Genomic DNA, 44,897 nt, shown 5'->3' with positions numbered 1-44,897 from the left:
CCCCCGCCCCCCGGGCCCCCCCGGGGGGGGGCCGCCCCCCCCCCCGCCCCGGGGCCCCCCCCCCCGGGGGGGGGGCGGCCCGGGGCCGGCCTCGTCACATGGACTTCCAGTCGTTCTGGTCCGGGGTGCCCGTGGTCTCGACGTAGTAGGGGACGGTGTCGTCGAAGGTGTCGGTGGCGATCTTGAAGGGCTTGCCGTCGGGGCCGATCCCGTAGATGCCGACCCTGTCGTTGCGCTGGCCGGTCACGGAGAAGGACCTGCAGCCGTTGGGCTGGACGACCGCGATGCTCATGGTGGGGTGCTTCTCGAACACGAGGTACGAGGCGTACGTGCCCTTCGAGCAGAGGGTGACGTTGTTCCAGGGCGTGGCCATCGGCGCCGGGACCTTGACGGAGGAACCGGAGGCGGGGGCGGCCGGGGAGGCGCTGGCACTGGCGGCGGCGACGCCGACGGCGGAGACCAGGCCGGCCGCGAGCAGCAGGCCGACGGCCCGGACGGAGCGGGGGGCGATGGACACGGGGACCTCCGAGGGGCCGTTGAGCGGTTCCGGGGCGCGGGAGGCGCCCCGATCCCGTCCACGGCCCCCGTGGCCGGCGGGTTCAGGGGCGGTCCAGCACCACCAGGCGCTGCGTCGCGCGCGTCATCGCCACGTAGCGGTCGACGGCGCCCTCGATGCCGCCGCCGAAGGCCTCCGGCTCGACGACGACCACGAGGTCGAACTCCAGGCCCTTGGCGAGCACCGGCGTCAACGCCCGTACGCGCGGCCGCTCCTGGAACTCCGGGGCCGCGCCGATGACGCAGGCCGTGCCCTCCGGGTGCTCGGTGAGCCAGCCGTCCAGGACGGCGTCGAGGTCGCCGACCTCCCCGTGCAGGACGGGAATTCCGCTGCTGCGGATCGAGGTCGGGACGTTGGCGTCCGGCAGCGCGGCGCGGATCACCCGCTCCGCCTCCGCCATGACCTCTTCCGGCGTCCGGTAGTTGACCGTCAGCGAGGCCTCCCGCACCCGGTCGAACCCGGCCCGCGCGAGCCGCTCCTCCCAGGACTCGGCGAAGCCGTGCCGTGCCTGCGCGCGGTCCCCGACGATGGTGAAGCTGCGGGACGGGCAGCGCAGCAGCAGCATCTGCCACTCCGCGTCGGTGAGTTCCTGCGCCTCGTCCACCACGATGTGCGCGAAGGGGCCGTCCAGCGGGTCGGCCTCCTCGCCCGGCAGGGCCGTCTCGTCGACGAGGGTGTCCTTCAGGTCCTGCCCCCGCAGCATCTCGACCGCGCCGTCCCCGTCCTCGTCCGCTTCGAGGATGTGCCCGATGACGTCCGCCATCCGCTCCCGCTCGGCCTCCGCCGCCGCCTCCCGCCGGCGCTTGCGGGCCGAGGACTCCGGGTCGCCGAGGCGGTGGCGGGCGGCGTCGACGAGCGGCAGGTCGGAGAGCGTCCAGGCCTGCGGGGCGTCCTTGCGCTGGAGGCGGCGGACGTCCTCGGGGGTGAGCCAGGGCGCGCAGCGGCGCAGGTAGGCGGGGACGGACCAGAGGTCGCCGACGATGTCCGTGGGCTCCAGCAGCGGCCAGGCGCGGTTCAGCGTCGTGGTCAGTTCCCGGTTCTGGCGCAGGGAGCGGTGGAACATCTGCGGGGAGACGTCGTCCTCGTCGACCCGGCCCTCCAGCTTCTCCCGGAGGATGGACTCCAGTTCGTCCCAGATCTGCTCGCGCGCCTCGTTGTGCGGGGTGCCCGGCTCGGGGGCGGCGAAGGCGTCGGCCCAGTCCTCGGCCGTCAGGGGCAGGTCCGCCCAGTAGGTCTCGACGGTCAGCCCCTCGGTCGGCGGCTCCTCGTAGAGGCGGACGGCGGCCTCGATCGCCTCCGTCGCCATGCCCGTGGAGGCCTTGAGGCGGGCCGTCTCCGGGTCGGCCTCGGGCAGGGCCGCCGCACCCTCGGGGAGGAGGTCGCGCAGGGTGCACGTGCGCACGCCCTCCTCGCCGAGGCTGGGCAGCACGTCGGCGACGTACGCCAGGTACGGCTGGTGCGGGCCGACGAACAGGACGCGGCCACGGCGGTGGCCCAGGCGCGGGTCGGCGTACAGCAGGTAGGCGGAGCGGTGCAGGGCGACGACGGTCTTGCCGGTGCCGGGGCCGCCGTCGACGACGAGGGCGCCGCGCGAGTCGGCGCGGATGATCGCGTCCTGGTCGGACTGGATGGTGGCCAGTACGTCCCGCATGCGCGGCGAGCGGCTGCTGCCGAGGCTGGCGATGAAGGCGGACTGGTCGTCCAGGGCGGCGTGGCCCTCCAGGCCGTCGGGGGTGAAGACCTCGTCCCAGTAGTCGGTGATCCGGCCGGCCGTCCAGCGGTAGCGGCGGCGGCTGGCGAGGCCCTGCGGGTGGGCGTGGGTGGCGGCGAAGAACGGCTCGGCGGCCGGGGAGCGCCAGTCGATGAGCAGCCGGCGGCCGTCGCTGTCGGTGAGGCCGAGGCGGCCGACGTGCACGGGCTCTGCCCCGGGCGTCTGCTCGACGATGCGGCCCAGGCACAGGTCCAGGCCGAAGCGGCGCAGGGCGCGCAGCCGGGCGGAGAGGCGGTGCACCTCGACGTCCCGGTCCATCGCCGCGCGGCCGAGCCCGCCGGGGGCGCGGCGCAGGGCGTCCAGTTGATCGGACAGTTCGGCGATCGCCTGCTCCAGGCTCGCCGCCACCGCCGCGAAGTGCCGTTCGTCGGCGGCCGTCAACGCCGGGTCTGCCTTGGCGGACAGGTGTGCGGGCAGGGCGAACACGCTGGTGGAGAGGGGGGTCATGGCATCAGCTCCGATCTCAGGCCAGCGATTGTCCGCCCCCGGGGGGGCCTTGCCGCAAGGCCCCCCGTGCGCTATAGGTTAGAAGTGGCGGGAGATGTGTTTCGGCCCCGCCTTCCCTCCGCCTCCCTCTCCGTCTCTCCCTTGTGACCGGACGAGTTCGCCGGTGTCCCGCAGCAGGTCGGGGGCCGCGCGGCGGTGGACGGCCGAGAGGGCCCTCCAGACGCGGGCCGCCACCGGGCGGTCGTAGCGCAGGGCGGTGGCCAGCGAGACCCCGTCCGCGTCCGCCCGGACGACGAGGGCGGCGGTCAGCATCCAGGAGCGGGCTTCGAGGCGGACCATGGTGTCGCGGCGCTCGGCGATCCGCCAGCCCGCGATGTGCCGCGGGGAGCGGCCCCGGTGCAGGCGCAGGCCGAGCAACACCCGCCAGACGAACTGGCCTTGGGCCCCGGCGACGCCCTCCAGCATGGCACGGGCCCAGCGCTCCGGGGTGGCGGCCGTGCCGTCCACGGCGAGGGTGAAGAGGTCCGCGTAGTCGGGCGGCGTCGCTGCGGGGCCGAGGGCCGTACGGAGTTCCCCGGTCGGCTCGCACGGGCCGCTGACCGCCGGGGCCTTCCGCGCCCGCCAGTCCCGCCCGATCATGCGCATCAGCGCCGGGTCGACGACGAGGTACCGGAACGGCGCGACCCCCGCCATGTACGCCCGGCCGAGCAGTCCGTTCGGCTTCACCAGGACGGTCATCTCGCCCCGGTGGCCGCCCTTTCCGTCCGGCACCCAGCCGATGTGCATCACCGTGTGCACGGTGCCGTTGGCCATCTCGGCGGCCCACTCGGTGTCCGTGAGGTAGAGGGAGGTGAAGGGCATCGAGGGCAGGTCCGGGCCGCGCGGGCCCTCGCGCAGGTCCTCGGGCAGGCGCTCGCGCAGCGAGGCCACCCGCCGGCCGACGCCCGCGCCCTCGCCGTCCCAGCCGAGGAGCCTGCCGAGGCGTTGGCGGACGGCGTAGAGGAGGCCGGAGACTCCGGAGAACGGGTTGTCCCCGCCGTCCTCGGTGAACCAGGCGACGAGGAGGGGGAGGTCGTCCGGCCCTCCGGGGGTGGGCAGCGCCCAGACGTCCTCGACGCGGAAGTCGGGCGTCAACGCGTGGATGCGCCACGGGCGTCGGCCGTGCACGGCCTTCGGAATCCTCATCGCCGCTCCCCGGTCGGGTCGATCCCCAGCACGCCCGCCGCCGCGCGCTCCGCGAGCACCTCGTCGTACGGCTCCCGCCCGGCCAGGGAGACGACCGCGCCCTCCAGCGCGCCGACGAAGGCCACCGCGAGCACCTGCGCCGGCGGGCCCGGCGGGATCGCCCCCGAGGCGCGGCCGGCCTCGATGCGGCGCTCGCAGTCCGCGACGAGCAGGGCGTAGGCCGCCTCCACCGCGCGGCCCACCGGATGGTCGCCCCGCCCGCCGAACTCCAGCCGCAGCGCGATCGCCATCCGGGCGAGGTCGCGGCGGCAGAACACGGCGTGGCCGCGCGCCATCGCCAGCAGCGCCCCGACCGGCTCCGGCTCGCGCTCGACGAGGACGCCCACCTCCCGCTCCCAGGCGGCGAGGACCCACTCCAGGGCGGCGAGGGTGAGCTCCTCCTTGCCCTTGAACTGGTGGTAGAGCGCGCCGCGGGTGTACCCGGCGTCGGCGGCCACCTGGGCCAGGACGAGGTTGCCGTAGCCGTACCGGGAGAGGCCCCGGGCGGCGGACTCCAGGAGGGCGTTGCGGGACTGTGCACTGCGTTCGGCCTGCCGGGGGCGGCTCGGCTCTTTGCGTACATGCATGTACGTACGTTAAGCGGCCTTATGCGGGCAGTGGAGGCGGGGTCGGCTCACGTTTCCCGCCGGGGTTCGGAGTTCAGCCCGCGACGGCTCTGACCAGGCGTTCCGCCAGCGTCCCGTACGGACGGCAGTCGACCACGGGCAGCCGCAGGGCGCGGGCCTCGGCGGCGAGGTGGTCCGAGTAGCGGGCACTGACCGCCGCGCGGGCGTGCTGCGGACCCTCCTGCGGCTCGCGGTCCGCGTAGTTGGCGCCGATGCGCCCCGGATCGCCCTCGTGCAGGAACACCGCCCGCACCCGCCCCGGCGCCTCCCCCACGGCCCGGACGGCGGCGGCCGGGGTGAGGTAGTCCCCCTCGACGATCGCGCGCACGGGCACGGTCAGCCGGTTGCGGACGACCCCGAGCACCGCCTCGTCCAGGGCGCGGGCGGTGGCGATCTGCCACTCCAACTCCCGCTCGGCGGGCAGGCCGTCGGGCAGCTCGCCGACCCCGTCGAACAGGTGCAGGCCCGGATGGGTGGCGGAGCTGGTCGCCGCCTGCAGCGCGGCCACCACGTCGTCGAACTCGACGACGAACGCCCCGAGTTCACCCGCCAGCGAGGCGGCCGCCCGGCTCTTGCCGACGCCGGAGGCGCCGCCGATCAGCAGGACGTCCCAGGGGGCACGAGGGTCGAGGCTCATCCGCCCACGGTAGACGTGGGTAGACGGTGGACGAACGTCCGGGACACCCTGTTCCCCATGGAGATGTTCGACCGCAATCCCGGCAGCCAACCCGGCGTCGTCACCGAGGACCACTGCTGGGAGTACCACGTGGAACCGGGTCCGACCCAGGACCGGAGGGCGGCGCTCGCCCTGTCAGGAGCCCGCCGGGCCGGACCTCAACTGGCGGAAGAAGGCGCGGATGTCGCCCACCAGCAGGTCCGGCTGCTCCATCGCCGCGAAGTGGCCGCCGCGGTCGAACTCCGTCCAGCGGACGATGGTGTTGGTGCGCTCCGCGATGTGCCGGAGCATGAGGAAGTTCTCCTCCGGGAACGCCGCCAGGGCCGTCGGCGTCGTGGACGGCTCCGGGGGCAGGCCCCAGTAGTCGGCGTGGGCGCGCTCGTAGTAGATGCGGGCGGAGGAGCCGGCCGTGCCCGTCAGCCAGTAGAGCATCACGTTGGTGAGCAGGTGGTCGCGGTCGATCGGGCCCTCGGGGTGCTCGCGGGTGTCCGTCCACTCGACGAACTTCTCGGCGATCCAGGCGAGTTGGCCGACCGGCGAGTCCGTGAGCGCGTAGGAGAGCGTCTGCGGGCGGGTCGCCTGGATGTCCGCGTACCCCTGTCGGTCGCGGCTCCACGCCTTCGCCCGCTCCCAGGAGGCGAGGGTGCGCTCGCGTTCGGCGGGGGTGAGCGGGGCCAACTCCTCCTCGGTGGGCTCGGAGGTGGCCCCCGCGCCGGGGATCAGGTTCAGGTGCACGCCGATGACGTTCCCGGGCCGGACGCGCCCGATCTCGCGCGAGATCGCCGAGCCCCAGTCGCCGCCCTGCACCCCGTAGCGCTCGTACCCGAGGCGCCGCATCAGCTCCGCGAGGGCGGCCGCGACGCGCTTGAACTCCCAGCCCCGGTCCGTCGTCGGGCCCGAGAAGCCGAAGCCGGGGATGCTCGGCAGCACCAGGTGGAAGGCGTCCGCCCGGTCCCCGCCGTACGCCGCCGGGTCGGTGAGCGGGCCGGCGATCCGCTCGAACTCGGCGAAGGAGCCCGGCCATCCGTGGGTGATCAGCAGCGGTGTGGCGTCCGGCTCGGGCGAACGCAGGTGCGCGAAGTGGAGGTTGGCGCCGTCGACCGTCGTCGTGAACTGCGGCCACGCGTTGAGCCGCGCCTCGGCCGCCCGCCAGTCGTACGCATGCCGCCAGTACCGCGCCAGCTCCCGCAGGTGCGCGCCCGGGATGCCGTAGTCCCAGCCGACGCCCGGGAGTTCGTCCGGCCAGCGGGTACGGTCCAGGCGCTCGTGCAGGTCGGCGAGGTCCGCGTCCGGGATCGCGATGCGGAACGGGCGGAGGGCGGCGTCGGGTGCGGTCGTCATAGCGGCGCAGCATAGGGGGCCCTCTCGCCGCCGGGTCGGTCAGGCCGCCGGGCGCGGTCGGGTGACGCGTTCCGCGATGGCGAGGGTGGTGCGGCGCGACACCAGCCGGGGGGACAGCGTCACGAGCCGGTTCAGGAGCCCGTCGACGACGCTCGGCCGCCCCTTGCGGAGGGCGGCGAGGGTGGTGGCGACGACCTGCTCGGGCCGGCGGCGGACGCCCACCGCCGCCTGCTCGCCGACGACCTCGAAGAAGGGGGTGTCGGTGGCCCCCGGGCAGATCGCCAGGGCCCGGACGCCGCTGCCGCGCAGCTCGCTCGCCAGCGCCTCGGTGAAGGAGAGGACGTACGCCTTGGTCGCGCCGTAGACGGCCATCCGGGGGACCGGCTGGAACGCGGCCGTGCTGGCCACGTTGATCACCGCGCCGTGGCCGCGTTCGACCATGGCGGGCAGGAAGCGGGTGGTCAGGTCGGTCAGGGTGGAGCAGTTCAGGTGCACCTGTTCGGCGATCCGCGTCGGGTCGCTCGCGGCGACGGCGCCGAAGGTCGCGAAGCCGGCGTTGTTGATCAGGACGTCGACCGCCGTGCCCGACTCCTCGACGCGGCGCTGGAGTTCCGCCGCCGCTCCGGGGCGGGCGAGGTCGAGCGGGACGACGTGCACGGTGACGCCGTGGGCCGCCTCCACCTCCTCCTGGAGGGCGCGGAGCCTGTCCTCGCTGCGGGCGACGACGACGAGGTCCGATCCTCGGGCGGCGAGTTCGCGGGCGTAGGCGGCGCCGATGCCGGTGGAGGCGCCGGTGATCAGGGTGGTCTTGCGCGTGAAGTCCATGGGTCGCGGGTCTCCTCGTGGCGGAACCTGGGCGAGTGGGCCTTGACGCCACCCCCTCCGGAACAGGCAATGTAGTCAATGCCAACAAAGTAGTCAATGACTACATGCTCGTATGCTGATGCCATGCGAACGGGCCCCTACCACCACGGAGACCTCCGCGCCGCACTGCTGGAACGCGCCGAGCAGACCCTGCGCGACCAGGGCGTCGACGCGCTGTCCCTGCGCGAGCTCGCCCGCGCGCTCGACGTCAGCCACGCCGCGCCCAGCCGCCACTTCAAGGACAGGCGCGCCCTCCTCGACGCCCTCGCCCTCACCGGCGTCCAGCGACTGACCACCGCCTCCCGCGCCGGCCTCGCCCGGAGCGGGGACGACTTCCACGAGCGCGTCTTCGCCTTCGCCCGCACGTACGTCGACTTCGCCGTCGACCACGCCGCACTGCTGGAACTGGCCTTCACCCGCAAGCACGAACCCCCCGTCGCCGACGAGCTGCACCAGGCCTGGCAGCCGTTCAAGGGCGACCTCCACGCCCTCATCGCCCAGGGCCAGGACGAGGGACTGATCCGGAGCGGCAACACCGACCGGATCGGCGCCGTGCTGTCCGCCGCCGTCCACGGCCTGGCCACCCAGGCCGCGAGCGGCCAGCTCTCCGGGGCCGCCCTGGACCAGGTCTTCGACGACCTCCTCACCCACCTGCTGCGGGGCCTGCGGCCCGCCCCGGGCGAGGAGCCGATGGACGGACCCGCCGTGGCGGCCTGCTGAGCTACCGTTCTCCCCCAGGGTCGTCCAGAGGGGTGGAGGGGCACGCGATGCAGCGTGGGACATGGCGGTGGATCGGCGGGGCCGGGGGCGCGGCGACGGTGGCGCTCGTACTGGTCGCGCTGCTGGCGGACCTGGACACGGCCGGGCAGGTCTCCAGCGTCGCGGGGGCCGTGGTCGGGCTGGTCGGCGTCGTGGTCGCGGTGCTCGCCCTCCGGGCACCGGCGGCGGGCGGCGACCGTACGGTCAAGGCCCGCGACGGCGGCATCGCGGCGGGCGGGGACATCAACGGGACGGGCGGCCGGGCGAGTTCTGGACGCCGGGAGGTCTCGGCCGGCGGGCAGGGGTCGGTGGCGGCCGGCGGTGACATCAACGGGATCGACCTGAACGGGCGGTCCTCTTGAGCCCGTGGCCGTGGCGGCGGCGCGCCGTCACCGAGCGGGTCGTGACGGCGGAGGGCCCGGAGGCGATGGCCGCCGGGCGCGACATCACCATCTACCAGGGCGGCGCGCGGCCGGAGCCTGCCGTGGACGGGGAGGCGGCGGTCGAGACGTACCTGACGAGGGTGCGGGAGGTGTACCGGCGGCTGAACCTCGACGTGCTCGGGCCGTCGGGGCTGGCAGGCGAGCAGCCGGTGATCGAGCTGCGGCAGGTGTACATCCCGCAGGACTACGACGTGTACGAGGCTCGCTTCACCGTGGATCGCAGCGTGCGGCTGCACCCGATGTCGGCGCACGGGGAGGATCCGCCTCCGATCCTCCAACTTGTCGGAGACAGCCGGGAGTTGCGACTGGTCGTCATCGGCGATCCAGGCGGGGGCAAGTCGACGCTGACGAAGTTCCTGGCGCTGGCCCTGGCGGGCGCGCTGGGGGCGGTTCCGGCCGAACTGGCGCCGCTGGTCGGGCTGGTGCCAATCGTGGTGGAGCTGCGGCAGTACGCGCAGCAGCCGGAGCGGACCATTGAGGAGTTCCTGGAGTTCATCCACACGCAGGAGCGGATGGGGCTCCCGTGCTCCGTCCTCACCCAACTCTTCGCCGACGGCGATGCATTGGTGGCCTTCGACGGACTCGACGAGATCTTCGACCCCGAGCTGCGCTCGACCGTCGCCCGCCGGATCGCCGCGTTCGCCGCCACCCACCCGCGCGTGCGGACAATCGTCACCTCGCGGGAACACGGCTACCGGGCGGGCGACTTCACCTCCGCCGACTTCCGTCACGTGAAGCTCCGGAACCTGGACTCGGGCCAGATCGAGGACTTCACGCGCCGCTGGTACGCGGCCGCGCACCCGGCCGAGCCGGCACGTGCCGAGCAGCTCGCCGAGCGGCTGCTGCACGCCGTACGTAACATCCGCGCGGTCCGCGACCTCGCCAAGAACCCGATGCTGCTGACCGTCCTGGCCGCCATCGGCCTCGGGCACACCATCCCCCGCGAGCGGCGCCACGTGTACGCCCATGCCATCGAGGTCCTCGTCGAACGCCTGGACCGCGACGCCAAGTTCCTCACCCCGGCCAGCCCGAGGAACGCGGAGGCGGCCCAGGCCCTGGAGTGGCTGAACGCCGGGCGCACGCTGAAGCTCCTGGAACGCATCGCCCGCCAGATGCAGAGCGACGCGGGGCAGCCCGCGGGCACCTTCATCCAGCACGACGAACTCACGGGCATCATCAGCGAGTTCCTCGTCGAGCACAACATCGGCAGGCCCGCTGCCGAGATAGCCGCCGACTTCCTGGTCGAGCGCCTGCGCACCCGGAACTTCCTGCTCGCGCACTACGGCGGCGGCAATTACGGCTTCGTGCACCGGACATTCCTGGAGTACCTCGCCTCCTCCGACCTGGTACGACGCCGGGACGAGGAGGAATGGAGCCGGGAGGAGTTCGTCGACCTGCTCGACGAGTACTCCAAGGACCCGGCATGGGACGAAGTGGTGCTTCTGACCGCCGGGCGGCTCAAGCAGCGGGACGTGGCGGCTTTCCTCGCCCAACTCCTCGAACGGAACCGGCGGACGTCGCTGCACCACATTCCGGCGCTGGCGTTCGCCGTACGGGTCCTCGCCGAGGTGGAGGACATCGGCTTGCCGGTGTTGGCGCAGAGCGAGGCCGTGGTCGACACGTTGACCATTGCACTCCGCCGGTCGCCCTCCCTCCACGCCATCGGTGCTCTGCCGGCCCTCTCCACCTTCGATCAGTTCTGGAGCGGTCGGCGCCGCTACCTGCGCTGGTACTACGCCGCGTTGTGCGTCCCGAGCGCTCCAGGCATCGCCATGGCCCAGCAGATCGCCCGCACCCTCCGCCGACACGACGAATCCACGAGAGCGCAGTTCACCGTGGCCTGGCATCCTCTCGCCGAGGCGATCTCCGCCCAGCCCCGCCACGAGACTCCCCCGCCCGAAGAAGCGCGGATACGGGAACTCCAGGGGCTCGCCGAAGAGTCGGCGCTCGATCAGAGCGCCCCCTTCGCCCTTCAGGCGGCCGTCAGCAGGGACCCGGACCCAGAAGCACGCTGGATGGCCCTAGCCCTCCTCTCCGACTCCTGGCCCCGCGATCCCCGAACGGCCACAATCGCCGAGGCCGCAACCAGGGACACCGCAGTGGAGGTCCGCATCAGAGCCCTCCAGGCGCTCTCCAGCTTCCGGGCCGACGACATCATCCCGGATGACGGCCCCGAATCCCGCTATTATCTCGCCACTCGATCCATCGCCACTCGCGACGCCGAACCGATTGCTCGCAGCGCGGCGCTGAAGACGCTGTCCCTCTGGTGGTCGTCCACCTCCGACGCCTGGTCCGTTCTCCGCGCCGCCGCCACCGACGACCCGAGCCCGGCTGTTCGCGGTGAGGCCCTGGCCCTGGTCGTGTTCCGGGGCTACTGGTCCCACGACGACCTGCCCCTTCTCCACCGCGCCACTGTCGAACACGACGGAAGCGTCCGTGCCGCAGCCCATCGACTCCTCGCCGACGGATGGTCCGGCCATCCCCGCACCCATCCCACCCTCCGCGATGCCATGGACGACGAAGACCCCGTGGTCCGCATGGAGGTACTGCACCTCCTCGGCGAGTACTGGCGTGACCACTCCGACACCCGCCCCACAACCTCCACTGCCCTCGCCGACCCTGCGCCGGAGGTCCGCATCGCGGCCCTCCAAGTGCTGGCTGCCCGGTACACCGAAACCGCCTTCCGCCCGACGCTCGACCTCGCCCGCGAGGACCCGTCCGACGAGGTCCGCACAGCCGCCGTCAAGCTCCTCGCCCTCACCTGGCCCGACGAACCGGAGTCCGCCGAAACGATCACCCGCCTCACCGCCGACCCCTCCGAAGACATCCGCACCGTCGCCACCGAAGCCCTCACCGTCCTCGGCCTCGAAAACCCCCTGGCCTAACCCACCCCCTTTACGTCAGAATGACGATATGAGCACCACCACCCCCGCCGACGTCCGCACCCGCACGGACCTCGCCGCGCTGATGGCCACCGGCGTCCAGCCCAAGTGGGTCATGTTCTGGGGCCACACCGAGCGCAAGGGCGGCGGCACCCGCCAGGAGTGCCTCAGCCAGTGGTGGCCGCAGCCCTTCACCGTCTCCGGCGTCACCTACGCCTCCGCCGAGCACTGGATGATGGCCGGCAAGGCCCGCATGTTCGACGACCACGCCACCGCCGCCCGCATCCTCGACGCCCGGACGCCCGCCGAGGCGAAGAAGCTGGGCCGACTGGTCCGCGACTTCGACGAGGACATCTGGGTCGCCAACCGTTTCGAGCTCGTCGTCGAGGGCAACGTCGCCAAGTTCGAGCAGGACGAGAACCTCCTCGCCTACCTCCTCGGCACCAACTCCCGCGTCCTCGTCGAGGCCAGCCCCCTGGACCGGATCTGGGGCATCGGCCTCGCCGCCGACGACATCCGCGCCCAACAGCCCGTCGAGTGGCGCGGGTTGAACCTCCTGGGCTTCGCCCTCATGGAGGCGCGGGCCCGACTCGCCCGATGAGGCCGGTCGTCCCGATCCTGGACGTGACGGTGGCGGTCTCCACGGCCGCCGCCGTCCTCTACCGGAGCCGCAAGCCCCGCGACAAGCAACTCAGCCGCTTCGGCCCCGAACCCGCCCTCGCGGCCGTCGTCGCACTGATCCTCCTCAACCAGCTCCTCTTCGCCGTCCACATCCAGCGCGCCCACCACGGCGACACGTCCTTCATCTCCCGCTCCTTCCTCCCCGGCTGGTTCGACGTCCCCCGACACAACACCACCGTGACCTGGCTCGCGGACCACCTCCCGGGGCCACCGGGCCTCCTCTCCCCCACCGTCCTCCGCGTCCAGGCGTTCCTCGAACTCCCCCTCGTGCTCCTGACGTTCGCCGCCGTCCTCGCCGCCACCCGCTACGTCCCCGTACGCGCCACGGCCACCGGCCCGTACACCACCGCCCTCACCGCCCTCCTCGCCCGCGCGCTCACCCTCTTCCTCCTCCCGGCCCTCGCCATCCGCTACGGCCTCACCTTCGCCCACCCCCAACCCGCCGCCGCAGCAGCCCTCCTGGTCCTGGCCGCCGCCCTGCGCCGCGAGGACCTGCGGCTCCTCGGGCCCGCGGCGGCCACCCTCGCCGTCGGCTACGCGGTTGCCGTCCTCACGCCGGGCCCGTACGTCGAGGCGACGATCCTGCGGAGCGCGACCGGCGCACTTCTCGCAACGACCGCCCTCTGCGCGCTCCTTGACACCACTCGCACACGACTGGTCGCACGCCCTTAACTCCCCAGCCACAATTCCTCGCCAATATGTCCCGCAGTCAGGGTCTAGATGGACGGGATGGGGCGATCATGCGCATGCGGCCGATGGAGGAAACCGCAGGCCGGGAACTCACCGCCGAGCAACAGGCGTTCGAACTCCGGACGGAGCTCGACGAGTTACTGAGCGCGAGCCGTTACGCGGGCCAGCGCGAACGGCGGCTGAACGAGGCGATACGCGCGACGCCCGGCCGCCACCGCCCGGACGCGGACCTGTTGCGCCAGCTCGCCCAGGCGCGCACCCTGCGCGAGGGGCTGGGCGCGAGATGCCTCCAACTGAGCAACCAGTTGCACGAGTTGGAGATCCGCCTCAGACACGACCAGCCCCAACAGCAGCAGCACCAGCAGCAACCCCCGCAACAACAGCAGCAACCCCTGCAGCAACCTCTGCGACAACAGCAGCACCAACCGCAAGAGCCGTACGAGCCGTACGAGCCGCAGCCGGAACAGCACCCGGAACCCCCACCCCCCGCCCGCCCCGACCTCGGCGCCCTCACCGAGCGGATCACCTCCCTCCACCGGTCGGGCGCCGACGCCGAGGCCGCCGAGCTGCTGGACCGGGCCGCCGCCCTCCTCGCCCCGCCCGACGCCGCCCTCCTGGTGGGCATGCTCTCCCGGCGCGGCCCCACCGGCGCCTCGCTCCGGCTCGCCGCCACCTGCGCCCGCTCCGCGCCCGAGCCCGCGGTGGCCGTCCTCGCCGAACTGCGGGAGCTGGGCCTGGCGGAGGAGTCCGCGGAGCTGTTCCACGCCTTCTGGGCCTACCCGCCCGCCGACCTGCCCGCCCTCCTCGCCGCCCTGGAGCGGGCCGGGCAGCACGCGGACGGCGCGACCCTGCTGTGGGAGTGGGGCTCGGCACCGACTCCCGAGCTGACCGTCCTGGCCGCCGCCCTGCGCCAGCACGGCCGCCAGGCGGACGTCCGCACCCTGCTGCGCCAGGCCGCCGGTCGCCCGACCCCCGAACTGGCCTCCCTCGCGATGGAGTTGCTGCCCGAGCTGTCCACCGTCCTGCTGAACGAGCTGGCCGCGCTGCGCCCGCCGGCCGAGCTGGTCCGGCTGGCGGCCGCGCTCGCCGAACACCCGTCCCTGTACGGGCAGTTGCTCGCCGCCCTGCTCGCCGACGAGGCCCGCCACCGCACCACCCTGGCCGCCCTGCGCTCCGCCGGCCTGCCGACCTCCCCGCCCGCCCCCCGCTCCCGCTGGGGCCGCCGCTCCTAGAGCCGCCGCCGACAGAACAACCGACAGAACGGCCGAGGGAAACGCGAGGAGCCCCCGCCCGCCCCGACCGAACACGGCCGGAGCGAACGAGGGCTCCCGGGAACAGCGGTCAGCAGCCGATGAGCCGCGCGCCCAGGTACGCCTTCACCTGGTCCAGCGACACGCGCTCCTGCGACATGGTGTCGCGGTCGCGAACGGTCACCGCGTTGTCCTCAAGGGTGTCGAAGTCGACCGTCACGCAGAACGGCGTGCCGATCTCGTCCTGGCGGCGGTAGCGCTTGCCGATGGCACCGGCGTCGTCGAACTCGACGTTCCACGCGGTGCGCAGGTCGGCGGCCAGGCCGCGGGCCTTCGGGGAGAGGTCGGCGTTGCGCGACAGCGGCAGCACGGCGACCTTGACCGGGGCCAGGCGCGGGTCGAGCCGCATGCCGACGCGCTTCTCCATGACGCCCTTGGCGTTGGGCGCCTCGTCCTCGAAGTAGGCGTCGATCAGGAAGGCCAGCATGGCGCGGTTGAGGCCGGCCGCCGGCTCGATGACGTACGGGAAGTAGCGCTCGTTCGACTCCTGGTCGAAGTACTTCAGGTCCTGGCCGGAGGCCTCGCTGTGCACCCGCAGGTCGTAGTCCGTGCGGTTGGCGACGCCCTCAAGCTCCGAGAACTCGCTGCCGCCGAAGTTGAAGCGGTACTCGATGTCCACCGTGCGCTTGGCGTAGTGGGACAGCTTCTCCTTCGGGTGCTCGAAGAAGCGCATGTTCTCGGTGCGCAGGCCGAGGTCGACGTACCAGTCCCAGCGCTGCTGGAGCCAGTACTCGTGCCACTGCTCGTCCTCGCCCGGCTTGACGAAGAACTCCATCTCCATCTGCTCGAACTCGCGGGTGCGGAAGATGAAGTTGCCGGGCGTGATCTCGTTGCGGAAGCTCTTGCCGGTCTGGGCGATGCCGAACGGCGGCTTCTTGCGCGAAGTGGTCTGGACGGCCTTGAAGTTGGTGAAGATGCCCTGGGCGGTCTCGGGGCGCAGGAAGGCCAGGCCGGAGGCCTCCTCGGTGACGCCGAGGTGGGTCTTCAGCATGCCCGAGAAGTCCTTGGGCTCCGTGAACTGGCCCTTGGTGCCGCAGTCGGGGCAGTTGACGTCCTGGAGGCCGTTCGGCGGCGGGAAGCCGTGCTTGGCCTCGTACTTCTCCTCCAGGTGGTCGGCCCGGTGGCGCTTGTGGCAGGAGAGGCACTCGGTCAGCGGGTCGTTGAAGGTCGCGACGTGGCCGGAGGCCTCCCAGACCTCGCGCGCCAGGATGACCGACGAGTCGAGTCCGACGACGTCCTCGCGGGCCTGGACCATCGCACGCCACCACTGGCGCTTGATGTTCTCCTTGAGCTCCACGCCCAGCGGCCCGTAGTCCCAGGCGGCACGCGTGCCGCCGTAGATCTCGCTGCAGGGGTAGACGAAGCCACGGCGCTTGCTCAGGCTGACGATCGTGTCGATCTTGTCGGCGGCCACAGTGCTCTCTTCAGTACGTACGGCACGGTCAGGGCACGGCTGGTTGCTCGTACCCGAATACCCAAGGTTACCGGCCATACGGGTACGAGGTTCAAATCGGTATCGTCCGGCAGCCACCACCCATCGTTACCTGCCGTTCACCCGATCGAGTGATTTGACAATCATTTCCAGTTAAGTTGAGAATGATTGTCATGATGATCGGACAGTCGGGACGTCGGACCCGCACCTCCATAGCCCTGGCCGCCACCGCCCTGACCGGCGCCCTGGTGCTGACCGCCTGCGGCGGGGACAGCAGCGCCAAGAGCGGGAGCGGCAAGCTCAAGGTCGTCGCCTCCTTCTACCCGATGGAGTTCCTCGCCCAGCAGATCGGCAAGGACCACGTCGAGGTCACCGACCTCACCGCCCCCGGCGTCGAGCCGCACGACCTGGAGCTCACGGCCAAGCAGGTCGCGGCCGTCCAGAAGGCCGACGCGATCGTCTACCTCAAGGGCCTCCAGCCCACCGTCGACCAGGCCGTCGGCCAGTCCTCCGCCAAGGCCAAGATCGACGCCACCGCCGCCAGCCCCCTCGTCGACCACCACCTCGACGAGGGCACCGAGGGCGGCGACGGCCACAAGCACGACGGCCCGGCCGGCGACCCGCACATCTGGCTCGACCCGACCCGCTACGCCTCGATCGCCAAGAGCGTCGGCGCCGAGTTCGCCAAGGCCGACCCCTCGCACGCGGACGAGTACAAGAAGAACACCGACGACCTGGTCACCAGGCTCGGCGCCCTCGACCAGGAGTTCCAGGCCGGCCTCAAGGACGTCAAGTCCAAGACCTTCGTCACCAGCCACGCCGCCTTCGGCTACCTCGCCGACCACTACGGCCTCACCCAGGTCGCCATCAACGGCGTCGACCCCGAGTCCGAGCCCACCCCGGCCCGCCTGGCCGAGGTGCAGAAGGCCGCCAAGGACAACGGCGTCACCACGATCTTCTTCGAGACCCTGGTCAGCCCCAAGCTCGCCGACACCGTCGCCAAGGACCTCGGCCTCAAGACCGCCGTCCTGGACCCGCTGGAGGGCGTCAAGGACCCCTCCAAGGACGACTACCTCAGCGTCATGAAGCAGAACCTGGCCAACCTCCGGGCCGCCCTGGGCGCCCCGGACAGCACCCCCACGACCCCGGCCGCCACCCCGACCACGAGCTGACGGGAAGCACCGCCATGACCGACCCGATACCCCTGGCCCCCGCCGTCCGCCTGCGCGACGCCATCGCCGCCCGCGGCGGCCGCCCGGTGCTGCGCGGCGTCGACCTCACCGTGCGCTCCGGCGAGGTCGTCGCCCTGCTCGGCGCCAACGGCTCCGGCAAGTCCACCACCGTCAAGGCGGTCATCGGATCGGTGCCGCTGGAGCAGGGCACCCTGGAGCTGTTCGGCACGCCGTACCGCTCCTTCCGGGCCTGGAACCGCATCGGGTACGTCCCGCAGCGCACCACCGCCGCCTCCGGCGTCCCGGCCACCGTCCGCGAGGTGGTCTCCACCGGACGGCTGGCGCAGCACGGGCTGCTGCCCTTCCGCCGCAAGGACCGCGCCGCCGTCGACCGCGCCCTGGACGCCGTCGGCATGCTGGACCGCGCCGGGGACGGCGTCGCGGACCTCTCCGGCGGCCAGCAGCAGCGGGTGCTGATCGCCCGCGCCCTGGTCGGCTCGCCGGACCTCCTGATCATGGACGAGCCGATGGCCGGCGTGGACTCCGCCAGCCAGCAGGTGCTCGCCGACACCCTGCGCGCCGAGGTCGGGCGGGGCGCCGCCGTCCTCCTCGTCCTGCACGAACTCGGGCCGCTGGAGCCGCTGATCGACCGCGCCGTCGTCCTGCGGGACGGCTGCGTGGCGCACGACGGCCCGCCCGTCCCCAACACCGGCCTGCACGCCCTGCCCGGCCACGACCACGTGCACCCGCACGCCGACCTGACTCCGCCGAGGCTGCTGGCATGACCGAGATGCTCTCCTACGACTTCATGCAGCGGGCCCTGCTCGCCGCCGTCCTGGTCGGGATCACCGCCCCCGCCGTCGGCATCTACCTGGTGCAGCGCCGCCAGGCGCTGATGGGCGACGGCATGGGCCACGTCGCGATGACGGGCGTCGGCCTCGGCTTCATCTTCCAGACCAGCCCGGTCTGGATGGCCGTGCTGGTCTGCGTGCTCGGCGCCGTCACCATGGAACTGGTCCGCTCACGCGGAAACCAGCGCGGCGACATCGCCCTCGCGATGCTCTTCTACGGCGGCATGGCCTGCGGCAAGCTGCTGGTCTCGATGTCCGCCCAGGCCGGCGCCGGCTCGCTGGAGAGCTACCTGTGGGGCTCGATCCTCACCGTCGCCCCGGGGGACCTCGTCACCATCGCGATCCTCGGCGCCGTGGTCATCGCCGTGACGGTCGGCCTGCGCCGCCAGCTCTTCGCGATCTGCCAGGACGAGGACTTCGCCCGCGTCACCGGCGTTCCGGTGCGCACCCTCAACCTGCTGCTCGCGGTGATGGCCGCCGTCACCGTCACGGTGGCGATGCGGGTGGTCGGCCTGCTGCTCGTCAGCGCCCTGATGGTCGTCCCGGTCGTGGCCGCCCAGCAGCTCACCCGCTCCTTCGCCGCGACCCAGGCCGCCTCGATCGGGCTGGGCGTGGTCGTCGCGCTGGCCGGGGTCACCGGCTCGTACCACCTCAACGTGCCCTCCGGGCCGGCCATCGTGCTGCTCGCCATCGCGGTGTTCGCGGTGTTCAGCGCGATCGCCGCGCCGCTCGCCCGGCGGCGCCACCGGGCCCGGGCCGACCAGGGGCCCCAGGTCTGCGACGTCGAACTCCCGGCACAGGCCTCCTCCGAGGCGACCTCGCCGGGGCGGGGGGCGGGGCTGGCACAATGAGGTGCCAGACGACCCCCACCCCAGGAGGACCCACGGTGACCACCGCAGGCCCGTCGCCGCGCGCCCGATCGACCCGGCAGCGTGCCGCCGTCTCGGCGGCCCTGGACGAGATCGCGGACTTCCGCAGTGCGCAGGAGCTCCACGACCTGCTCAAGCACCGCGGTGACTCCGTCGGTCTGACCACCGTCTACCGGACCCTCCAGTCGCTCGCCGACGCCGGCGAGGTCGACGTGCTGCGCACCTCGGACGGCGAGGCCGTCTACCGCCGGTGCAGCAGCGGGCACCACCACCACCTGGTCTGCCGCCACTGCGGCGCCACCGTGGAGGTGGAGGGCCCGGCGGTGGAGCGCTGGGCCAACTCGGTCGCCGCCGAGCACGGGTTCAGCGACATCGCGCACACCCTGGAGATCTTCGGCACCTGTGCGGAGTGCGCGAAGGCGGCCTGACCTCCGCGCCGGGGCAGCCGGTACGGAACCGGGTACGGATTCGGGTACTGGACCGGGTACGGATTCGGGTACGGCGAAGGGCCCGCAGGAGCGATCCTGCGGGCCCTTCGCCGTCCCCGGCGCGCCTCAGCGCTGCGCCGGGACCTCCGCCGGAACCTCGTTGGGGATCGCCCCGCCGAAGCGCCGGTCGCGCCGCGCGTACTGCTCGCAGGCGCGCCACAGGTCGCGGCGGTCGAAGTCGGGCCAGAGCACGTCCTGGAACACGAACTCGGCGTAGGCGGACTGCCAGAGAAGGAAGTTGGAGGTGCGCTGCTCGCCGCTGGGGCGCAGGAACAGATCCACGTCCGGCATGTCCGGGTGGTACATGTACTTGGCGATGGTCTTCTCGTTGACCTTCTTCGGGTCGAGCCGCCCGGCAGCGACCTCCCGCGCGATCGCCTGGGCGGCGTCGGCGAGTTCGGCCCGGCCGCCGTAGTTGACGCACATGTACAGGGTGACGGCGTCGTTGCCCTTGGTCTGCTCCTCGGCGACCTGGAGCTCCTGGACGACGCTCTTCCACAGCTTGGGCATCCGGCCGGCCCAGCGGATGCGCACGCCCATCTCGTCCATCTCGTCGCGGCGGCGGGCGATGACGTCGCGGTTGAAGTTCATCAGGAACTTCACCTCGTCGGGCGAACGCTTCCAGTTCTCGGTCGAGAAGGCGTACAGCGAGATGTTCTTGACGCCCAGCTCGATGGCGCCCGCGAGGACGTCCAGCACGACGGACTCGCCGACCTTGTGGCCCTCGGTGCGCGGCAGCCCGCGCTCCTTGGCCCAGCGGCCGTTGCCGTCCATCACGATCGCGACGTGCTCGGGGACGAGCTCGCCGGGGATCTTCGGGGGCTGTGCGCCGCTGGAGTGCGGAGTCGGGGGAACGTAGTTCCGCTGCTTGCCGCCGCCGAAGAGCCGTCGCGCTGCCATGTGCTCACTTCTCCACGTATCTCATCGAGCGGATGCCCCGCTCCAGGTGCCACTGGAGGTAGGCCGCGACCAGGCCGCTGCCCTCCCGCCAGTACCGGGGCTCGCAGGAATCGGCCGTCCGCCAGTCCCCTGACAACAGCGCCCCGAGCAGTACCAGTGTCTCAGGGGAGGGTACGGCACAACCCGGCACCCGACAGTCCCCGCAGAGCACCCCGCCTGCGGGGAGGGAGAAGAAACGGTTCGGCCCGTCCAGGCCGCACTTGGCGCAGTCGGTGAAGCTCGCGCCGTACCCGTTGACCGCGAGCGAGCGCAGCAGGAAGGCGTCCAGCACCAGGTGCGACTCGTGCAGCCCGGCGGCCAGCGTGCGCAGCCCGCCCACCAGCAGCAGGTACTGCTGCACGGCCGGCTCGCCCTCGTTCTCGGCGAAGCGCTCGGCCGTCTCCAGCATCGCGGTGCCGGCGGTGTAGCGGCCGTAGTCGGTGACGATCGAGCCGCCGTACGGGGCGATGGTCTCCACCTGGGTGCACAGCGGCAGGCCCCGGCCGAGGAGTTCGCTGCCCCGGCTGAAGAACTGCACGTCCACGTGCGAGAAGGGCTCGAGGCGGGCGCCGAACTTGGACTTGGTCTTGCGCACCCCGCGCGCCACCGCCCGCACCCTGCCGTGGTGGCGGGTCAGCAGGGTGATGATCCGATCGGCCTCGCCGAGCTTCTGCGCCCGCAGCACGACGCCGTCGTCCCGGAAAAGACTCATGCCCACCATTGTCCCCCAGGCCCCGGACAGCCGTGTTGCCCGCACCGGGGACCGTGGGGGAGGACCACTGCGGTGCGGGTCACGGCGGGCCCGGGAGGGGGGTGGCCGGGCCCGTTTGTGGGGGATTCGGAAGGTACGGGGGAAGGATCGGAAGGTACGGGGGAAGAAGGGGCGGCTAGTACAGCGCCCGCGTCGCCGCCTCCAGCAGCACGGCGACCCGCTCCTGCGGCACGTCCAGGCAGCGCCCGACCGCGTCCAGCGCGTCGCGCTCCTGCGGCAGGTAGCGCCCGTCCGAGAGGGCGATCGCCGCGCCCTGCAGCACCAGCCGCTCCCGGCCCTGCTGCGCCAGGTGCGGGGCGACGGGCTGGAGCACCGCGTGCAGTTCCACCGCGAGGCCGCCGGACATGCCGTGCGCGTCGTGCAGTTCGCCGCCGAGGCCCGAGAGAGCGGCGAGCGCCGCCAGTACCTGGGCCTCGCCGCAGTCCTCGAAGCCGGCCTCGCGCACGGCCGTGCAGGCCGCCTCGCGGGCCGCCCGGTTGCCGGTGCCGCCGGCCGCGAGCATCGCCAGCGCGACGGTGTACTGGGCGTCGCGCAGCATCGCGCCCAGGCGCACGCTGGTCGGCTGCTCCAGGCTCTCCAGGCCGAACCGGGCGAGGCAGCCCGTGCACTGCACGCTGCCGATCACCGGGCCCAGCGGAACGACCGGGGCTCCGAGCAACCGCAGCCACCGCCGGCCGTGCTGCCGACGGTAGTTGCGGTCCCCGCCGCAGCCCGGACAGAAGAAGTCACCGAGAACGTCAGTCCGCCACCGCGGGCGAACACCCCACAACCTGGTCACGGCGCCACTCCCCAGACATGGCAGGCGCTCCTGCTCGATGATGGGCAGGTCGCGCGACCGGACACCTGGGCCGTCCCACCGACCCGGCTCTCCGGTGGATCGATGTTGCCACGGTTACCGGCACGTGTCAGTACCTGGAACGTCTTCCGATCCGAAAAAATGTGGCGCAGACCACAAGGCCCGGCACAGGACCCGGCACAGCGCACTGCGCACAGGCCGAAGGGCCGCCCGGAGGACGGCCCTTCGGGTACCACCCGTACGTATTAGGCCCGCTGCGCCCGGTTGACGGCGCTGATCATCGCCTTCAGCGAGGCCAGCACGGTGTTGCCGTCGATTCCCACGCCCCACAGCACCTTGCCGTCCACCGCGCACTCCACGTACGCGGCCGCCTGGGCGTCGCCGCCCTCGCTCAGCGCGTGCTCGGCGTAGTCCAGGACGCGCACGTCCACGCCGATCCGGGACAGGGCGTCCGCGAAGGCGGAGACCGGGCCGTTGCCCGTACCGGTCAGGCGTACGGGAACGCCGTCCACCACGGCCTCGGCGGTCAGCGCGTCCCGGCCGTCCTCGGTGGTCAGGCTGCGCGAACCGGCCAGGGAGATCCGGCCCCAGGGGTTGTCGGTGGTCGGCAGGTACTCGTCCTCGAAGACCCGCCAGATCTCGGCCGGGGTGACCTCGCCGCCCTCGGCGTCGGTCTTGGCCTGGATGATCCGGGAGAACTCGATCTGCATCCGGCGCGGCAGGTCCAGCTTGTGGTCGTTCTTGAGGACGTACGCGACACCGCCCTTGCCGGACTGGCTGTTGACGCGGATGACCGCCTCGTACGTCCGGCCGACGTCCTTGGGGTCGATCGGCAGGTACGGCACGCCCCAGGTGTGCTCCTCCACCGGGACGCCGGCGGCCTTCGCGTCGGCCTCCAGGGCGTCGAAGCCCTTCTTGATCGCGTCCTGGTGCGAGCCGGAGAAGGAGGTGTAGACCAGGTCGCCCGCGTACGGGTGGCGCGGGTGCACCTCCATCTGGTTGCAGTACTCGGCGGTGCGGCGGACCTCGTCGATGTCGGAGAAGTCGATCTCGGGGTCGACGCCCTGGGAGAACAGGTTCATCCCCAGCGTCACCAGGTCGACGTTGCCGGTGCGCTCGCCCTGCCCGAACAGACAGCCCTCGATGCGGTCCGCGCCCGCCATGTACGCCAGTTCGGCGGAGGCGACGGCCGTGCCCCGGTCGTTGTGCGGGTGCACGGACAGGCAGACGTACTCGCGGCGCGACAGGTGGCGCGACATCCACTCGAACTGGTCGGCCTGGACGTTGGGGGTGGCCCGCTCGATGGTGGCGGGCAGGTTCAGGATGATCTCGCGGCCCTCGCCCGGCTGCCAGACGTCCATGACCGCCTCGCAGACCTCCAGGGCGAAGTCCAGCTCGGTGTCGACGAAGATCTCCGGCGAGTACTGGTAGCCGAAGACGGTGTCCTCGCCCAGCAGCTTCTCCGCGTACTCCATCACCAGGCGGGTGCCGTCCACGGCGATCGCCCTGGTGGCCTCCTTGTCGTTGCGGAAGACCACCCGGCGGAACAGCGGCGCCGTCGCGTTGTACAGGTGGACGGTCGCGCGCGGGGCGCCGACCAGGGACTCCACCGTCTTCTCGATCAGCTCCTCGCGGGCCTGGGTCAGCACCGAGATGGTGACGTCCTCCGGGATCGCCCCCTCCTCGATCAGCGAGCGGACGAAGGCGTGGTCGGTGGCGCCGGAGGAGGGGAAGCCGACCTCGATCTCCTTGTAGCCCATGGCGACCAGCAGGTCGAACATCTTGCGCTTGCGGGCCGGGGACATCGGGTCGATCAGCGCCTGGTTGCCGTCCCGCAGGTCCGTGGAGAGCCAGCGCGGCGCCTTGGTGATCACCGTGCCCGGCCAGGTGCGGTCCGGCAGGTCGACGGTGCCGAAGGGCAGGTAGCGCCCGTGCCGCATGCCGGAGGTCCGCTGGCGGGCGGTGGCGGCGGTGATCGGGGTGGGCCGGTCGGTGAAGGCGGCGGCAGCGGGGACGGCGGAGGTCTGCTCGGTCATGGAGGTGACTCTCGGCTTCCTGTGGATGCGTGGCTTGCGGGCGGTCGGGATGGTCTACACCGATTGGCCGGCCTCAGCGGTGACGCTCGCGATTCGCCATTGGATCGCCGATGTGCGCGCACAGCTCGTTCTCCGCGGCGAGGGAGCCGGCCCGGTGGACTACAGGCCCTCGACGCGGCAGCTAAGAAGAAGCAGCCCGTTGCGCATGATGGGACCCAGCGTAACCCAGCCCCGCGCGCCCCCGAAGTGATCCGGGCTACCGTTCCACCCCTTGAGACACCCGCTGGTCATGTCAAAGGTGGTGACAACCGGTCATGAAAGCCTCACCCTGGGCCACATGACTGCAGGAGTGCCGCTCTGCGCGATCGTCCCGCCGTACGTCCTGGACCGCCTCGCCGAGGCCGGTCACGAGCCCGCCGTCCACTCCCTCGCCCTCGACGCCGCGCACCGCGCTGCCCGGCTCGCCCCTCCCCCGGCCGTCGCCGCCGCCCCCGACCTCAGCCGGCTGATCTACGACGCCGGCCACCTCCAGCACCTGCCCGGCCGCACCGTGCGCGCCGAGGGCCGGCCCCCGGCCGCCGACGACTCCGTCAACCGCGCCTACGACGGCCTCGGCGCCACCTTCGCCCTCTACGCCGACGCGTACGGGCGCCGCTCCATCGACAACCAGGGCCTGCGGCTGGACGCGAGCGTCCACTACGGCCGCGACTACGACAACGCCTTCTGGAACGGCCACCAGATGGTCTTCGGCGACGGCGACGGCGAGATCTTCGGCGACTTCACCGCCTGCGTGGACGTCATCGGCCACGAACTCACCCACGGCGTCACCCAGTTCAGCGCCGGCCTGGAGTACCACGACCAGCCCGGCGCGCTCAACGAGTCCGTCTCCGACGTCTTCGGCTCCCTCGTCAAGCAGTACGCGCTGCACCAGGACGCCGACGCCGCCGACTGGCTGATCGGCGCCGGGCTCCTCGCCCCCGGCGTCCAGGGCGTGGCCCTGCGCTCGATGAAGGCCCCCGGCACCGCGTACGACGACCCCCGGCTCGGCAAGGACCCGCAGCCCGCGCACCTGCGCGACTACGTCAACACCTCGGAGGACTCGGGCGGGGTGCACATCAACTCCGGCATCCCCAACCACGCGTTCTACCTGCTCGCCACCGCCCTCGGCGGCCCGGCCTGGGAGCGCGCCGGGCGGATCTGGTACGACGCCCTCACCGGCCGCCGGCTGCCCGCCGACGCCGACTTCACGGCCTTCGCCCGCGCCACCGTGGCCGCCGCCAAGGCCCGCTACCCCGACCAGCCCTCGGTGGCCGACACCGTCACGGCCGCCTGGGCCCAGGTGGGGGTGAGCCCGGGATAGGGCCCGGACAGGCCCCGGACAGGGCCCCGGCTGGAGCCCGCTGAGGCGCTGTTGACGGTCGCTTAAGGTCACGGTCCGGGAAAGGCACGGCAATCCCCATCCCTGCGTAGCACCATGGACACCATGCGTATCCAGGTGACCCGGACCGGCGGCCTCGCCGGCATCGTCCGACACGCGGAGCTCGACACCGCCGACCGCACGGACGCCCCCCACGTCCACGCCCTCGCCCGCGAGGCCGTCGCCGGCGGACTGCGCGCGCCCTCGTACGGCGTGCCGGACGGCTTCCACTACGAGATCACCGTCGACGGCCGGACGGTCCACTGCGCCGACCCGAAGCTCAGCGACTCGCAGCGCGAGCTGGTCTCCCTGGTGCTGCGCGAGGGCGCGTAACCCCCGCGCGGCACTGGGGAGTCGACGGTCAGGAGGCTCAGAAGCCCAGCTTGCGCAGCTGCTTCGGGTCCCGCTGCCAGTCCTTGGCCACCTTGACGTGCAGGTCCAGGTAGACCGGGGTGCCGAGCAGCGCCTCGATGTGCTTGCGGGCGGTGGTGCCGACGTGCTTGAGGCGCGCGCCCTTGGCGCCGATCACGATGGCCTTCTGGCTCTGCCGCTCGATGTACACGTTGGCGTGGATGTCCAGCAGCGGGCGGTCCGCCGGGCGGTCCTCGCGCGGGAGCATCTCCTCGACCACCACGGCCAGCGAGTGCGGCAGTTCGTCGCGCACGCCCTCCAGGGCGGCCTCGCGGATGAGCTCGGCGACCATGATCTGCTCGGGCTCGTCGGTGAGGTCACCGTCCGGGTAGAGCGGCATGCCCTCGGGCAGCAGCTTGGTGAGCAGGTCGGCCACCAGGTCGACCTGCTTGTCGCCGACCGCCGAGACCGGGATGATCTCGGCCCACTCGAAGCCGAGTTCGAGGCCGAGCTGGTGGACGGCGATCAGCTGCTCGGCCAGGCGCTTGGAGTCGACCAGGTCGGTCTTGGTGACGATGGCGACCTTGGGGGTCTTCTTGATCTCGGCGATCTCCTTGGCGATGAACTTGTCGCCGGGGCCGAGCTTCTGGTCGGCGGGCAGGCAGAAGCCGATCACGTCGACCTCCGCCCAGGTGGAGCGGACCAGGTCGTTGAGGCGCTCGCCGAGGAGGGTGCGGGGCTTGTGCAGGCCGGGGGTGTCGACCAGCACGAGCTGGGCGTCCGGGCGGTGCACGATGCCGCGCACGGTGTGCCGGGTGGTCTGCGGGCGGTCGGAGGTGATCGCGACCTTCGTCCCCACCAGGGCGTTGGTCAGGGTCGACTTGCCCGCGTTGGGCCGGCCGACGAAGCACGCGAAGCCGGAGCGGAAGGAGGAAGGGGCATTCATGGGCTCCATTCTCCCTGATCACCGGAGCCCCGCCGCCCAGGGGCCCGCCGGAGCCGCTTCCGGCTCCCTCAGCCCTTGCCCTTGTCGGTGCGGATCAGGGAGAAGACGATCAGCAGCAGGAGGAACCCGAAGGAGCCCCAGAGCCAGAGCGGCGAGCCGGTCTCCTGCCACTTGCCCAAGCCCATGACGAACAGCACCAGCCCGGCGAAGAACGCCAACGCCCCCATGTCCCCAGCCCCTTCACCGTTCCCTCTCTCCCGGTGAGATTATCGGCTGAGCCCATGAGGGCAAGGCCCGGCTCCGGCTGCCGGAGCACCTCAGGGCCCCTCTGGAGCCCCGCAGAGCCCCGCAGAACACCCCGGACGCGCCTCAGCGCGCCTCGGCCGCCACCGTCAGCGTCCCGTCCGGCCCCGCCAGCAGCACCGGCGTCCCGGCCCCGCCCAGGTCCCGTACGGCCGCGAGGTCCGCCTCGGCCGGCTGCCCGGCCTCGCTCACCACGGCCGCCGCCTCCAGCGACTTCGCGCCGCTGGCCACCGCCATCGCGACCGCCGTCTGCAGCGCGCTCAGCTTCAGCGACTCCAGCACGACCGTGCCCGCCACGTAGGTGCGGCCGGTCTCGTCGCGCACCGCGGCCCCCTCGGCCACGCCGTTGCGGGCGCGGGCCGAGCGGGCCAGGGTGATGATCTTCTTGTCTTCGGGGTCCAGCTCGACGATGTCACTCATGCCGCCGAGCATAGGCTGCCCCTCAGTGGCCGACCGGGTGGGTCCGACCGGGGTTCGGGTTCAGCACCTTGACGAAGGTCTTCGCGGCCCCGGTCGGCTGCGCCTCCTCGTGCTCGATCCGCTCCCGCCAGAACGGGTTGTCGTGCGGCAGGTGGCTGCCCACCCGGCCGTACATCCCGAAGGTGGTCACGACGATCCCGAAGACGAACGCGAACAGCACGTTCGACATCCGGAAGTTGAGAATGTTGGCGTCCGGGCGCCCCAGCACCGCCAGCCCGTAGAAGCCGGACAGCACGAACAGCACGCCGACCACCAGGTTGAGGTTGGACGCGAAGTTCCCGCCGACCACCGCCCCCACCAGCAGGACCGCGCCCGCCACGATGGACAGGACGCTCAGCGCCCCGTTGGTCGACAGCCCGGCGATCCGGTCGCCGTGGGTGGCCAGGAACCCGGGGTGGTCGGCCAGCCCCAGGATTCCGAACACGATCAGGAAGATCCCCCCCGCCGCCGCCCCGACCCGCCACACCAGGGCGAGTCGGCGGTCGACCGTGGGCAGTTCGTCTTGCAGCTTCATCGCGACCTCCAGAGAAGCCGACTCTCCCTAGCTGTAGGGATGGGCCTTCTGCATGTGCGGCGTCTCGTGCATGTAGAGCGAACCGCACTGCTGGCAGCAGCGCAGCCCGGTGCCCCACTCCTCCTCGGGCCGGGTCTCGGCCTCGTCGGGCATGGTCCGGCCGCAGAGCGCCGTCGACGGGTCCTCGTCCCGCACCACGTGCCAGGACCTGGCTCCGCCGGCCGCCCCCTGCGGGCCGTACTCCGCGCGAAGTTTGTGCGTCATGCCCTCCATGGTCGCTCGCCCACGACCACCCCGCTACTCGCCCGGGTCGGGGGTGGGGTGGTCGCCCTGGTGGACGGGGGTGGCGACCATGGAGCCGATGCGGTTGCGGCGGCCGGCGGAGGACTCGGCGGTCAGCAGGATGCCGGTGAGGCCGCCCTCGACGGGGTCGGGCAGCGGGATCTCGCAGGCGGAGCCGGGGATCGGGACGCGGCCCAGGTGCTTGGCCAGCAGGCCGCCCACCGTCTCCACGTCCTCGTCCTCCAGCTCGATGCCGAACAGCTCGCCCAGGTCCTCCACCAGCAGGCGGGCGGTGATCCGGTACGAGCCGTCGCCCAGGTCCTCGATCGGGGCGATCTCCCGGTCGTACTCGTCGGTGATCTCGCCGACGATCTCCTCCAGGACGTCCTCGATCGTCACCAGGCCGGCCGTGCCGCCGTACTCGTCGATCACGATCGCCACGTGCGAGCGGCGCTGCTGCATCTCGCGCAGCAGGTCCCCCGCCGCCTTGGAGTCCGGGACGAAGACGGCCGGGCGCATCACCGCGCCCACCTCCTCCGACTCGGCGTCCCGGTTGATGTGGGTGCGCCGCACCAGGTCCTTGAGGTAGACGATGCCGACCACGTCGTCCTCGTTGTCCCCGACCACCGGGATGCGCGAGAAGCCCGAGCGCAGCGCCAGGGTCAGCGCCTGGCGCACCGTCTTGTGCCGCTCGATCATCACCAGGTCGGTGCGCGGCACCATCACCTCGCGCACGATGGTGTCGCCCAGCTCGAAGACGGAGTGCACCATCCGGCGCTCCTCGTCCTCGATCAGGTCGTCCTTCTCGGCGAGGTCCACCAGCGCCCGCAGCTCCGCCTCCGAGGCGAACGGCCCCTCGCGGTAGCCCTTGCCGGGGGTGAGCGCGTTGCCGAGCAGGATCAGCAGCCGCGGGATGGGGCCCAGTACGGCCGCCAGCGGCAGCAGCACGAAGGAGGCCGCCGTCGCCGTGGACAGCGGGTGCTGGCGGCCGATCGTGCGGGGCGAGACGCCCACCGCCACGAAGGACACCAGCACCATCACCCCGAAGGCCAGCAGCACGGCCTGCCAGGTCGGGTGGATGGTGCGGACGCACACGGCCGTGACCAGCACGGCCGCCGCCATCTCGCTGGCCACCCGGATCAGGGTGGCCAGGTTCAGGTAGCGGAACGGGTCGGAGGCGACGACCAGCAGCCGGGCGGAACCCCGCCGGCCGCTGCGCACCGCCTCCTCCGCCCGGAACCGGGAGACCCGGGAGACGCCCGCCTCGGCGCACGCGGCCAGCCAGCCGAGCACGACGAGGGCCACGGCACCGAGGACGTAACTCGTACTTTCACCGCTCACGGGACTGTGGGCCCCGCGCTCAGTGGGTGGTGGGGGCGGGCGAGATGCCCCCGAGGCCGCGCCCGGCCCGCCAGTCGTCGAGGATGCGCTTCTGGAGGGCGAACATCTCCTCCTCTTCCTCCGGCTCCTCGTGGTCGTAGCCGAGGACGTGCAGCACGCCGTGGACGGTGAGCAGCTGCAGCTCCTCGTCCATCGAGTGCTGGGAGGGGGCCGCCTTGCCCTGCTGCTGGGCGACCTCGGGGCACAGGACGATGTCACCGAGCAGGCCCTGGGGCAGCTCCTCGTCCTCCTTGCCGGGGCGCAGCTCGTCCATCGGGAAGGACATCACGTCGGTGGGCCCGGGCAGGTCCATCCACTGGATGTGCAGCTCCTCCATCGCCGCGGCGTCCAGCAGGATCACGGACAGCTCGGACTGCGGGTGGATCCGCATCCGGTCGAGGGCGAAGCGGGCGACGTCGAGGATGGATTCCTCGTCGGCCTCCCAACCGGACTCGTTGGCGATGTCGATCGACATGACGGGCTGGTTACTCAGCTTTCGGTGCGATGGGACTGTCGGGGTGCGCGCGCCGCGGCGGTCTTGCCGGGGCGCCGCTGGGCGGGCTTGCGGTCGGCCGGGGCGTTCTGCTCGGCCTCCTGCACGGCGTCCCAGCGTTCGTACGCGTCCACGATCCGGCCGACCAGCTTGTGGCGGACCACGTCGGTGCTGGTGAGGACGGAGAAGTGGATGTCGGGCACGTCGGCCAGGATCTCCTGGACGACCTTGAGGCCGCTGCGGGTGCCGCCCGGGAGGTCGATCTGGCTGGTGTCGCCGGTGACGACCACCCGGGAGTTGAACCCGAGGCGGGTGAGGAACATCTTCATCTGCTCGGGCGAGGTGTTCTGGGCCTCGTCCAGGATGATGAAGGCGTCGTTGAGGGTGCGGCCGCGCATGTAGGCGAGCGGGGCGACCTCGATGGTGCCGGCCGCCATCAGGCGCGGGATGGAGTCAGGGTCCATCATGTCGTGCAGCGCGTCGTAGAGCGGGCGCAGGTACGGGTCGATCTTCTCGAAGAGGGTGCCGGGCAGGAAGCCCAGCCGCTCGCCGGCCTCGACCGCGGGGCGGGTGAGGATGATCCGGTTGACCTCCTTGGCCTGGAGGGCCTGGACGGCCTTGGCCATCGCCAGGTAGGTCTTGCCGGTGCCCGCCGGGCCGAGCCCGAAGGTGATGGTGTGCTTGTCGATCGCGTCGACGTAGCGCTGCTGGTTGAGGGTCTTGGGGCGGATCGTGCGGCCGCGGTTGGAGAGGATGTTCGCGGTGAACACCTCGGACGGGGCCGGGCTGTCCGGGTCCTGCTCCTGGCCTCGGAGCATGGCGATGGAGCGCTCCACGGAGTCCTCCGTCAGGGGCTGGCCGGTGCGCAGCACCAGCATCATCTCGTTGAAGAGCTTCTGGACGAGGGCGACCTCGGCCCGCTCGCCGGTGGCGGTCACCTCGTTGCCGCGGACGTGGATGTCGGCGGCGGGGAAGCCCTGTTCGATCACGCGCAGCAGCGAGTCCGCCGTGCCGAGGAGGGTGACCATGGGGTGCTTCTCGGGGATGACGAACCGGGCGCTGACGCGGCCGTCGTCGGCCGGCTCGGGGCGCGACCGTCCGTTGGTACGGGTCTGCGGTGTGTCACTCATGGGTCGGCCCTGGGGCCTGCCTCATCCCATCCGTGGTCTCGTGTGCCGCTCGGTCTCTCCGGGGCACCAGGGTACGCCGCGGGCGTGATCGCCGCGGCGGGCGGCGGGGCCGCACCCGACGATGCTCGGGCAGATCGAGGAGCGATGCGAGTGCTTTTCCCGGATGTGCACGGTGTTCACGCGGTCCGGCGGGCCGTTCACGCCGACCAGCGGGCCGTTCACGCGGTCCGGCGGGCCGGCACGGGCACCCGGGCGAGGTCCTCGGCGAGCACCAGCTCCCCGTCGAAGTGCTTGCGGGCGTCGGCCAGGTGCTGCCCGAGGTCGGGGTAGCGCTGGGAGAAGTGGGTCAGCACCAGGGTGCGCGCCCCGGCCTCGGCGGCGACCTTGGCGGCCTGCCCGGCGGTGAGGTGGCCGTGCTCCTCGGCGAGGCGGGCGTCGGCGTCGGTGAAGGTGGCCTCGACGACCAGCAGGTCCGCGTCCTGGGCGAGTTCGTACACGCCCTCGCAGAGCCGGGTGTCCATCACGAAGGCGAACGTCTGGCCGGGCCGGGGCTCGCTGACCTCGGCGAGGGTGACGGTGCGGCCCTGCGCCTCGACGGAGCCCTCGTGCTGGAGGCGGCCCACGGCCGGGCCCCGGACGCCGAGCGCGGCGAGGCGCTCGGGCACCAGGCGGCGCCCGTCCGGCTCGGCGAGGCGGTAGCCGAAGGACTCCACGGGGTGGTCGAGCCGGACGGCGTCCAGCGCGAAGCGGGCTCCGGGGGCGGGCAGCGGGCCGGGCTCGTCGATCGGGCGGGGGCGCAGGACGGCGGTCTCGTGGTAGGCGGTGGCGTGGCGCAGCCGCTCGAAGTAGACCTCGCCGGAGGCCGGGAAGTAGACGTCCACCGGGTGGGGGACGCGGTCCAGGTTGATCCGCTGGATCACCCCCGCGAGGCCCAGGCAGTGGTCACCGTGGAAGTGGGTCACGGCGATCCGGGTGATCTGGGTGGCGGTGACCCCGGCGTGCAGCATCTGCCGCTGGGTGCCCTCGCCGGGGTCGAACAGCAGGCCCTCGCCGTCCCAGCGCAGGAGGTAGCCGTTGTGGTTGCGGTGCCGGGTGGGCACCTGGCTGGCGGTGCCGAGGACGACGAGTTCGCGCTGGGACACGTCAGACCATGCGCTCGGTCATCGACGTCCCGCCGAGCACGTGCACGTGGGCGTGGAAGACTGTCTGCCCGGCGCCCGCACCGGTGTTGAAGATCAGCCGGTAGTCCTCGATGCCCTCGTCCCTGGCCACCTCGCCCGCCTCGGCGAGGAGTTCGCCGGCGATCCGCGGCTCGGCGGCGGCCAGCGCGGCGGCGTTGGGGTAGTGGACGTGCGGGATGACGAGGACGTGCACGGGGGCCTTGGGGGCGATGTCGCGGAAGGCGAGGACGCGTTCGGTCTTGCGCACGACCGTCGCCGGGATCTCGCCCGCCACGATCTTGCAGAACAGGCAGTCGGGCTGCGGCTCGCCGGCCATCTTCGCTCTCCTCGGTTCGCGGGTCCCTGCGGTCCGTACGGGCGCAGCCTAGCGCGCGGGAGCGGGCGCCGTGGCCCCCGCTCCCGCGCCTTCGCTCAGACCTGAGGGAGGGTCGGGCCGGTGCGTGCCGGGGTCTCGGCCAGGGCCGCGAGGGCCAGGCGCACGCCCTCGGCGAGCTGCGGGTCCTCGCCCGAGGCCCAGTGGTGCGGGGCGAAGGGCACCTCGACGTCCGGGTCGGCGCCGTGGTTCTCCAGGCCCCAGCCGTAGTTCTCCAGCCAGAACGCGTACTTGGGCTGGGTGACGAGCGTGCCGTCGACCAGCCGGTAGCGGCTGTCGATGCCGATGACCCCGCCCCATGTCCGGGTGCCGACCACCGGGCCGATGCCCAGGGCCTGGATCGCGCCGTTGACGACGTCGCCGTCCGAGCCGGAGAGCTCGTCGGCGAGCGCGACCACCGGCCCGCGCGGGGCGTCCATCGGGTACGGGACGGGGTGCTCGGTGTCCCGGGCGACGTTCCAGCCGACGATCCGGCGGGCCAGCTTCTCGATCACCAGCTGGGAGGTGTGGCCGCCCCGGTTCTCCCGGACGTCGACGATCAGGCCCTCGCGGGCCATCTCGGTGGTCAGGTCGCGGTGCAGCTGCGCCCAGCCGGCCGACTGCATGTCGGGGATGTGCAGGTAGCCGAGCCGCCCGCCGGACAGCTCGCGCACGGCGGCCCGGCGCCCGGCCACCCAGTCGTGGTAGCGCAGCGGCTCCTCGTCGGCGAGCGGGACGACGACGGGGTGGCGCCGGTCGGTGCCGTCCTTCCCGGCGACGGTCAGCTCGACGGGCTGCCCGGCGGTGCCGGCCAGCAGCGGCGCCGGGCCGGTGACCGGGTCCACCGGGCGGCCGTTGACGGCGAGGACGGCGTCCCCGGGCCGGATCGCCGCCCCGGGCGCGGCCAGCGGGGAGCGGGCCCGGGGGTCGGAGGACTCCCCGGGCAGGATGCGGGCGATCCGCCAGTGCTCGCCGTCCTTGACGAGGTCCGCGCCCAACAGGCCCTGGCGGCGGGCGGGTTCGGTGTAGCGGCCGTACGGGATCACGTAGGCGTGCGAGGTGCCGAGCTCGCCGTGCACCTCCCAGAGCAGGTCGACGAGCTCGTCGTGCGAGCCGACCCGCTCGACCAGCGGCCGGTAGCGCTCCAGGACGCCGGCCCAGTCGACGCCGCCGAGGTCCGGGCGCCAGAAGTTGTCGCGCATCAGGCGGCCGTTCTCGGCGTACATCTGCCGCCACTCGGCGGCCGGGTCGACGGTCACCCGCAGCCGGGCGAGGTCGACGGTGGTCTCGTCCTCGTCGCCGCCCGACTTGTGGTCGGCGGGGACGATCCGCAGCTCGCCCTCGTCCACCACGGCGACCCGGCTGCCGTCCCCACTGACCGCGAAGTCGTCGAGGCCGTGCACGAGTTGCTCGATGCGGCGCTTCTTGAGGTCGAAGCGCTCCAGCACCGGCCGGGGCCGGTCGGCGTCCAACGAGGCCGCGTCGTCGCCGAGTTCGCCGAGCAGCGGGGCCCTGGTCCACAGCACGCCGTCCTTGGCGGCGCGCAGCCGGCCGAAGCGGCCGCCCTCGACGGGGAAGGGCACGATCCGGTCGACGATGCCGTCCAGGTCGACCCGGGTGACGGGCGCGGTCTCGGCCGAACCCTCCTCCCCCTCGGCCTTCTTGGCGCGCGGCTCGTCCTCCTCGCCGCCGATCGGGCGCCCGGCGCGCTGCGGCCCGAACGGGGAGGGGGTGTCGGCGGCCAGGGTGATCAGGTACGGGCGGCAGCCGCCGGGGAAGGCCAGGTCGAAGCCGTGGGCGTCGTACACCGGGTCGAAGTTGCGCACCGAGAGGAAGGCCAGGTAGCGGCCGTCCGCGGTGAAGGCGGGCGAGGAGTCGAAGAAGCGCTGCTGGGTGGCCTCGCTGACGGTGCGGGTGGCGAGGTTGGCCAGCACGATCTGGCGCAGCGAGTACGGGCCGAGGCCGTGCACCGGACGGGACCAGGCCAGCCAGGCCGAGTCCGGGCTGAACGCGAGGCCGCTGACCTCGCCGTCCAGGCTGCGGTCCAGCTCGTGCACGGTGCCGTCGGCCAGGGCGACCAGCAGGACGCGGCCGTCGTGCACGCCGATCGCGGCCTGTTTGCCGTCCGGGGAGACGGCCAGGGCGTTGACCCGGCCCAGCTGCCCGGCGGCGAGGCGGCGGCGCTCGGCGCCCTGCACGGCGGGGGCGAACTCCAGGGCGTCCTCGCCCTCGGCGTCGGAGACCCACAGGACGCCCTGGGCGCCGTCCTCCCCGGGCACCACCCGGGCCAGGCGGCCGCGCACGCCCGGGGTCTCGTCCAAAACCCGGGCGGGGCCCTCGCGGTGGGTCAGCCAGTGCACGCCGCCGCGCACCACGACGGCGCCGGCACGGCCCGTACGGTCGGGCGAGACGGTCTCCAGCCAGTGCGCGGCGGGCACCGGGCGACGGTGGCGGCCGGTGCGGGAGCCGGACAGGTTCAGGTCCAGGCGGCGCGGCTCGGGACCCTCCAAGCCGTCCAGCAGCCACAGCTCGCCGGCGCGGTGGAAGAGCACCCGGGCGCCGTCGGTGGTGGCGTTGCGGGCGTAGAAGCCCTCCGGGTCGGCGGTGTGGCGGCGCAGGTCGGAGCCGTCCGGGAGGCTGGACCAGAGCTCGGAGACGCCCTCGTGGTCGGAGAGGAACGCGATCCGGCCGCCCACCCACATCGGGGAGTCGAGCTGGCCGTCCAGCGCCTCGTGGACGCGGGCGAACTCGCCGCCCTCCGTCCCGAGCCACAGCTTGCCCGCCCGGCCGCCCCGGTAGCGCTTCCAGTGCGCGGGCTCGCGGTTGGCGGAGGCCAGCAGCACGCGCCCGCCCTCGCCCGGCTCGAAGGCCAGCCCGCCGACGGGCCCGTACGGCAGCCGCTGCGGCTCGCCGCCGTCCAGGGGCACGGCGTACGCCCAGGTGCGGCGCAGGCTCGCCTGACCGGCGGCGGTGGTGGCGATCGGGCGGCCGTCGGCCGTCCAGCCCTGCACCCGCGTCTGGTCGCTGCCCCAGTGGGTGAGCCGCCGCGAGGGGCCGCCGTCCACCGGCAGCACGTGCACCTCGGGGGCGCCGTCGCGGGTGGAGGAGAAGGCCAGGTGGCGCCCGTCCGGGGAGAAGCGGGGGTGGTGGACCGGCAGGTGGTCGGCGGTCAGCCGCCAGGCGCGGCCGCCGTCGAGCGGGGCGAGCCAGATGTCGTCCTCGGCGACGAAGGCCGCCAGGTCACCGTGCAGGTGGGGGTGGCGCGGATAGGCGCCCGCGGGGGTGCTCAGGGAGTCCGTCACCCGGCCAGCGTAGGCAGCCGCCGGTGCCGGGCGCTGGCTTTACGCCCAAACTTCCGGGGCTCTGGCTTGACGCGCGAACGTCCGGGGCCTTCAGCTCCAGCGGCCGGTGCGCCCCAGCAGCAGCGCGCCGGCCGCCACCCCGGCGGTGGAGGTGCGCAGCACGGACGGGCCCAGCCGGTACGGCTTCGCGCCCGCCTCGGCGAAGGCGGCCAGCTCCTCCGGCGACACCCCGCCCTCCGGGCCGACCACCAGCACCACGTCCCCGCTCCCGGGCAGCTCGGCCAGCGCCAGCGGCTCGGCGCCCTCCTCGTGCAGCACGGCGGCGAAGGCGGCCTTCTCCAGCAGGGGCAGCAACTGCTTCGTCGTCATCGGCTCTCCGACCTCGGGGAAGCGCAGCCGGCGGGACTGCTTGCCCGCCTCCCGGGCGGTGGAGCGCCACTTGGCCAGCGCCTTGGCGCCGCGCTCGCCCTTCCACTGGGTGATGCAGCGCGAGGCCGACCAGGGGATCACCGCGTCCACCCCGACCTCGGTCATGGTCTCCACGGCCAGCTCGCCCCGGTCGCCCTTCGGCAGTGCCTGGACGACGACGATCCGCGGCGCCGGCGGCTCCTCGCGGCGCACCGCCGTCACGGCCACGTCGATCGCGTCCTTGCCGTGCACCTCGGCGACCGTGCCCTCCACGCCCAGGCCCAGCCCGTCCGCCAGGGTGACGGCCTCCCCGGCCGCCAGCCGCTTCACCGCCGCCGCGTGCCGCCCCTCGGGCCCGTCCAGGCGCACCAGCGCGCCGGGCGCGGCGGCGGCGATCCGCTCGGTCTCGACGACGAAGACGGGCGCGGTCATGGCGGGGGTACCTCCGGGTCGGTTCGGGAACGCGAAGAGGGTGCCGGGCCCCCTCCAAAGAGACGAACTGGCCCCGGCACCCTCCCGCGGTGTGGCTAACGGCCGTTGAAGGCGTCCTTCAGACGCGAGAACAGCCCCTGCTGGCCCGGCGCGAACTGCCCGGAGGGCCGCTCCTCGCCGCGCAGCACCGCGAGGCGGCGCAGCAGCTCCTCCTGCTCGGGGTCGAGCTTGGTGGGCGTCTGCACCTCGACGTGCACTATCAGGTCGCCCCGGCCGCCGCCGCGCAGGTGCGTGATGCCCCGGCCGTGCAGCGGGATCGACTGGCCGGACTGGGTGCCGGGCCGGATGTCGACCTCCTCCAGGCCGTCCAGGGTCTGCAGCGGCACCTGGGTGCCGAGCGAGGCGGCCGTCATCGGGATGGTGACGGTGCAGTGCAGGTCGTCGCCGCGCCGCTGGAAGACGGTGTGGCTGGTCTCGGCGATCTCGACGTACAGGTCGCCGGCCGGGCCGCCGCCGGGGCCGACCTCGCCCTCGCCGGCCAGCTGGATGCGGGTGCCGTTGTCGACACCGGCGGGGATCTTGACCGTCAGGGTGCGGCGGGCGCGGACCCGGCCGTCGCCGGCGCACTCCGGGCACGGGGTCGGCACGACGGTGCCGAAGCCCTGGCACTGCGGGCAGGGGCGGGAGGTCATGACCTGGCCCAGGAAGGACCGGGTGACCTGGGAGACCTCGCCCTTGCCGCGGCACATGTCGCAGGTCTGCGCCGAGGTGCCGGGGGCCGCGCCCTCGCCGCTGCACGTGGTGCAGGTGACGGCGGTGTCGACCTGGAGCTCCTTGGTGGTGCCGAACGCGGCCTCCTCCAGGGTGATCTCCAGCCGGATCATGGCGTCCTGGCCGCGGCGGGTGCGCGAGCGCGGCCCGCGCTGGCCTGCCGCGGCGCCGAAGAAGGCGTCCATGATGTCGGAGAAGCCGAAGCCCGCCGCGCCCGCGCCGAAGCCGCCCGCTCCGCCGCCCGGGGACAGCGGGTCCCCGCCGAGGTCGTAGACCTGGCGCTTCTGCGGATCGGAGAGCACCTCGTAGGCGGCGTTGATCTCCTTGAACCGCTCCTGCGTCTTCGGGTCCGGGTTGACGTCCGGGTGCAGTTCGCGCGCCAGGCGCCGGAACGCCTTCTTGATCTCGTCCTGCCCCGCATCCCGTCGGACGCCGAGTACCGCGTAGTAGTCCGTGGCCACCAAATGCTCCGCTTGTTCCGCCTGTAGTAGTGCTGCGATCGGACCCGTCAGCCGTCTGACGGGGGTTTGCTACGACTCGGCCAGGATCTGACCCACGTACCGTGCCACCGCTCGCACCGCCCCCATTGTGCCCGGGTAGTCCATCCGGGTCGGACCGATCACTCCCAGTTTGGCCACGCTCTCGTCGCCCGAACCGTAACCGACGGACACGACGGAGGTGGAATTCAGCCCCTCGTACGCGATCTCTCGGCCGATCCGGACCGTCATCCCCGCGTCCGCGGTCTCACCCAGGAGGCGGAGCAGGACGACCTGCTCCTCCAGGGCTTCCAGCACCGGCTGGATGGTCAGCGGGAAGTCGTGCCCGAAGCGGGTCAGGTTGGCCGTGCCGGCCAGCATGATCCGCTCCTCGTTCTGTTCGGCGAGCGCCTCGAAGAGCGTCGCCAGGACGGTGGTGACCGTCGGCCGGTCGACCTGCTCGAACATGGCCGGCAGCTCCTCCAGGAGCCCCGGCACGTCCGGCAGCCGCTGGCCGGCGGCGTGCGCGTTGATCCTGGCCCTCAGGTCCGCCAGGACGGTCTCGCCGACCGTGCCCGGGCAGTCGACCATCCGCTGCTCGACCCGGCCGGTGTTGGTGATCAGCACCAGCATCACCTTGGCCGGGGCCAGCGCCACCAGTTCGATGTGCCGGACGGTGGAGCGGGTCAGCGAGGGGTACTGCACCACGGCGACCTGCCGGGTCAGCTGGGCGAGCAGGCGCACCGTCCGGGCGACCACGTCGTCCAGGTCGACGGCGCCGTCCAGGAAGTGCCGGATCGCCCGGCGCTCCGGGGCGCTCATCGGCTTGACCTCGGCGAGGCGGTCGACGAACAGGCGGTAGCCCTTGTCGGTGGGGATGCGCCCGGCGCTGGTGTGCGGCTGGTGGATATAGCCCTCCTCCTCCAGCGCCGCCATGTCGTTGCGCACCGTCGCCGGGGAGACGCCGAGGTTGTGCCGTTCCACCAGGGCCTTGGAGCCGACCGGCTCCTCGGTACCCACGTAGTCCTGGACGATGGCGCGCAGCACGGCCAGCTTGCGCTCGTCCAGCTGGCGGACCTCACCGGCCATGGGGCACGCACCTCCCTCTTCGCACGTTGTCCGTCCGTGTCCCTGTTTCGATGGCTCGGACCGCCCCCGGAGGAGGATCCCGACCCTGGCACTCTGTGCATTCGAGTGCCAGAACCGTACCTGCCAGTGTAAGGCCCGGGTCCTCCCCCAGGAACGGCCCGGCCGGGGTGATCCTGCCCGCAGTTCCGGTCCCGCCACCCTCCCGCGGACAAGTCCCGGCGCGGGGGTGGTGCTCCGGGGCCGTCCGGGTGGCAGCATCGAAAGCGACGGCGAACGGAGGAGCAAGCGATGTCGAGCTCGGGCCAGCACACCCGTTTCGCGCCGGACCGCGGCCTGACCAGCCGCATGGTGGCGACGATGTTCGTGATCGGGCTGCTGTACGTCGGTTTCACCGGTCTGCTGATCGCGCTGCTGCGCGGCGCCTGGCCGCTGATCGTCCTGATCTCCGGCGGGCTGTTCGTGGCCCAGTTCTGGTTCAGCGACAAGATCACCGAGCGGGCCATGGGCGCCCGGCCGGTGAGCCCGGAACAGTACCCCCAACTCCACGGCACGATCGACCGGCTCTGCGCCCTGGCCGACATGCCCAAACCCCGCGTGGCGGTGGCCGACACCGACATGCCCAACGCCTTCGCCACCGGCCGCAACCCGCAGAACGCGGTGGTGTGCGTCACCACCGGGCTGCTGCGCCGACTCGAACCGGAGGAGCTGGAGGGCGTCCTCGCCCACGAACTCTCCCACGTCGCGCACCGGGACGTCGCGGTGATGACGGTGGCCGGCTTCCTCGGCGTGCTCGCCGGGGCCATGACCCGGCTCGCCATGTACGGCGGGTTCATGGGCGGCGGGCGCAACAACAACGACCAGAACGCGGCCATCCTCGCGCTGGTCATCCCGCTGGTGTCGATGGTCGTCTACGCCATCAGCTTCCTGCTCACCCGGCTGCTCTCCCGCTACCGCGAACTCGCCGCCGACCGGGCCGCCGCCCAGCTCACCGGCCGACCCAGCGCCCTGGCCTCGGCACTGACCAAGGTGACCGGGCAGATCGCGGCGATCCCCACCAAGGACCTGCGCCAGGCGCAGCCGTACAACGCCTTCTACTTCGCCCCGGCGCTCAGCGCCAAGGAGACGGCCTCGCAGCTGCTCTCCACCCACCCGTCGCTGGAGAAGCGGCTGGAGCAGCTGGCGAAGATCTCCGAGCAGCTGGGCCGCTGAGCCCTCCCCCGACCCGGAAAGGACCGCCGTGGGATTCCTCGACACCCTGTTCGGCCGCACCAAGCCCGTCAAACCCGACCTCGACCAGCTGTTCGGCATCCCCTCCGCCGCCCTCACCCTGGAGGCCGGCGCCGGGTTCCTCCCCACCGGGCTGGGCTCCGTCTGCTTCGCGGCCGTCGAGGGCGCGGCCTTCGTCCAGGTCGAACAGCAGGTGCGGGCCCTGCTGGACGCCGACACCGAGCGCGGCGGCGTCCCGGTCGAGGCCTCCAAGGACGGCTACGGCTACTCCTGGCTCCTCGCCCGCCACCGCCCCGAGGAACTCCCCGAGCTGGTCAACGACCTGCACGCCGTCAACAGCGAGCTGGAGGCCAACGGCTTCGGGCCGCAGCTGCTCTGCTCGCTCGTGGGCTTCCGCAACGCGGAAGGGCAGTCGCTGGCCCTGGTCTACCTCTACAAGCGCGGCACCTTCTACCCCTTCGCCCCGATGCCCGGCGGCGGCGAGCGCCGCAACAGCCCCCTGGAGCTCCAGATCAACGCGATGCTCGGCAACGACCTGCGGCTGGAGAAGGACCTCAGCCGCTGGTTCCCCCTGTGGGGCGCCCCGGGCATGGCGGACTGAGCATGGGACGATCCCCCGGTGACTCCACTCGTGAACCGTGACCGATCGCTTGAGGAGCTGGAGCACGACCGTTGGCCAGCTCCGTCGGGCAACGGGACCCGCCTGATGGCAACCGCGCACCTGCTTCGCCGGAAGCCGATCGGCGAGCTGAACGTCGAGGACCTGCGTCTGCTGATCGGACAGGACGTGGGCCTTCCCTACCTCCTGCCCCTGGCCCTGGAGGTGCTCCGGAATGATCCGATGGCCGAGGGCGACATGTACGAAGGCGATCTGCTGGCCGCCGTACTCTCCAGGAGTCCGGAGAGCTGGCACGACTCGCCCGAACTCCGGCGTGAGCTCCGCCTGATCGTCTCGGAGCTGAGTGGCCTCACACCGTCCCTCGAACAAGCGGTGGAGCACTTCCGAGCGTTGTGATTCCTCGCTCGGGCCCGGGGGAGCCGCCCCGGCTTCGGCACTCCCGCCTGCGCACCGATCCCACCCCCAGGACTCGTGATCGCCCGTACTCTCCCACACGGTTGACCGTCCGTAGACTCGCGGGCATGCGCAGCCGCCAGTACGGACCAGACCTCACCCCTCCGTGGAAGAACCAGGCCCCCGCCCCGGAGGTGCCCGCGGAGCGGGACCTGGTGGTGGAGGAGGCGGCCACCGGGTACTGCGGGGCGGTGGTGCGGTGCGAGAAGACGGCGGAGGGGTTCACCGTCACCCTGGAGGACCGTTTCGGCAAGCACCGGGTGTTCCCGATGGTCCCGCGCGGCTTCCTGCTGGAGGGGCGCGTCGTCACCCTGGTGCGCCCCGTCGCCGCCTCCGCGCCGCGCACCCCGGCGCGGACGGCCTCCGGCTCGCTCGCCGTCCCCGGTGCGCGCGCCCGGGTCGCCCGCGAGTCCCGCATCTACGTGGAGGGGCGGCACGACGCGGAGCTGGTCGAGCGGGTCTGGGGCGACGACCTGCGCATCGAGGGCGTGGTCGTCGAGTACCTCCAGGGCATCGACGACCTGCCCGCCATCGTCGCCGAGTTCGCCCCGGGCCCCGGCCGCCGCCTCGGCGTCCTCGTCGACCACCTGCTCCCGGGCACGAAGGAGCACCGCATCGCCGCCCAGGTCACCGGCGACTCGGTCCTGGTCGTCGGCCACCCCTACATCGACATCTGGCAGGCCGTGAAACCCTCCAGCGTCGGCATCCCCGCCTGGCCCGCCGTCCCGAGGGGCGAGGACTGGAAGGAGGGCACCTGCCGCCGCCTGGGATGGCCGGTGGACACCCCGGCGGCGTGGAAGCACATCCTGTCGAAGGTGAACTCCTACAGGGACCTGGAGCCCGAACTCCTGGGAAGAGTCGAAGAGTTGATCGACTTCACCGCCCTGCCCGACTGACCCCGCCGTGCGTATATCCTATTCTGGAAAGAGATATACGCCGCCCTGGGAGGTCCGATGTCCCGCACTGTGATCGATCTCGACGACGAAGCGCTCGCCGACGCGGCGCGCTACCTCGGCACCACCACCAAGAAGGACACTGTCAACGCCGCGCTCCGGGAGATCGCGGATCGCAGACGCCGCGCGGCCGCGCTCGCCCGCATGCGGCAGATGGTGGCCGACGGCGACATCGACTTCTCCGTCATCGGCTACCCGGAGGAGCCGGGCGAGGCCGGTAGGTCGGCCGCATGAGCGAGGAGTTCCTGATCGACACCAGCGCCCTGGTGCGGCTGATGCGCGGCCAGACCGGATCGGCTTGGGATGAGGCGGTCACCGCCGGACTGGTGCTGCTGTGCGAACCCGTACGCCAGGAGTACCTGCGGGCGGTGGGCGGCCGAACCACCTATTTCGAGGCGGTCGGCCTGCTGCGGGAGCTCTTCCCGTACCAGCACCTGCGGGACGACGTCTGGCAGGTGGCCTCTGAACTGCAGGAACGGCTCGCGCAGTCGAGTCGGCACCAGTGCGCCAGCCCGGTCGACCTCCTGGTGGCCGTCACCGCAGCCCAGCACAAGCTCACCGTTCTCCACCAGGACGCCGACTTCGAGACCATCGCCGGACTCACCGGCCAGCCCGTGCGACGGATCTGCTAGGGCGTGTCTTGACACGCCCTAGTCCACCAGGTCACGCACGACCGCGTCCGCCAGCAGCCTGCCCTGGAGGGTGAGGGTGGCGCGGCCCCGCTCGTAGGTGTCCGGTGCCAGGAGGCCGTCCGCCAGGTGGCGGGCAGCGGCCTTGAGGCCCGTCTCGGTGAGCAGGTCCAGGGGGATGCCCTGCTCCAGCCGCAGCTCCAGGAGGATGCGCTCCACCCGGCGGTCCTCGTCCGTGAGGACCTCGCGGGCCTGGGCCGGGGTGCGGCTCTCCGCCAGGGACCGGGCGTAGGCGGCGGGGTGCTTGGCGTTCCACCAGCGGACGCCGCCGACGTGGCTGTGGGCGCCCGGGCCGGCGCCCCACCAGTCGGCGCCGGTCCAGTAGAGCTCGTTGTGGCGGCAGCGGCCCTCGGGGGTGGTGGCCCAGTTGGAGACCTCGTACCAGGAGTAGCCGGCGGCGGTGAGGGCCTGCTCCGCGATGAGGTAGCGGTCGGCGTGGACGTCGTCGTCGATCATCGGCAGTTCGCCGCGCTTGACGCGGGCCGCGAGGCGGGTGCCGTCCTCGACGATCAGGGAGTACGCGGAGACGTGGTCGGGCCCGGCGCCGATCGCGGCGTCGAGGGAGGCGCGCCAGTCGTCGTCGCTCTCGCCGGGGGTGCCGTAGATGAGGTCGAGGTTGACGTGCTCGAAGCCGGCCGCGCGGGCCTCGGCGACGCAGGCCTCGGGGCGGCCCGGGGTGTGGTGGCGGTCGAGGAGCTGGAGCACGTGGGGGCGGGCGCTCTGCATGCCGAAGGAGACGCGGTTGTAGCCGCCCTCGCGCAGTTCGGCGAGGTAGGCCGGGTCGACGGACTCCGGGTTGGCCTCGGTGGTCACCTCGGCACCGTCCGCGAGCCCGAACTCCTCGCGGATCGCGGCGAGCATCTTCACCAGGTCCCGGGCGGGCAGCAGGGTCGGCGTGCCGCCGCCGAGGAAGACGGTCTGCACGGGCAGGTCCGCGTCCCCCAGCACCCGCCGCGCGAGGCGGACCTCGGCGACCACGTTGTCCGCGTACGTCTCCTGGGAGGCGACGGCGCCGGAGGAGCGCAGCTCGGTGGCGGTGTAGGTGTTGAAGTCGCAGTAGCCGCAGCGGCTGGCGCAGTACGGCACGTGCAGGTAGAAGCCGAACGGCCGCGAGCCCAGCCCGGTGAGGGCGTGCGCGGGCAGGGAACCGTCGGACGGCACCGGGTCGCCGTCGGGGAGTGCGGAGGGCATGAGCCCATTGTCCCGTACGGCCCGAGTGAACCCCGCCGGGCCGTACGGGAGGGCGCGGTCAGGCCTCGTTGGCGCCCGCGTACATCGCGGTGACGGCCTCGGCGTACACCTTCTCGACCACCGGCCGCTTGATCTTGAGGCTCGGGGTGAGCTCGCCGTGCTCGATGTCGAGGTCGCGCGGGAGCAGGTGGAACTTCTTGATCGTCTGCCAGCGCTGGAGGTCGCCGTTGAGGGTGCGGACGAAGCCGTCGATCAGCGCCAGCACGGACGGGTCGGCCGTGACCTCGGCGTAGGACCTGCCGGCCAGACCGTGCTCGACGGCCCAGGGCATGATCACGGCCTCGTCGAGGCCGATCAGCGCGGTGCAGTAGTTGCGGCCGTTGCCGATCACCAGGATGTTGCTGACGAACGGGCAGATCGCCTTGAACTTGCCCTCGACCTCGCTGGGCGCCACGTACTTGCCGCCGGAGGTCTTGAACAGGTCCTTCTTGCGGTCGGTGATCTTCAGGAAGCCGTCCGCCGTGAGCTCGCCGATGTCCTCGGTGTGGAACCAGCCGTCGGCCTCCAGCACCTCGGCGGTCTTCTCCGGCAGGTTGTGGTAGCCGCGCATGACGCCGGGGCCGCGCAGCAGGATCTCCCCGTCCTCGGCGATGCGGACCTCGCTGCCGGGCAGCATGGTGCCGACGCTGCCGATGCGGACGTCCTCGGCGTGGTTGACGCAGATGCCCGCGGAGCTCTCGGTCAGGCCGTAGCCCTCCAGGACGGGCACGCCGATGCCGGCGAAGAAGTACCCGATCTCGGGGGCCAGGGCGGCGCTGCCGGAGACGGAGCCG

Annotated in this window: 45 protein-coding genes and 1 pseudogene (1 of these 46 running past the window's edge); 18 read left to right on the top strand and 28 right to left on the bottom strand. The window is 72.5% G+C overall.

The features are described 5' to 3' along the window. Nucleotides 1-94 precede the first annotated feature (94 nt). The 7 genes and pseudogenes from ACIRRS_RS25245 to ACIRRS_RS25215 form a co-directional block, all read right to left on the bottom strand. Nucleotides 95-517: a hypothetical protein gene (locus ACIRRS_RS25245; protein WP_402974882.1), complete on the bottom strand. Its 423-nt coding sequence runs from the start codon at nucleotides 515-517 to the stop codon at nucleotides 95-97. Nucleotides 518-599: 82 nt separating this feature from the next. After that, nucleotides 600-2,774 (bottom strand): RNA polymerase recycling motor ATPase HelR, encoded by a 2,175-nt coding sequence (gene helR / locus ACIRRS_RS25240; protein ID WP_402974880.1) that lies wholly within the window; start codon nucleotides 2,772-2,774, stop codon nucleotides 600-602. A gap of 606 nt (nucleotides 2,775-3,380) precedes the next feature. Then, a pseudogene (locus ACIRRS_RS25235) lies at nucleotides 3,381-3,959 on the bottom strand (DUF2867 domain-containing protein); the annotation flags it as partial. Further along, nucleotides 3,956-4,585 (bottom strand): TetR/AcrR family transcriptional regulator, encoded by a 630-nt coding sequence (locus ACIRRS_RS25230; protein ID WP_402974876.1) that lies wholly within the window; start codon nucleotides 4,583-4,585, stop codon nucleotides 3,956-3,958. The pseudogene ACIRRS_RS25235 and the gene ACIRRS_RS25230, both read right to left, overlap by 4 nt. A 73-nt stretch (nucleotides 4,586-4,658) precedes the next feature. Further along, entirely contained in the window at nucleotides 4,659-5,261 is a 603-nt protein-coding gene (locus ACIRRS_RS25225) for an AAA family ATPase (protein ID WP_402974873.1), read from the bottom strand. A gap of 174 nt (nucleotides 5,262-5,435) precedes the next feature. Continuing rightward, the gene (locus ACIRRS_RS25220; protein ID WP_402974870.1) at nucleotides 5,436-6,641 is read right to left on the bottom strand and encodes an epoxide hydrolase family protein; all 1,206 of its coding nucleotides are present in this window, start codon (nucleotides 6,639-6,641) and stop codon (nucleotides 5,436-5,438) included. 39 nt (nucleotides 6,642-6,680) lie between these two features. After that, nucleotides 6,681-7,466, bottom strand: a complete 786-nt coding sequence (locus ACIRRS_RS25215; protein ID WP_402974867.1) for an SDR family NAD(P)-dependent oxidoreductase — start codon at nucleotides 7,464-7,466, stop codon at nucleotides 6,681-6,683. Between the two features lie 123 nt (nucleotides 7,467-7,589). Between ACIRRS_RS25215 and ACIRRS_RS25210 the strand changes: the two genes are divergently transcribed. From ACIRRS_RS25210 to ACIRRS_RS25185, 6 genes are all read left to right on the top strand, one after another. Then, nucleotides 7,590-8,225 (top strand): TetR/AcrR family transcriptional regulator, encoded by a 636-nt coding sequence (locus ACIRRS_RS25210; RefSeq protein ID WP_402974864.1) that lies wholly within the window; start codon nucleotides 7,590-7,592, stop codon nucleotides 8,223-8,225. A 47-nt stretch (nucleotides 8,226-8,272) separates the two neighbouring features. After that, complete coding sequence (locus tag ACIRRS_RS25205; protein WP_402974861.1) at nucleotides 8,273-8,626, top strand: hypothetical protein; 354 nt, start codon at nucleotides 8,273-8,275, stop codon at nucleotides 8,624-8,626. Next, a complete protein-coding gene (locus tag ACIRRS_RS25200) occupies nucleotides 8,623-11,592 on the top strand; it encodes a HEAT repeat domain-containing protein (protein WP_402974859.1) in 2,970 nt (989 codons plus the stop codon). Before ACIRRS_RS25205 ends, ACIRRS_RS25200 begins: the two co-directional genes overlap by 4 nt. Nucleotides 11,593-11,620: 28 nt before the next feature. After that, nucleotides 11,621-12,190 carry an NADAR family protein gene (locus ACIRRS_RS25195; RefSeq protein WP_402974856.1) on the top strand — a complete coding sequence of 190 codons (570 nt, stop codon included), beginning with the start codon at nucleotides 11,621-11,623 and terminating at the stop codon, nucleotides 12,188-12,190. Further along, a complete protein-coding gene (locus ACIRRS_RS25190) occupies nucleotides 12,187-12,942 on the top strand; it encodes a hypothetical protein (RefSeq protein WP_402974853.1) in 756 nt (251 codons plus the stop codon). Before ACIRRS_RS25195 ends, ACIRRS_RS25190 begins: the two co-directional genes overlap by 4 nt. Nucleotides 12,943-13,025: 83 nt before the next feature. Continuing rightward, nucleotides 13,026-14,192 carry a hypothetical protein gene (locus ACIRRS_RS25185; RefSeq protein WP_402974851.1) on the top strand — a complete coding sequence of 389 codons (1,167 nt, stop codon included), beginning with the start codon at nucleotides 13,026-13,028 and terminating at the stop codon, nucleotides 14,190-14,192. A gap of 109 nt (nucleotides 14,193-14,301) precedes the next feature. Here ACIRRS_RS25185 and ACIRRS_RS25180 read toward each other — a convergent pair whose 3' ends face one another. Then, complete coding sequence (locus ACIRRS_RS25180; RefSeq protein WP_402974848.1) at nucleotides 14,302-15,684, bottom strand: glycine--tRNA ligase; 1,383 nt, start codon at nucleotides 15,682-15,684, stop codon at nucleotides 14,302-14,304. 191 nt (nucleotides 15,685-15,875) lie between these two features. On the opposite strand from ACIRRS_RS25180, the gene ACIRRS_RS25175 reads away from it, so the two are divergent. The 4 genes from ACIRRS_RS25175 to ACIRRS_RS25160 are packed head-to-tail and all read left to right on the top strand — an operon-like array spanning nucleotide 15,876 to nucleotide 19,022. After that, nucleotides 15,876-16,874, top strand: a complete 999-nt coding sequence (locus tag ACIRRS_RS25175; RefSeq protein ID WP_402974845.1) for a metal ABC transporter substrate-binding protein — start codon at nucleotides 15,876-15,878, stop codon at nucleotides 16,872-16,874. Nucleotides 16,875-16,888: 14 nt separating this feature from the next. Further along, entirely contained in the window at nucleotides 16,889-17,659 is a 771-nt protein-coding gene (locus ACIRRS_RS25170; RefSeq protein WP_402974843.1) for a metal ABC transporter ATP-binding protein, read from the top strand. Continuing rightward, nucleotides 17,656-18,576, top strand: a complete 921-nt coding sequence (locus ACIRRS_RS25165) for a metal ABC transporter permease (RefSeq protein ID WP_402974840.1) — start codon at nucleotides 17,656-17,658, stop codon at nucleotides 18,574-18,576. Before ACIRRS_RS25170 ends, ACIRRS_RS25165 begins: the two co-directional genes overlap by 4 nt. A gap of 35 nt (nucleotides 18,577-18,611) precedes the next feature. Continuing rightward, nucleotides 18,612-19,022 (top strand): Fur family transcriptional regulator, encoded by a 411-nt coding sequence (locus ACIRRS_RS25160; protein WP_402974837.1) that lies wholly within the window; start codon nucleotides 18,612-18,614, stop codon nucleotides 19,020-19,022. A gap of 126 nt (nucleotides 19,023-19,148) precedes the next feature. Here the strand turns inward: ACIRRS_RS25160 and ACIRRS_RS25155 are convergent, their stop codons facing one another. From ACIRRS_RS25155 to leuA, 4 genes are all read right to left on the bottom strand, one after another. Then, nucleotides 19,149-19,982 (bottom strand): isoprenyl transferase, encoded by an 834-nt coding sequence (locus tag ACIRRS_RS25155; protein WP_402974834.1) that lies wholly within the window; start codon nucleotides 19,980-19,982, stop codon nucleotides 19,149-19,151. Nucleotides 19,983-19,986: 4 nt separating this feature from the next. Then, nucleotides 19,987-20,733, bottom strand: coding sequence for a DNA repair protein RecO (gene recO / locus ACIRRS_RS25150; protein ID WP_402974831.1), 747 nt, complete (start codon nucleotides 20,731-20,733; stop codon nucleotides 19,987-19,989). A 175-nt stretch (nucleotides 20,734-20,908) separates the two neighbouring features. Next, nucleotides 20,909-21,418: a TerB family tellurite resistance protein gene (locus ACIRRS_RS25145; protein ID WP_402974828.1), complete on the bottom strand. Its 510-nt coding sequence runs from the start codon at nucleotides 21,416-21,418 to the stop codon at nucleotides 20,909-20,911. A gap of 416 nt (nucleotides 21,419-21,834) precedes the next feature. Next, a complete protein-coding gene (gene leuA / locus ACIRRS_RS25140) occupies nucleotides 21,835-23,625 on the bottom strand; it encodes a 2-isopropylmalate synthase (protein ID WP_402974825.1) in 1,791 nt (596 codons plus the stop codon). Nucleotides 23,626-23,962: 337 nt separating this feature from the next. Here leuA and ACIRRS_RS25135 point away from each other — a divergent pair, with 337 nt between their 5' ends. Then, the gene (locus tag ACIRRS_RS25135) at nucleotides 23,963-24,985 is read left to right on the top strand and encodes a M4 family metallopeptidase (RefSeq protein ID WP_402974822.1); all 1,023 of its coding nucleotides are present in this window, start codon (nucleotides 23,963-23,965) and stop codon (nucleotides 24,983-24,985) included. 123 nt (nucleotides 24,986-25,108) lie between these two features. Beyond that, entirely contained in the window at nucleotides 25,109-25,375 is a 267-nt protein-coding gene (locus ACIRRS_RS25130) for a protealysin inhibitor emfourin (protein WP_031067909.1), read from the top strand. 37 nt (nucleotides 25,376-25,412) lie between these two features. Here the strand turns inward: ACIRRS_RS25130 and era are convergent, their stop codons facing one another. The 14 genes from era to hrcA form a co-directional block, all read right to left on the bottom strand. Next, nucleotides 25,413-26,339, bottom strand: a complete 927-nt coding sequence (gene era, locus ACIRRS_RS25125; protein ID WP_402974818.1) for a GTPase Era — start codon at nucleotides 26,337-26,339, stop codon at nucleotides 25,413-25,415. Between the two features lie 68 nt (nucleotides 26,340-26,407). Continuing rightward, nucleotides 26,408-26,566 (bottom strand): hypothetical protein, encoded by a 159-nt coding sequence (locus ACIRRS_RS25120; RefSeq protein ID WP_402974815.1) that lies wholly within the window; start codon nucleotides 26,564-26,566, stop codon nucleotides 26,408-26,410. Nucleotides 26,567-26,708: 142 nt separating this feature from the next. After that, complete coding sequence (locus ACIRRS_RS25115) at nucleotides 26,709-27,062, bottom strand: cytidine deaminase (RefSeq protein ID WP_402974812.1); 354 nt, start codon at nucleotides 27,060-27,062, stop codon at nucleotides 26,709-26,711. Nucleotides 27,063-27,084: 22 nt separating this feature from the next. Continuing rightward, on the bottom strand, nucleotides 27,085-27,636 hold the full coding sequence (locus ACIRRS_RS25110) for a DUF4383 domain-containing protein (RefSeq protein WP_402974809.1): 552 nt from the start codon (nucleotides 27,634-27,636) through the stop codon (nucleotides 27,085-27,087). A gap of 27 nt (nucleotides 27,637-27,663) precedes the next feature. Then, nucleotides 27,664-27,900: a hypothetical protein gene (locus ACIRRS_RS25105; protein ID WP_402974806.1), complete on the bottom strand. Its 237-nt coding sequence runs from the start codon at nucleotides 27,898-27,900 to the stop codon at nucleotides 27,664-27,666. Between the two features lie 33 nt (nucleotides 27,901-27,933). After that, complete coding sequence (locus ACIRRS_RS25100) at nucleotides 27,934-29,259, bottom strand: hemolysin family protein (protein ID WP_402974803.1); 1,326 nt, start codon at nucleotides 29,257-29,259, stop codon at nucleotides 27,934-27,936. Between the two features lie 19 nt (nucleotides 29,260-29,278). Continuing rightward, entirely contained in the window at nucleotides 29,279-29,773 is a 495-nt protein-coding gene (gene ybeY / locus ACIRRS_RS25095) for an rRNA maturation RNase YbeY (protein WP_031067899.1), read from the bottom strand. 14 nt (nucleotides 29,774-29,787) lie between these two features. Further along, the gene (locus ACIRRS_RS25090; protein ID WP_402974800.1) at nucleotides 29,788-30,921 is read right to left on the bottom strand and encodes a PhoH family protein; all 1,134 of its coding nucleotides are present in this window, start codon (nucleotides 30,919-30,921) and stop codon (nucleotides 29,788-29,790) included. Between the two features lie 218 nt (nucleotides 30,922-31,139). Next, nucleotides 31,140-32,063 (bottom strand): ribonuclease Z, encoded by a 924-nt coding sequence (locus tag ACIRRS_RS25085; protein WP_402974797.1) that lies wholly within the window; start codon nucleotides 32,061-32,063, stop codon nucleotides 31,140-31,142. Nucleotide 32,064: 1 nt separating this feature from the next. Continuing rightward, a complete protein-coding gene (locus tag ACIRRS_RS25080; RefSeq protein ID WP_402974794.1) occupies nucleotides 32,065-32,418 on the bottom strand; it encodes a histidine triad nucleotide-binding protein in 354 nt (117 codons plus the stop codon). A 95-nt stretch (nucleotides 32,419-32,513) separates the two neighbouring features. Next, a complete protein-coding gene (locus ACIRRS_RS25075) occupies nucleotides 32,514-35,756 on the bottom strand; it encodes a PDZ domain-containing protein (protein WP_402974791.1) in 3,243 nt (1,080 codons plus the stop codon). Nucleotides 35,757-35,846: 90 nt separating this feature from the next. After that, the gene (locus ACIRRS_RS25070; RefSeq protein ID WP_402974788.1) at nucleotides 35,847-36,596 is read right to left on the bottom strand and encodes a 16S rRNA (uracil(1498)-N(3))-methyltransferase; all 750 of its coding nucleotides are present in this window, start codon (nucleotides 36,594-36,596) and stop codon (nucleotides 35,847-35,849) included. Nucleotides 36,597-36,691: 95 nt separating this feature from the next. Then, nucleotides 36,692-37,828: a molecular chaperone DnaJ gene (gene dnaJ / locus ACIRRS_RS25065; RefSeq protein ID WP_402974785.1), complete on the bottom strand. Its 1,137-nt coding sequence runs from the start codon at nucleotides 37,826-37,828 to the stop codon at nucleotides 36,692-36,694. Between the two features lie 69 nt (nucleotides 37,829-37,897). Further along, a complete protein-coding gene (gene hrcA / locus ACIRRS_RS25060; protein ID WP_402974782.1) occupies nucleotides 37,898-38,932 on the bottom strand; it encodes a heat-inducible transcriptional repressor HrcA in 1,035 nt (344 codons plus the stop codon). A 288-nt stretch (nucleotides 38,933-39,220) separates the two neighbouring features. Between hrcA and htpX the strand changes: the two genes are divergently transcribed. From htpX to ACIRRS_RS25030, 6 genes are all read left to right on the top strand, one after another. Next, nucleotides 39,221-40,141, top strand: coding sequence for a zinc metalloprotease HtpX (htpX, locus tag ACIRRS_RS25055; protein ID WP_402974779.1), 921 nt, complete (start codon nucleotides 39,221-39,223; stop codon nucleotides 40,139-40,141). Between the two features lie 28 nt (nucleotides 40,142-40,169). Beyond that, nucleotides 40,170-40,760, top strand: coding sequence for a hypothetical protein (locus ACIRRS_RS25050; RefSeq protein WP_402974777.1), 591 nt, complete (start codon nucleotides 40,170-40,172; stop codon nucleotides 40,758-40,760). Between the two features lie 18 nt (nucleotides 40,761-40,778). Continuing rightward, nucleotides 40,779-41,174, top strand: coding sequence for a contact-dependent growth inhibition system immunity protein (locus tag ACIRRS_RS25045; protein WP_402974774.1), 396 nt, complete (start codon nucleotides 40,779-40,781; stop codon nucleotides 41,172-41,174). 125 nt (nucleotides 41,175-41,299) lie between these two features. After that, nucleotides 41,300-42,127, top strand: coding sequence for a DUF3097 domain-containing protein (locus tag ACIRRS_RS25040; protein ID WP_402974771.1), 828 nt, complete (start codon nucleotides 41,300-41,302; stop codon nucleotides 42,125-42,127). A 57-nt stretch (nucleotides 42,128-42,184) separates the two neighbouring features. After that, nucleotides 42,185-42,418, top strand: coding sequence for a type II toxin-antitoxin system VapB family antitoxin (locus ACIRRS_RS25035; protein WP_402974768.1), 234 nt, complete (start codon nucleotides 42,185-42,187; stop codon nucleotides 42,416-42,418). Further along, nucleotides 42,415-42,816, top strand: a complete 402-nt coding sequence (locus tag ACIRRS_RS25030) for a PIN domain nuclease (protein WP_402974765.1) — start codon at nucleotides 42,415-42,417, stop codon at nucleotides 42,814-42,816. Before ACIRRS_RS25035 ends, ACIRRS_RS25030 begins: the two co-directional genes overlap by 4 nt. A gap of 18 nt (nucleotides 42,817-42,834) precedes the next feature. On the opposite strand, the gene hemW is transcribed toward ACIRRS_RS25030, so the two are convergent. Both hemW and ACIRRS_RS25020 read right to left on the bottom strand, forming a co-directional pair. After that, nucleotides 42,835-44,064, bottom strand: coding sequence for a radical SAM family heme chaperone HemW (hemW, locus tag ACIRRS_RS25025; protein WP_402974762.1), 1,230 nt, complete (start codon nucleotides 44,062-44,064; stop codon nucleotides 42,835-42,837). Nucleotides 44,065-44,122: 58 nt separating this feature from the next. Then, a protein-coding gene (locus ACIRRS_RS25020) for an AMP-dependent synthetase/ligase (protein ID WP_402974759.1) crosses the window boundary here: on the bottom strand, nucleotides 44,123-44,897 show its 3' end. 1,145 nt of this gene lie beyond the right edge of the window; only the last 775 of its 1,920 coding nucleotides appear in the window; its start codon lies off the right edge, out of view; the stop codon is at nucleotides 44,123-44,125.

The organism is Kitasatospora sp. NPDC101183 (assembly GCF_044767945.1).
GTDB lineage: Bacteria > Actinomycetota > Actinomycetes > Streptomycetales > Streptomycetaceae > Kitasatospora.
The sequence above is the reverse complement of the archived record's forward strand: the minus strand, read 5'-3'. Positions and strand labels throughout refer to the sequence as shown.

Excerpts from the sequence above, each read along its gene's own strand:
- helR (WP_402974880.1), bottom strand. The coding sequence starts at position 2,774 with ATGACCCCCCTCTCCACCAGCGTGTTCGCCCTGCCCGCACACCTGTCC.
- ACIRRS_RS25230 (WP_402974876.1), bottom strand. The coding sequence starts at position 4,585 with ATGCATGTACGCAAAGAGCCGAGCCGCCCCCGGCAGGCCGAACGCAGT.
- ACIRRS_RS25225 (WP_402974873.1), bottom strand. The coding sequence starts at position 5,261 with ATGAGCCTCGACCCTCGTGCCCCCTGGGACGTCCTGCTGATCGGCGGC.
- ACIRRS_RS25220 (WP_402974870.1), bottom strand. The coding sequence starts at position 6,641 with ATGACGACCGCACCCGACGCCGCCCTCCGCCCGTTCCGCATCGCGATC.
- ACIRRS_RS25215 (WP_402974867.1), bottom strand. The coding sequence starts at position 7,466 with ATGGACTTCACGCGCAAGACCACCCTGATCACCGGCGCCTCCACCGGC.
- ACIRRS_RS25210 (WP_402974864.1), top strand. The coding sequence starts at position 7,590 with ATGCGAACGGGCCCCTACCACCACGGAGACCTCCGCGCCGCACTGCTG.
- ACIRRS_RS25205 (WP_402974861.1), top strand. The coding sequence starts at position 8,273 with ATGCAGCGTGGGACATGGCGGTGGATCGGCGGGGCCGGGGGCGCGGCG.
- ACIRRS_RS25195 (WP_402974856.1), top strand. The coding sequence starts at position 11,621 with ATGAGCACCACCACCCCCGCCGACGTCCGCACCCGCACGGACCTCGCC.
- ACIRRS_RS25190 (WP_402974853.1), top strand. The coding sequence starts at position 12,187 with ATGAGGCCGGTCGTCCCGATCCTGGACGTGACGGTGGCGGTCTCCACG.
- ACIRRS_RS25185 (WP_402974851.1), top strand. The coding sequence starts at position 13,026 with ATGGAGGAAACCGCAGGCCGGGAACTCACCGCCGAGCAACAGGCGTTC.
- ACIRRS_RS25175 (WP_402974845.1), top strand. The coding sequence starts at position 15,876 with ATGATGATCGGACAGTCGGGACGTCGGACCCGCACCTCCATAGCCCTG.
- ACIRRS_RS25170 (WP_402974843.1), top strand. The coding sequence starts at position 16,889 with ATGACCGACCCGATACCCCTGGCCCCCGCCGTCCGCCTGCGCGACGCC.
- ACIRRS_RS25165 (WP_402974840.1), top strand. The coding sequence starts at position 17,656 with ATGACCGAGATGCTCTCCTACGACTTCATGCAGCGGGCCCTGCTCGCC.
- ACIRRS_RS25155 (WP_402974834.1), bottom strand. The coding sequence starts at position 19,982 with ATGGCAGCGCGACGGCTCTTCGGCGGCGGCAAGCAGCGGAACTACGTT.
- recO (WP_402974831.1), bottom strand. The coding sequence starts at position 20,733 with ATGAGTCTTTTCCGGGACGACGGCGTCGTGCTGCGGGCGCAGAAGCTC.
- leuA (WP_402974825.1), bottom strand. The coding sequence starts at position 23,625 with ATGACCGAGCAGACCTCCGCCGTCCCCGCTGCCGCCGCCTTCACCGAC.
- ACIRRS_RS25135 (WP_402974822.1), top strand. The coding sequence starts at position 23,963 with ATGACTGCAGGAGTGCCGCTCTGCGCGATCGTCCCGCCGTACGTCCTG.
- ACIRRS_RS25130 (WP_031067909.1), top strand. The coding sequence starts at position 25,109 with ATGCGTATCCAGGTGACCCGGACCGGCGGCCTCGCCGGCATCGTCCGA.
- era (WP_402974818.1), bottom strand. The coding sequence starts at position 26,339 with ATGAATGCCCCTTCCTCCTTCCGCTCCGGCTTCGCGTGCTTCGTCGGC.
- ACIRRS_RS25120 (WP_402974815.1), bottom strand. The coding sequence starts at position 26,566 with ATGGGGGCGTTGGCGTTCTTCGCCGGGCTGGTGCTGTTCGTCATGGGC.
- ACIRRS_RS25115 (WP_402974812.1), bottom strand. The coding sequence starts at position 27,062 with ATGAGTGACATCGTCGAGCTGGACCCCGAAGACAAGAAGATCATCACC.
- ACIRRS_RS25110 (WP_402974809.1), bottom strand. The coding sequence starts at position 27,636 with ATGAAGCTGCAAGACGAACTGCCCACGGTCGACCGCCGACTCGCCCTG.
- ACIRRS_RS25105 (WP_402974806.1), bottom strand. The coding sequence starts at position 27,900 with ATGACGCACAAACTTCGCGCGGAGTACGGCCCGCAGGGGGCGGCCGGC.
- ybeY (WP_031067899.1), bottom strand. The coding sequence starts at position 29,773 with ATGTCGATCGACATCGCCAACGAGTCCGGTTGGGAGGCCGACGAGGAA.
- ACIRRS_RS25090 (WP_402974800.1), bottom strand. The coding sequence starts at position 30,921 with ATGAGTGACACACCGCAGACCCGTACCAACGGACGGTCGCGCCCCGAG.
- ACIRRS_RS25080 (WP_402974794.1), bottom strand. The coding sequence starts at position 32,418 with ATGGCCGGCGAGCCGCAGCCCGACTGCCTGTTCTGCAAGATCGTGGCG.
- ACIRRS_RS25070 (WP_402974788.1), bottom strand. The coding sequence starts at position 36,596 with ATGACCGCGCCCGTCTTCGTCGTCGAGACCGAGCGGATCGCCGCCGCC.
- hrcA (WP_402974782.1), bottom strand. The coding sequence starts at position 38,932 with ATGGCCGGTGAGGTCCGCCAGCTGGACGAGCGCAAGCTGGCCGTGCTG.
- htpX (WP_402974779.1), top strand. The coding sequence starts at position 39,221 with ATGTCGAGCTCGGGCCAGCACACCCGTTTCGCGCCGGACCGCGGCCTG.
- ACIRRS_RS25040 (WP_402974771.1), top strand. The coding sequence starts at position 41,300 with ATGCGCAGCCGCCAGTACGGACCAGACCTCACCCCTCCGTGGAAGAAC.
- ACIRRS_RS25035 (WP_402974768.1), top strand. The coding sequence starts at position 42,185 with ATGTCCCGCACTGTGATCGATCTCGACGACGAAGCGCTCGCCGACGCG.
- ACIRRS_RS25030 (WP_402974765.1), top strand. The coding sequence starts at position 42,415 with ATGAGCGAGGAGTTCCTGATCGACACCAGCGCCCTGGTGCGGCTGATG.
- hemW (WP_402974762.1), bottom strand. The coding sequence starts at position 44,064 with ATGCCCTCCGCACTCCCCGACGGCGACCCGGTGCCGTCCGACGGTTCC.